The sequence below is a fragment of the Psychrobacter sp. APC 3426 genome, assembly GCF_030408035.1.
GTDB lineage: Bacteria > Pseudomonadota > Gammaproteobacteria > Pseudomonadales > Moraxellaceae > Psychrobacter.
In genome coordinates, this window is sequence record NZ_JASDCF010000018.1 from 1 (window position 1) to 57,671 (window position 57,671).

At 42.5% G+C, this 57,671-nt stretch carries 60 protein-coding genes (1 of these 60 running past the window's edge); 28 read left to right on the forward strand and 32 right to left on the reverse strand.

All coding sequences use genetic code 11. The annotated features are described in order from the left end of the window. Positions 1-51: 51 nt before the first annotated feature. The gene (locus QL919_RS09460) at positions 52-654 is read right to left on the reverse strand and encodes a DMT family transporter (protein WP_290189300.1); all 603 of its coding nucleotides are present in this window, start codon (positions 652-654) and stop codon (positions 52-54) included. A gap of 147 nt (positions 655-801) precedes the next feature. On the opposite strand from QL919_RS09460, the gene QL919_RS09465 reads away from it, so the two are divergent. The 3 genes from QL919_RS09465 (at position 802) to QL919_RS09475 (ending at position 2,723) form a co-directional block, all read left to right on the forward strand. Then, positions 802-1,692 (forward strand): LysR substrate-binding domain-containing protein, encoded by an 891-nt coding sequence (locus QL919_RS09465; RefSeq protein ID WP_025650898.1) that lies wholly within the window; start codon positions 802-804, stop codon positions 1,690-1,692. A gap of 238 nt (positions 1,693-1,930) precedes the next feature. Then, on the forward strand, positions 1,931-2,281 hold the full coding sequence (locus QL919_RS09470; protein ID WP_290189301.1) for an IS630 transposase-related protein: 351 nt from the start codon (positions 1,931-1,933) through the stop codon (positions 2,279-2,281). Further along, positions 2,208-2,723: a transposase gene (locus QL919_RS09475; RefSeq protein ID WP_290189302.1), complete on the forward strand. Its 516-nt coding sequence runs from the start codon at positions 2,208-2,210 to the stop codon at positions 2,721-2,723. Before QL919_RS09470 ends, QL919_RS09475 begins: the two co-directional genes overlap by 74 nt. Positions 2,724-3,037: 314 nt before the next feature. Here QL919_RS09475 and QL919_RS09480 read toward each other — a convergent pair whose 3' ends face one another. Then, a complete protein-coding gene (locus QL919_RS09480) occupies positions 3,038-3,655 on the reverse strand; it encodes a trimeric intracellular cation channel family protein (protein ID WP_290189303.1) in 618 nt (205 codons plus the stop codon). Between the two features lie 428 nt (positions 3,656-4,083). Between QL919_RS09480 and QL919_RS09485 the strand changes: the two genes are divergently transcribed. Next, complete coding sequence (locus tag QL919_RS09485) at positions 4,084-5,070, forward strand: hypothetical protein (RefSeq protein WP_290189304.1); 987 nt, start codon at positions 4,084-4,086, stop codon at positions 5,068-5,070. Between the two features lie 39 nt (positions 5,071-5,109). Next, positions 5,110-5,637 carry a hypothetical protein gene (locus QL919_RS09490; RefSeq protein WP_290189305.1) on the forward strand — a complete coding sequence of 176 codons (528 nt, stop codon included), beginning with the start codon at positions 5,110-5,112 and terminating at the stop codon, positions 5,635-5,637. 298 nt (positions 5,638-5,935) lie between these two features. Here QL919_RS09490 and QL919_RS09495 read toward each other — a convergent pair whose 3' ends face one another. Continuing rightward, the gene (locus QL919_RS09495; protein ID WP_290189306.1) at positions 5,936-6,853 is read right to left on the reverse strand and encodes a DMT family transporter; all 918 of its coding nucleotides are present in this window, start codon (positions 6,851-6,853) and stop codon (positions 5,936-5,938) included. 148 nt (positions 6,854-7,001) lie between these two features. On the opposite strand from QL919_RS09495, the gene QL919_RS09500 reads away from it, so the two are divergent. Continuing rightward, positions 7,002-7,457 (forward strand): Lrp/AsnC family transcriptional regulator, encoded by a 456-nt coding sequence (locus QL919_RS09500; protein WP_290189307.1) that lies wholly within the window; start codon positions 7,002-7,004, stop codon positions 7,455-7,457. A gap of 131 nt (positions 7,458-7,588) precedes the next feature. Here QL919_RS09500 and QL919_RS09505 read toward each other — a convergent pair whose 3' ends face one another. Beyond that, positions 7,589-7,969, reverse strand: coding sequence for a transposase family protein (locus QL919_RS09505; RefSeq protein ID WP_290189359.1), 381 nt, complete (start codon positions 7,967-7,969; stop codon positions 7,589-7,591). 11 nt (positions 7,970-7,980) lie between these two features. Continuing rightward, positions 7,981-8,421, reverse strand: coding sequence for a transposase family protein (locus QL919_RS09510; protein WP_290189308.1), 441 nt, complete (start codon positions 8,419-8,421; stop codon positions 7,981-7,983). Between the two features lie 223 nt (positions 8,422-8,644). On the opposite strand from QL919_RS09510, the gene QL919_RS09515 reads away from it, so the two are divergent. Next, complete coding sequence (locus QL919_RS09515; RefSeq protein WP_290189309.1) at positions 8,645-9,502, forward strand: DUF3658 domain-containing protein; 858 nt, start codon at positions 8,645-8,647, stop codon at positions 9,500-9,502. Positions 9,503-9,537: 35 nt separating this feature from the next. Next, the gene (locus tag QL919_RS09520) at positions 9,538-10,212 is read left to right on the forward strand and encodes a hypothetical protein (RefSeq protein WP_179798462.1); all 675 of its coding nucleotides are present in this window, start codon (positions 9,538-9,540) and stop codon (positions 10,210-10,212) included. 89 nt (positions 10,213-10,301) lie between these two features. Here QL919_RS09520 and QL919_RS09525 read toward each other — a convergent pair whose 3' ends face one another. The 5 genes from QL919_RS09525 to pdxA form a co-directional block, all read right to left on the reverse strand. Further along, positions 10,302-10,823 carry an IS630 family transposase gene (locus QL919_RS09525; RefSeq protein WP_290189310.1) on the reverse strand — a complete coding sequence of 174 codons (522 nt, stop codon included), beginning with the start codon at positions 10,821-10,823 and terminating at the stop codon, positions 10,302-10,304. Then, entirely contained in the window at positions 10,807-11,145 is a 339-nt protein-coding gene (locus QL919_RS09530) for an IS630 transposase-related protein (RefSeq protein WP_290189311.1), read from the reverse strand. Before QL919_RS09530 ends, QL919_RS09525 begins: the two co-directional genes overlap by 17 nt. A 128-nt stretch (positions 11,146-11,273) precedes the next feature. Continuing rightward, complete coding sequence (locus QL919_RS09535) at positions 11,274-12,110, reverse strand: symmetrical bis(5'-nucleosyl)-tetraphosphatase (protein ID WP_290189312.1); 837 nt, start codon at positions 12,108-12,110, stop codon at positions 11,274-11,276. A gap of 85 nt (positions 12,111-12,195) precedes the next feature. After that, a complete protein-coding gene (gene rsmA / locus QL919_RS09540; RefSeq protein WP_290189313.1) occupies positions 12,196-13,059 on the reverse strand; it encodes a 16S rRNA (adenine(1518)-N(6)/adenine(1519)-N(6))-dimethyltransferase RsmA in 864 nt (287 codons plus the stop codon). A 156-nt stretch (positions 13,060-13,215) separates the two neighbouring features. Beyond that, positions 13,216-14,310 carry a 4-hydroxythreonine-4-phosphate dehydrogenase PdxA gene (gene pdxA / locus QL919_RS09545; RefSeq protein ID WP_290189314.1) on the reverse strand — a complete coding sequence of 365 codons (1,095 nt, stop codon included), beginning with the start codon at positions 14,308-14,310 and terminating at the stop codon, positions 13,216-13,218. 351 nt (positions 14,311-14,661) lie between these two features. Between pdxA and dnaB the strand changes: the two genes are divergently transcribed. The 3 genes from dnaB (at position 14,662) to argF (ending at position 18,500) form a co-directional block, all read left to right on the forward strand. Then, on the forward strand, positions 14,662-16,065 hold the full coding sequence (gene dnaB, locus QL919_RS09550; protein WP_290189315.1) for a replicative DNA helicase: 1,404 nt from the start codon (positions 14,662-14,664) through the stop codon (positions 16,063-16,065). A 187-nt stretch (positions 16,066-16,252) separates the two neighbouring features. Then, a complete protein-coding gene (gene alr / locus QL919_RS09555; RefSeq protein ID WP_290189316.1) occupies positions 16,253-17,377 on the forward strand; it encodes an alanine racemase in 1,125 nt (374 codons plus the stop codon). A gap of 199 nt (positions 17,378-17,576) precedes the next feature. Beyond that, positions 17,577-18,500: an ornithine carbamoyltransferase gene (gene argF, locus QL919_RS09560; RefSeq protein ID WP_290189317.1), complete on the forward strand. Its 924-nt coding sequence runs from the start codon at positions 17,577-17,579 to the stop codon at positions 18,498-18,500. Positions 18,501-18,633: 133 nt separating this feature from the next. On the opposite strand, the gene rpiA is transcribed toward argF, so the two are convergent. From rpiA to QL919_RS09585, 5 genes are all read right to left on the reverse strand, one after another. Next, positions 18,634-19,293 (reverse strand): ribose-5-phosphate isomerase RpiA, encoded by a 660-nt coding sequence (gene rpiA / locus QL919_RS09565; protein ID WP_290189318.1) that lies wholly within the window; start codon positions 19,291-19,293, stop codon positions 18,634-18,636. A 194-nt stretch (positions 19,294-19,487) separates the two neighbouring features. After that, positions 19,488-20,798, reverse strand: a complete 1,311-nt coding sequence (locus QL919_RS09570) for an arsenic transporter (RefSeq protein WP_290189319.1) — start codon at positions 20,796-20,798, stop codon at positions 19,488-19,490. A 43-nt stretch (positions 20,799-20,841) separates the two neighbouring features. Continuing rightward, positions 20,842-21,600 (reverse strand): arsenical resistance protein ArsH, encoded by a 759-nt coding sequence (gene arsH, locus QL919_RS09575; RefSeq protein ID WP_201632875.1) that lies wholly within the window; start codon positions 21,598-21,600, stop codon positions 20,842-20,844. Beyond that, positions 21,587-21,994 (reverse strand): arsenate reductase (glutaredoxin), encoded by a 408-nt coding sequence (arsC, locus tag QL919_RS09580; RefSeq protein WP_201632873.1) that lies wholly within the window; start codon positions 21,992-21,994, stop codon positions 21,587-21,589. Before arsC ends, arsH begins: the two co-directional genes overlap by 14 nt. A gap of 137 nt (positions 21,995-22,131) precedes the next feature. Beyond that, entirely contained in the window at positions 22,132-22,494 is a 363-nt protein-coding gene (locus tag QL919_RS09585; RefSeq protein WP_101212640.1) for a metalloregulator ArsR/SmtB family transcription factor, read from the reverse strand. 216 nt (positions 22,495-22,710) lie between these two features. Here QL919_RS09585 and ilvA point away from each other — a divergent pair, with 216 nt between their 5' ends. Together ilvA and QL919_RS09595 are read left to right on the forward strand one after the other, a co-directional pair. Beyond that, positions 22,711-24,264, forward strand: coding sequence for a threonine ammonia-lyase, biosynthetic (gene ilvA, locus QL919_RS09590; protein ID WP_290189320.1), 1,554 nt, complete (start codon positions 22,711-22,713; stop codon positions 24,262-24,264). Between the two features lie 131 nt (positions 24,265-24,395). Next, positions 24,396-24,716, forward strand: a complete 321-nt coding sequence (locus tag QL919_RS09595; protein WP_290189321.1) for an FMN-binding negative transcriptional regulator — start codon at positions 24,396-24,398, stop codon at positions 24,714-24,716. Between the two features lie 148 nt (positions 24,717-24,864). On the opposite strand, the gene tnpB is transcribed toward QL919_RS09595, so the two are convergent. Further along, the gene (gene tnpB, locus QL919_RS09600) at positions 24,865-26,016 is read right to left on the reverse strand and encodes an IS200/IS605 family element RNA-guided endonuclease TnpB (protein WP_290189322.1); all 1,152 of its coding nucleotides are present in this window, start codon (positions 26,014-26,016) and stop codon (positions 24,865-24,867) included. An 85-nt stretch (positions 26,017-26,101) separates the two neighbouring features. On the opposite strand from tnpB, the gene QL919_RS14155 reads away from it, so the two are divergent. The 7 genes from QL919_RS14155 to QL919_RS09630 all read left to right on the forward strand — a co-directional run bounded on the left by QL919_RS14155 (position 26,102) and on the right by QL919_RS09630 (position 31,370). Beyond that, entirely contained in the window at positions 26,102-26,365 is a 264-nt protein-coding gene (locus QL919_RS14155; protein WP_356650273.1) for an FMN-binding negative transcriptional regulator, read from the forward strand. Positions 26,366-26,530: 165 nt separating this feature from the next. Further along, entirely contained in the window at positions 26,531-26,953 is a 423-nt protein-coding gene (locus QL919_RS09605) for a S4 domain-containing protein (RefSeq protein ID WP_290189323.1), read from the forward strand. A 303-nt stretch (positions 26,954-27,256) separates the two neighbouring features. After that, a complete protein-coding gene (locus tag QL919_RS09610; protein ID WP_290189324.1) occupies positions 27,257-27,754 on the forward strand; it encodes a low molecular weight protein-tyrosine-phosphatase in 498 nt (165 codons plus the stop codon). 204 nt (positions 27,755-27,958) lie between these two features. Continuing rightward, on the forward strand, positions 27,959-28,999 hold the full coding sequence (gene murB / locus QL919_RS09615; protein ID WP_290189360.1) for a UDP-N-acetylmuramate dehydrogenase: 1,041 nt from the start codon (positions 27,959-27,961) through the stop codon (positions 28,997-28,999). After that, entirely contained in the window at positions 28,989-29,768 is a 780-nt protein-coding gene (locus tag QL919_RS09620; RefSeq protein ID WP_290189325.1) for a YdcF family protein, read from the forward strand. The genes murB and QL919_RS09620 overlap by 11 nt, the downstream gene beginning before the upstream one ends. Before the next feature lie 129 nt (positions 29,769-29,897). After that, on the forward strand, positions 29,898-30,194 hold the full coding sequence (gene ccoS / locus QL919_RS09625; protein ID WP_290189326.1) for a cbb3-type cytochrome oxidase assembly protein CcoS: 297 nt from the start codon (positions 29,898-29,900) through the stop codon (positions 30,192-30,194). Positions 30,195-30,422: 228 nt separating this feature from the next. Beyond that, entirely contained in the window at positions 30,423-31,370 is a 948-nt protein-coding gene (locus QL919_RS09630; RefSeq protein WP_290189327.1) for a sulfite exporter TauE/SafE family protein, read from the forward strand. A 135-nt stretch (positions 31,371-31,505) separates the two neighbouring features. Here the strand turns inward: QL919_RS09630 and QL919_RS09635 are convergent, their stop codons facing one another. Both QL919_RS09635 and QL919_RS09640 read right to left on the reverse strand, forming a co-directional pair. Then, positions 31,506-32,660 (reverse strand): DEAD/DEAH box helicase, encoded by a 1,155-nt coding sequence (locus tag QL919_RS09635; protein ID WP_290189328.1) that lies wholly within the window; start codon positions 32,658-32,660, stop codon positions 31,506-31,508. A 228-nt stretch (positions 32,661-32,888) separates the two neighbouring features. Further along, positions 32,889-33,104, reverse strand: a complete 216-nt coding sequence (locus QL919_RS09640) for a cold-shock protein (RefSeq protein WP_290189329.1) — start codon at positions 33,102-33,104, stop codon at positions 32,889-32,891. 500 nt (positions 33,105-33,604) lie between these two features. Here QL919_RS09640 and aroQ point away from each other — a divergent pair, with 500 nt between their 5' ends. Both aroQ and QL919_RS09650 read left to right on the forward strand, forming a co-directional pair. Then, entirely contained in the window at positions 33,605-34,144 is a 540-nt protein-coding gene (aroQ, locus tag QL919_RS09645) for a type II 3-dehydroquinate dehydratase (protein WP_290189330.1), read from the forward strand. 239 nt (positions 34,145-34,383) lie between these two features. Further along, positions 34,384-35,685 (forward strand): AarF/ABC1/UbiB kinase family protein, encoded by a 1,302-nt coding sequence (locus tag QL919_RS09650; RefSeq protein WP_290189331.1) that lies wholly within the window; start codon positions 34,384-34,386, stop codon positions 35,683-35,685. 108 nt (positions 35,686-35,793) lie between these two features. On the opposite strand, the gene QL919_RS09655 is transcribed toward QL919_RS09650, so the two are convergent. After that, positions 35,794-36,624, reverse strand: a complete 831-nt coding sequence (locus QL919_RS09655) for an ion transporter (protein ID WP_290189332.1) — start codon at positions 36,622-36,624, stop codon at positions 35,794-35,796. Positions 36,625-36,958: 334 nt separating this feature from the next. Here QL919_RS09655 and QL919_RS09660 point away from each other — a divergent pair, with 334 nt between their 5' ends. Further along, positions 36,959-37,708 (forward strand): YebC/PmpR family DNA-binding transcriptional regulator, encoded by a 750-nt coding sequence (locus QL919_RS09660; protein WP_290189333.1) that lies wholly within the window; start codon positions 36,959-36,961, stop codon positions 37,706-37,708. A 114-nt stretch (positions 37,709-37,822) separates the two neighbouring features. Here the strand turns inward: QL919_RS09660 and QL919_RS09665 are convergent, their stop codons facing one another. Both QL919_RS09665 and ftsY read right to left on the reverse strand, forming a co-directional pair. Then, positions 37,823-38,395, reverse strand: coding sequence for a methylated-DNA--[protein]-cysteine S-methyltransferase (locus QL919_RS09665; protein ID WP_290189334.1), 573 nt, complete (start codon positions 38,393-38,395; stop codon positions 37,823-37,825). Positions 38,396-38,454: 59 nt separating this feature from the next. Beyond that, complete coding sequence (ftsY, locus tag QL919_RS09670) at positions 38,455-39,366, reverse strand: signal recognition particle-docking protein FtsY (RefSeq protein WP_290189361.1); 912 nt, start codon at positions 39,364-39,366, stop codon at positions 38,455-38,457. A 1,029-nt stretch (positions 39,367-40,395) separates the two neighbouring features. On the opposite strand from ftsY, the gene QL919_RS09675 reads away from it, so the two are divergent. The 3 genes from QL919_RS09675 to QL919_RS09685 all read left to right on the forward strand — a co-directional run bounded on the left by QL919_RS09675 (position 40,396) and on the right by QL919_RS09685 (position 43,808). Continuing rightward, positions 40,396-40,560 (forward strand): hypothetical protein, encoded by a 165-nt coding sequence (locus tag QL919_RS09675; RefSeq protein ID WP_290189335.1) that lies wholly within the window; start codon positions 40,396-40,398, stop codon positions 40,558-40,560. Positions 40,561-40,652: 92 nt separating this feature from the next. Next, positions 40,653-42,161, forward strand: coding sequence for a pitrilysin family protein (locus QL919_RS09680; RefSeq protein WP_290189336.1), 1,509 nt, complete (start codon positions 40,653-40,655; stop codon positions 42,159-42,161). Between the two features lie 78 nt (positions 42,162-42,239). Continuing rightward, a complete protein-coding gene (locus tag QL919_RS09685) occupies positions 42,240-43,808 on the forward strand; it encodes a pitrilysin family protein (protein ID WP_290189337.1) in 1,569 nt (522 codons plus the stop codon). 150 nt (positions 43,809-43,958) lie between these two features. Here QL919_RS09685 and QL919_RS09690 read toward each other — a convergent pair whose 3' ends face one another. Beyond that, the gene (locus tag QL919_RS09690; RefSeq protein WP_290189338.1) at positions 43,959-44,534 is read right to left on the reverse strand and encodes a hypothetical protein; all 576 of its coding nucleotides are present in this window, start codon (positions 44,532-44,534) and stop codon (positions 43,959-43,961) included. A 322-nt stretch (positions 44,535-44,856) separates the two neighbouring features. Next, the gene (locus QL919_RS09695) at positions 44,857-45,813 is read right to left on the reverse strand and encodes a D-Ala-D-Ala carboxypeptidase family metallohydrolase (protein ID WP_290189339.1); all 957 of its coding nucleotides are present in this window, start codon (positions 45,811-45,813) and stop codon (positions 44,857-44,859) included. Between the two features lie 271 nt (positions 45,814-46,084). On the opposite strand from QL919_RS09695, the gene rodA reads away from it, so the two are divergent. Continuing rightward, a complete protein-coding gene (gene rodA, locus QL919_RS09700) occupies positions 46,085-47,227 on the forward strand; it encodes a rod shape-determining protein RodA (protein ID WP_290189340.1) in 1,143 nt (380 codons plus the stop codon). A 917-nt stretch (positions 47,228-48,144) separates the two neighbouring features. Then, on the forward strand, positions 48,145-48,759 hold the full coding sequence (locus QL919_RS09705; RefSeq protein WP_290189341.1) for a septal ring lytic transglycosylase RlpA family protein: 615 nt from the start codon (positions 48,145-48,147) through the stop codon (positions 48,757-48,759). Between the two features lie 156 nt (positions 48,760-48,915). On the opposite strand, the gene radA is transcribed toward QL919_RS09705, so the two are convergent. The 9 genes from radA to mutL form a co-directional block, all read right to left on the reverse strand. Continuing rightward, positions 48,916-50,355, reverse strand: coding sequence for a DNA repair protein RadA (radA, locus tag QL919_RS09710; RefSeq protein WP_290189342.1), 1,440 nt, complete (start codon positions 50,353-50,355; stop codon positions 48,916-48,918). 366 nt (positions 50,356-50,721) lie between these two features. Then, positions 50,722-51,432: an LPS export ABC transporter ATP-binding protein gene (lptB, locus tag QL919_RS09715; protein WP_290189362.1), complete on the reverse strand. Its 711-nt coding sequence runs from the start codon at positions 51,430-51,432 to the stop codon at positions 50,722-50,724. Positions 51,433-51,694: 262 nt separating this feature from the next. Next, the gene (gene lptA / locus QL919_RS09720) at positions 51,695-52,222 is read right to left on the reverse strand and encodes a lipopolysaccharide transport periplasmic protein LptA (RefSeq protein ID WP_290189343.1); all 528 of its coding nucleotides are present in this window, start codon (positions 52,220-52,222) and stop codon (positions 51,695-51,697) included. A 173-nt stretch (positions 52,223-52,395) separates the two neighbouring features. After that, on the reverse strand, positions 52,396-52,980 hold the full coding sequence (gene lptC, locus QL919_RS09725) for an LPS export ABC transporter periplasmic protein LptC (RefSeq protein WP_290189344.1): 585 nt from the start codon (positions 52,978-52,980) through the stop codon (positions 52,396-52,398). Continuing rightward, entirely contained in the window at positions 52,977-53,543 is a 567-nt protein-coding gene (locus QL919_RS09730; RefSeq protein ID WP_290189345.1) for an HAD hydrolase family protein, read from the reverse strand. The genes lptC and QL919_RS09730 overlap by 4 nt, the downstream gene beginning before the upstream one ends. 67 nt (positions 53,544-53,610) lie before the next feature. Beyond that, entirely contained in the window at positions 53,611-54,603 is a 993-nt protein-coding gene (locus QL919_RS09735; RefSeq protein WP_290189346.1) for a KpsF/GutQ family sugar-phosphate isomerase, read from the reverse strand. 220 nt (positions 54,604-54,823) lie between these two features. Then, complete coding sequence (hfq, locus tag QL919_RS09740; protein ID WP_290189347.1) at positions 54,824-55,348, reverse strand: RNA chaperone Hfq; 525 nt, start codon at positions 55,346-55,348, stop codon at positions 54,824-54,826. A 367-nt stretch (positions 55,349-55,715) separates the two neighbouring features. After that, complete coding sequence (gene miaA / locus QL919_RS09745) at positions 55,716-56,915, reverse strand: tRNA (adenosine(37)-N6)-dimethylallyltransferase MiaA (protein ID WP_290189348.1); 1,200 nt, start codon at positions 56,913-56,915, stop codon at positions 55,716-55,718. 101 nt (positions 56,916-57,016) lie between these two features. Continuing rightward, positions 57,017-57,671 carry the 3' end of a DNA mismatch repair endonuclease MutL gene (gene mutL / locus QL919_RS09750; protein WP_290189349.1) on the reverse strand. It continues 1,100 nt past the right edge of the window, so 655 of the gene's 1,755 nt are visible here — the last part of the coding sequence; its start codon lies beyond the right edge, outside the window; the stop codon is at positions 57,017-57,019.

Below are 57,671 nucleotides of genomic sequence, written 5' to 3' on the forward strand. Positions count from 1 at the left end.
CATTCATAGTACGATTGGTTATGTGTCGCCTTTTGAGTTTGAGAGACGATACTATGATAGTCTTACTGAGTCAGACAAAGCTGCCTGACTCAAGCAATCCACTCTCCGATATAGTCGGGGCGGTTCAGTTTGATAGACAGTATGATGTTGTGGAAGTTTACGAACTAACAGATTGTTTAGCGCCATGGTTACCGCCACTATAAGGGCAAACACCGCCCCTAAATTGATCTGTTTCGGTTGTACAATAACGAGGATACCAGCAAAACCTAATATAGAGGCTGCGATAGTCGGAAAATTTAATCTGTCTTTATAAAATAAAAAACCCAGTGGTAATACAAATAAAGGGGCGGCATAAAAAATAGCATTCGCAGTCGCAAGAGGCAGTGCTTGAAGAGACAGTACCATGAATATCACACCCAATAACCACACGTGACTACGAACAAAGTGCCATTTTATATTACTGAATAACTTGTTCTTTTTATTAATTAAGCAAAATGGCAACAGCATTAAAACCGCTGTGCATTGACGAAACAGGATAAATTGATATACCGCCGTCTCAGAGGGCAAGGCCTTTATCAAGGCGTCTGAGAAGACCGCAATGATATTTCCTAGTACCAATAGCGTCATGGCAAATGCAACACTCATCTTTGGCATTCTTAGCCTCCCCGCCCTATTCAGAATTCAGAAACTGTTAAAACCCCAATGGGTTCATGCTGATTTAACGATCTGTCAGGCAGTATATTCAAGTAACGGTATGATGTATAATGATATAAAACATATTTAGTATTACCTGAGGTAATAATGGATTTACCACCGCTGCGTGCAATACAGTGCTTCGAGTCCGTTGCACGGCTTAACAGCTTTTCAAAAGCAGCAGAAAGCCTCAATGTGACACAAAGTGCCGTGAGTCACCAAATACGCATCCTTGAAGAGTATCTTGGGGAAGCAATGTTTTACAGGCAAGGCCGGACCTTTTCGTTGACAGAGGTTGGTGAGCGTTATTTCACAGATGTGAGTGGCGCATTGGGTCTACTTTCAGATAGTAGTCAGATTATTAAACATGGAAAACCTGGGCATATACGCTTAGCTCTGTACAGTTCAGTCGCAGTGAATTGGTTGATTCCTCGACTAGAAGACTTCTATAGACAGTATCCAGAAATAGAACTCACTTTAGATATGGTTAATCATCCCTCTGATTATAATGAGCAAAGGGCCGATTGTTATATCACCGTCGATCCTCCTCCACATGCTTTCATCAGTAAGTTTTTATTTACTGAAACTTTATATCCTGTGTGTGGTCAAAAGCTTTGGGAGAAAATAAGAGATAAACCCCTTCCTGACGCATTGTGGCGGCATCCAATATTGTCTGTGAGATATGCAGATACAAGCGTGAATACAGCAGAGGATTGGCTGCGGTGGTGTAAGGCAGGCGGATTTGAATTGCCAAGCGATATAAAGATAAATCATTTTAGTCATGTACTACTAGCGATAGAAGCCGCAAGGTACAATCTGGGCATTACTCTTACCAATAATTATATGATGCAGGATGACGCTTATAAACAAAATATCGTTAGAATTCCAATGCACGAATTTCTAACAGGGGACCAATTTTACTTCGTTTGCAAGGAATTAAAGAATAATCAGGATGATATTATTAAATTAAGCGAATGGCTGAAATCCCAATGTAATTAAAAAAATCTTTACCTTATTTGTTATCAAAAGATCAAATTATGATTTGTTATAGGGGTTTAAAATGATGATTTAGAAAATCCCGATCAACAATTCATAAAGACTCATATCCTCAATAAATAGTCATTTATTTTATCTGATCTTAAATAAGATATAGTCAATCCAACTTAAAGTTGTATAGTCAATTCCACCTAAAAGTGTTATAAATTAATTATCAAACCCAATTGTTATTATAAAGACCATGACTTACTCACTAGATTTTCGCAAACAAGTACTAAAAAGCTTAGACGAGGGTATGACCTTTGCCGGGGCGGCTGAGTTCTATAATCTCAGCCCAACCACTATACAGAACTGGAAGAGACGTGTTCATAGTAAAACAACCAGGCAAACCAAACCCTATAAAATACCAGATGACGTGCTACTTAATGATGTTAAAGAACATCCTGATGATTACCAGTATGAGCGAGCTCGTCGTTTAAACTGTAGTAAAACAGGCATTTATCATGCCCTAAAGCGACTTGGCATCAGTCAAAAAAAAGACCTTAGAGCATCCAAAAGCGTGTCCGATCAAAAGAGCGATATATCACAGTAAGCTTAATAGCTTTACGCAGCAAGGCTATCCCATCGTCTATATATACGCGCGCGGCTTTGAGCACGAGACCATTCGCTCTCATGGTTATGCACCGATTGGTAAACCCTGTATCGATAGTTACAACTGGCAAGGTAAAAAGCGAACCAACGTTATCGGTGCTCTATATGAAAAGATGCTGTTTGCACTAGATTACTTTAAGCACAACATTAACAGCAGCATATTCTACGACTGGTGCAAACACAAGCTAATCCCAAGTCTTAAAACCAAATGCGTGATTGCCATGGATAATGCCAGATTTCATAAGAGCAAACGCATTCAAAAGCTACTGAACAGGCATGGTCATCGTATTCTTTGGCTGCCACCGTACAGCCCTGATCTGAACCCTATCGAGAAAAAAATGGGCTCAGGTGAAGCTTCTACGCCAAGGCTGGATGGAAAATGACTTATCCAAATTGTTTTATGATATTTGCCCTAGTCATAACAATTTTATTTTGAACTGACTATATTCGTTTGGACTTTTTTGAATAAATGTACTAGATCATAAAATAGATCTCAGAGGTCTTGTGAGCATCTAATAGGCTATACATACCATACTTACTAAGCCCTAATGAGGCTTATGAACATGTTAAAACTTAGCTAGATCGTCATATTAGTGGCGTTAAGTCAGTATGATGGTAAAAAAATAGAGAGCCTTAACGACTCTCTAAAATAACCCAGCCCGCTCGTAGACATTCTTATGACGGTGGGTTCACTATTTTATTTAGAAGTTTCCAACAAATGGAATACGGGTAATCGCCACTTTGCTCTAACCGCTGCCATACGGATTAAGTAACCAGCAACTAAACTAATAATGACGCTGATATTACTACTAACAGCAAAATGCTGAAGTGTTAAATATAAACACGCAACGATCAAAGAAACTGAAGCGTATAACTCATGATGTAAAACCAATGGGGTTTGGCGACATATTAAATCACGCAGCAATCCACCAAATACACCTGTTGCAATGGCCGCAACTATACAAACACCGTAATGGAGTCCCATGTTAAGCCCTACTTGACAACCAATGATACTAAAGGCCGCTAGTCCTAAAGCATCCAAACGTATGAAAATGCCATTAAATTTAACAACCCATTTAGCCAACCAAGTCGTTATAAGACCAGCCACACAAACGATTAATAAATATTTAGGATGTTCTACCCAAGTTAAGGGGTAGTTACCAAGTAGGATATCTCTGACACTACCACCGCCTATCGCTGTTACACTCGCGATAAGCATAACCCCAAACCAATCCATATTTTGTCGTCCCGCGCTTAGTGCCCCCGTCATTGCCTCTGCTGTAATACCAATAATGTAAACTATACTCAAAAGCATGGAATACTCACCTTAAATCTATCTGATAGTGTAAATGATGTGAGATTGTAAAGATAAAACTGGTGTATTACGAATGATAATTTGAATCGTTTTGAAAGCATCTAGTACTACTCTATTCTAGCAACGGGAAAGCAAAAAAGAATGCAACGTTATTGTCACTTTATATGCAAAAGCACTGCTTTTCCCAAGCATAAATCGCGGCTTATGCGTAAGCATCAAATTTTCATAAACAAGTAAAAAAATTACTGAATACACATGGTCACAGGCTTTGAACTCCACTATCCTAGTGCCCTGACTTAGACCTCATTGATAGAAATAGGTACAAACCAATATTCCACGCCAAGAATGGATAATGGTTTTTTAAATTGCTAAATGATGTGGGCTGTTATGAATGGCCCATATAACGATCTTCTGAAGGAATAAAAATTATGATGAGAAAAACGTTACTGCTCAGCATGCTGTTAGTAAGTCTGACTGCGTGCCAGAACACTAATACACAGGGCATTGAGACAACAACAGTTTTACAAAACAACCTACCGACGACAACCGCAACCGATAAACATACTAACAATATAACGGGCGATTACGTCACAGATGGCTATACAAAGCGTAACGAGGGTTACGACTGGTTTGCGATCAGCGTACGTGATGCTGGTCAAGATGCTATTAGTGTGTCTATTCGTTCTCGCATAGACAAAAAGAAACCTACTTGTACATTAGACACCGTACTTCATAAGGCTCATGATGGACGGTATCAGTTTTGGGTAGATAATAATCCCGTTTATTTTCGCTTTAACGACAATAGCTTATCCATTGAAGGTGAAACATCCCGTCTACAAAAAACAGCTTTTTATTGTAGCGGCGGTGCAACGCTTGGTGGCGTATATCAAAAATTAAGCGATACGCTGGATACTCGACAATTGGACAACTCGCAATACGCTACCTCACTCAACTATGGTGATTTTTCTACTCAAGTGACCAGCACCTCTGACGGTAATGGTGGCTATATCTTGCAGATTCAGTCAATGGGCGAAGACATTATCGAGCGACCAATTAGCGATCCTGTTGTTAGTGCTGATGTGGGTGATATGAATGGCGATGGATATCCTGAAATTCTGGTGTTCACCCAAAGCGTGGGTAGTGGCTCATATGGTGACGTGGTTGCTTATTCGAGTAATAAAGGGCTGTCATGGAGTGAAGTCTCTTATCCAGAGCTGACTGATAAACTCAAACAAGGTTATATGGGGCACGATGCGTTTGCATTGGTTGAGAATGTATTGGTTAGACGTTTCCCACTCTATTTAGAAGACGATAGCAATGCCAACCCACAAGGTAAAACACGCCAAATTCAGTATCATATGATAGATGGGGAAGCTTCTCGTCAGTTTGTAGTTGACACGGTTAATGAGTTTTAAACTCCTCTTAAAAGTTTACTGGATAATAGGATAAAGCAAGTGCTATATAAAAACTTTGAAATACAGTTAATTTTAGCATTAACTGTATCCATAACTGCTTGTACAAATACGGATCTTATGCATACTACCGCTATTGATACTGTACTTGAAGAGACGGCGCTGGTAAAAGCTAAACCAATAGCTATCGAAAAATCGAATATAAATTTCGACAGTCATCCAATTGCAAAACGTTATAGAACTGTGATTAGTGGGGAATATGCGAAACAGGACGTGAATTTTGCAAACCATTACGTAGTAATAACATGGGGCTGTGGTTCAGGCTGTGTCAGTGGTGCGATGGTCGATAGCCGAAATGGAACGGTCTACCCTTTACCAGAAGATAAAGAATGGGGTGGTAATGGCACATATGTTACATTTGAACAGGAAAGCAATATTCTAACGTCAGTATGGGTAATTCCGACCCCAACAGGCGATACTGAAGAAACGCAAAAATACTGGAAATGGGATGAGCAATCTAAAGTATTTGCACATATTTCTGCACTTCCAACATATCTTGAGAGTAAATAAGAGAGAAGACCTGTGAAAAAAATTACCAAAGTGCAAATGGCAACGATAATCGCCATAGTCTTTTGTATTATATGGGAAATTTATATAGGTATATGGTCTAGAACACAAGTTGGAGCGATAATAAGAGTAGATATATTCATTATTTACCCAATATTGATAGCTCTAATTATTATTTCAGTCAAACAATATATAAAAAATAAGCGAGGCAATCATAGATAAAAGGTCTTAAAAACAATACTCAATGAAATACTAAGCTTTTCTTTCTGATACTCATTTTTGCAATAGGACATATCTTACTTTACTTCGCTCGATTGGATAAAATGACACCAATTGTGCTTAACACGATGCCGCATAGCATTGCAATTGATAAAGACTCATTGAGTATCAACGCTGCGAGTAAAGCGGTTAGTCCAGGAGACAAGGAGCCAAGCAATAAGGTGCGAATCGACCCAAGCTTGTTGACCGCATAAGAAAACCCAATGGTTGAGACAATACCAACGCCAACGCCCTGTATTAAGATAAAAGGTAGCGCATCATCAAAAGAGACAGCCCCAAGGTTGGTCTCTAGAAGACCAGATAGAACCATCACTAATGTCACAAAAAATGCAGTGTAAGAAAGGACGAGAGCAACCGTTATTGGACTCAAGCTCGTACTTTTTAAGCCTAAGGTGTAACCTGCCCAAACCAAACTCGCAATCAGTAAAAAGGCCATCCCCTGTAGCAAACTACTAGGTGTTGGTCCTGCGTTCCCTACCATCATCGTGGCTACGCCAAAGAAAATAATCATGAATGCCAAAAATTTCTTTAGTGATATACGTTGGCGGTAAAAAATAAAGGACAAGAGTGCGGCAAAAAATACTGGCGTCCCTGTCAAAATAGTACCAACATAAGCGGCAGGAGCAGTACTCGCACCAAAGGTGGCGAGCAACAGAAAAGGAACACCGCCAAATAAAATAAAAATGATATCAGCCCCTCTCATGTTTTTGATTTCCTTCAAACTAGAGAATACCCAAGGCGTCAATAAAAGTAGTGGCACGCTAAATCGAATGAGCATGACATCAGCCATGCTTAACGACGATGCTCCAACCGCTCGTACAGTCAATGCAAAGCCTGACCAAATCAATATCACAACAATCATCGCCACATAGCCTTTCATCAGCGGAGACAGGGTGAACAAGGGGTTTTTGCGTGAGGAAGGCTGAGAAATGGTATTCATATTGATGTCTTATGCTTGTATATAAAGCCTAATTATCAATCAAAAATCGCGCTTTTATCTCTATTCTTTTATTGAAAATCTATAGTTATTTAGTGGATAATGCCAAATAATATATAATTATTGGCTGGAAACACCAGAAAGGCAATACATGGATAAAATCGACCGTCATATTTTGGAAGTGCTTCAGAAAGAAGGACGCTTATCAACAGCTGAATTAGCCGAGCGTATTGGTCTGTCACCCTCACCTTGTGCTAGGCGCCTGAAACGTTTAGAAGATGAATTTTATATAGAAGGCTATCAAGCGAACATAAATAGAGCTAAAGCTGGCATTGCGATGAGCTTTTTTGTGGAAGTCAGTCTGAGCAACCATCAAGAAGGATCGATTACAGCCTTCGAAAATGCTTTATCTGAGATGGATGAGGTAATCAATGGACATGTTGTTTCGGGCCCTTATGATTACTTATTGGAAGTAGTCAGCACAGACCTCAACGGTTATGAAGAATTTACTCGTAAATTGCATAAGCTTACTAGCGTTAAAGACATACATACCCACTTATCAGTGAGAAGAGTGATTAATAAAACAACGTTGCCTATTTTTATGTAATACCTTTTAACGCTTATTATGCAATATGCCAACAGCTGCCTTACAGGCCTTGCTACAGAAGCTTTGTGTTTCTTTTATATAAACTTAAATATCAATAGTGTTTGATGTATTCATTAGACTTCTTGCAAAAGTCAGATATTAAGCTCGAAATTTACCAGTCCTGCGAACAGCTTCATTCTTAAGTCATAACGTTGACGTCGATTACGGTAGCGTTCAGCCACAATTTTGAATATCTTAATCAGACCTATTTTATGCTCAACCAGAATACGAAATTTTGCCAAATACTGATTGGCCTGTTTACAAAGCGCTAACAGCTCACCGCCCTTTGGTTTCTTAAAGGGGATAAAGGTCTGATCATGTAGCTTTGCTATACCTTGGTAACCACTGTCTGCTAGGTAGCTGGTATTTTTAGGCAGCCAATCAGGACAAGTTTGTTTATAAAGACTAAAGTCATGTACTGAACCGTTGCAGGTTTGCACATCCAATATCAGTCCTGTTTGCCAATGTACGATGACTTGCGCTTTTAAGGTATGTTGTTTCTTTTTTCCACTGTAGTACTGTTTTTGGTTTTTTCTGGCCGTTCAATGGGCGTTTCGGTGGCATCAATGATGACCGCTGACCAATTGACATCCTCAGGCTTACCGTGTGGCAGTTTTCGTGGCAAATCAAACCTGCCTGAGTGTATAAGGATGTCTTCTACTTTTCTGACAATGCGACTGGCAGAGGACTCATGAACGTTGAAGTCCACACCAATATGATAAAGGGTTCGGTATTCACGCCAATAGGTCAGTGCTAGTAAAATCTGCGCCTCTAAGCTAAGCTCACTTGGACGACCTGATTTGGTCTTGGAAGCTTCATGCTCTTGCATGGCTTCTAGCATTTGCTCAAAAGTAGCTTTGTGGATGCCGGTATAACGTTTAAAACCTGCATCACTCTGTTCAAGTAGTTTGGCTATATTTGGCATATCTATTGAATATTTAGGGGTCAGTTATATTCTTTGAGTCTTGAAGCTACTTTTGCAAGAGGTCTATTATTTATCCAATTTTGATAACTCTAACTATTATTTCCATTAGACAATACATAAGAAATAAGCGAAACAACCATAGATAAAAAGGCTTAAGAATAGTACGCGATGAAGTATTACGTCGTTCTTTTCGACACTTATTTTTGCAAACAGGACATACGTCATGCTTACCCTTCATATTGCTAACGGCGCATCAGCTTCTGGCACTTTAAAACATTATTTCGAACAAAATAAGCTTGATGGTACAAACGAAGTGTTGTGCTTTGATGACTATTTGGCCATTGGCCCTTTATATGATGGTAATAAAGTCAATGATCATCAACTGTTAAACCAACGAGCCAACTATCTATTTGATATGTTACAAATAGCGCATCTCGAAGAATTCGCTGACGCAACTATTGAAGATCAATGGTTAATAGATATTACTAAAGACATCAGTAAATTATGTCACTTTAACTTTACTCATTACCACAAAGTGGTTATATGGCATGGAGATAATGCGCCTGAACGGTCGTTACTCTATTTGTGTTGCCATATAATTGATGAGCATAAACTCTACCATATCAGTATTAACGACTATAACCTCTCTACTCATATGCTACGTGGAGTGGGTGCCTGTTCTCTTGAAATGTTAGACTTCCTGCATAATCAAGAAAAAAAGATCAATCCTGTAGATTGCGTGCAACATGCACAATTATGGCAAACGCTCGTTAAATCCTCGAAGCGACCTGATAGCTTATTGCGAATTTTTGAGAGCAACGAAGTCAAATCTGTTGGTGAAGATTATTTTGATAAACAAATACTGACGCAATGCCAAGAACAAGGTCAAGGTCAAGGTCAAGGTCAAGGAAATTTTGTATTAATGATGGCATTGGTTGGCCGTGTTCTGGGGTTAAGTGAGCAGCTTATTACAGACACTTTCATTATCGCTCGAGTCTACTATTTAATCCAAAATACCAGTCTTGAGTATCAAGGAGATTTGGATCAGCCGCGTCAGTTACAAGTTCGAGTCAGAGATTAATCATAATCACCAGCCCTAAATTCTAGGAAAATATCATGAATGTTTTGAAATCTGGCTCAATCATCTCGTTAGTGACATTAGTCACGCTAAGTGGCTGCCAGTACGCTAATACAAGACTAGAAAGTCAATTAAAGAAAGAGCCATCTGAAGTCATGCAGAAACTGTTTAGTATCGAAACTGATAGACAGTTTTATATCACTTTTCCTGACCACAAGAATCAAGTGGCGTTAACTGAGTTTGTCAGTGCCAATGACAGCCAAGATAGCAAACCGTATGTGAGAGGTGTATTAGCAGATAATAAAAATTATTCAGTGTCACTGGACTATAGAAATATCACCGCATTAAATGGCTCAAAAAATCAAAATATTGTTAAGTTCATCGTTCCTTATACATTAACCAATAGTAACGCTGTGTCAGATGAAACACTGTCTACTCTAGATAATCCAAACCTACCCAGCAACTCACTGTATTTAGGATTTTTCGAGCTAGATTATATTACCAATAATATTACTCAATACGATCAACAGCTCCTAGGCAAGTACAGCACTCTGACTGCGATAAGCTATGATGGACAAGATACTGTTAATATCAACATACGTCAGTACCCAACAGAGACTGACCAAAATAAAAATGTCAGATCCAGTTTTCACGACCTGACGTTTAAAGTGGGCGAAGAGATGACCCTGATTGAAAATGTGATTGTAGAATAATTATTTATTGGCTTTGGGTATACCCCAAGGGAACCAGTTATTTCACCCCTCAAACCCATTAATAGACCACTCATAATAGACTGCTATAGTCAATCCACAATAAAACTGGAACAGCCCATATCCTGAAACAGTTTAGGCAGATTATTCTCCATCCACCCTTGTCGTAGAAACTTTGCTTGCGCCCATTTCTTTTCAATAGGGTTCAGATCAGGACTGTAGGGTGGCAGCCATAAAATACGATGGCCGTGCCTGTTCAGTAGTTTTTGAATGCGTCTACTTTTATGAAACCGAGCGTTATCCATGACAATCACGCTCTTGGTTTTAAGACTTGGAATAAGTGTGAACTTACACCAGTCATAAAATATATTACTATTGATATTGGTCTCAAAGTAATCAAGAGCAAACAGCATTTTTTCATAGAGAGCTCCGATGACATTCGTACGCTTCTTTGCTTGCCAGTTGTAGCTATCGATACAGGGTTTACCAATCGGTGCATAGCCATGAGAACGAATGGTTTCAGCCTCAAAGCCGCTTTCATCCATATAAACGATGGGATAGCCTTGAGTCATATAATTACTTAAATGATTGAGATACTTAGCTCTTTTTATCAAACAGGCTTTTGGATGTTTTAAGGTCTTTTTTTTGACTGATGCTAAGGCGTTTTAATGCGGCTTCTATGCCTGATTTACTACAGCCTAAACGCCGTGCTCGCTCGTACATATAATCGTCTAGATGCTGCTCAACATCTTTCAATAAGGCTTCATTTGATATTTTAGTCGGTGCTTTATTTCTGGTTGTTTTAGGAACTAAGCTCTGCTGCCAGCTATGAATCGAGCTTGTGCTAAGCTGATAAAAGTTAGCTGCCTCTCTAATGGTCATGCCGTCTTTAATGCTTCGTAACACTTGTTTGCGAAAGTCGATTGAATAGGTCATCGTTTATTTCACTAAATGAATTGGTTATAAATATTGTATCGGTTTTATCTAAGATTGACTATATAATGGAACCACTTAAAACAGACTACTTACTTAGCCTTGTATATCAACGTCAGCTATAGTCCTCGTTACGAGTTTGAGCAATGCTCGCTTGAGGCGATTGTTTTACCATCGCCCAATCGATAAGCCAATAACTGGTTACCCCAAACACAACCACCATCGAGTGCACGTGCATGCGGCAGATCGACCTCACCCTTTAGCGCTGCCCAATGCCCAAATAATATTTTACGCGTGCGTGGTACTTGCCATTCAAACCAAGGCAAGAAATCCTTGGGCATAGACTCATCCAGACCAGCAGTGAAACTGAATTCAAGTGTGCCGTCTTGCTTGCATAGCCGCATACGAGTAAAGTAATTAGCAATCGCGCGCAGCTTAGTATAGCCATCAATGTCTGCATGCCACTCATCGGCTGTCCTGCTATATAAATTCGGCAACAACTCATCAAGCTGTGGCAATTTACTTTGCAGCGCTTCTTCTAACTGCTGCGCGTAGCTTGCTGCCGCCTCAATCGTCCAGTGCGGTGGAATACCCGCATGTACCAATACCGTCTGCTCATCAGGATAAGCCAATACTGGCTGATGACGTAGCCACTCCAGTAATTCATCGCAATCATCGGCGTCAAAAATAGGCGCTGTTTTATCTTTTTTCTTGAGCTTTGCGGCACCGCGCCAAACGGCAATCAAATTAATATCATGATTGCCCAATACCGTTGCTGCTGCCCCTTGTTCACACAAGGATTTAATATCTCGCAAAGTACTTAATGAGTCTTCGCCACGAGCGACCAAGTCGCCCGCAAACCAAAGCTTGTCCTGTGAAGCATCAAAGTCTAGTATCTCTAGCAATTGACGATAAGCAGCATAACAACCTTGCAGGTCACCGATGACATACTGATGGCGAAAACTCATAAACCCTCAATCATTTTATCTAAAATTTTTTGATGCTCTTTTGCATTAAATGATATGGATAATTTTAATGCTCTATTGTTAATCCTCAAACGCCTATTTTGCGTGCTTGGTTGCTCAAATTGACAAAATCTTTCACACTTAAGACTTCTGGACGTGCTTGTGGGTCGATAGCACAGGCTGCAAAATCATCTTCACTCAATGTTGGCAACAAAGTCGACTTCTTAAAAATGGCTCGTAGCGTTTTACGACGATGGTTGAAAGTTTCACGCACCACAATAGCAAAATAGTCTTCATCTTCTGCCACGATTGGCTTATTAATATGCGGCGTCAGGCGAAAAACCGCACTGGTGACTTTTGGTGGCGGATTAAAAGCACCTCGCGGGACGGTCAGTAGATAATCAGTATTGCAATGATACTGCATGATGACCGATAGACGACCATAGGTTTTGCTACCAACATCAGCCGTGATGCGGTCGACCACTTCTTTTTGTAGCATAAAGTGCATGTCTTGAATCACATCCGCATAGCTGAGCAGATGAAACAATATCGGCGTAGAAATGTTATACGGCAGATTACCTACCACACGCAGCTTACCGCGCTCAGGACTATACAGCTCACGATAATCGACATGCATGGCATTGTCTTTGATAATGGTAAAGTTCGGATGACTATTGGCACCAATACGAATACGTAAACTATCTGCCAAGTCACGATCCAACTCTACCACGGTCATAGCATCGACTTCTGCCAATAGCGGCTCAGTCAGCGCGCCCATGCCCGGCCCAATCTCGATTAAGTTATCATCACGCTCTAGGCGAATGCTGTCAACAATTTGGCGAATCACACTACCATCGTGCAAGAAGTTTTGACCAAAACGCTTACGCGGTTGGTGTTTGGCAGCCCGTAGACTGTTAGAAATAGATTGAGCATCAAACGTAGTTTTGGACATAAAAAAGTCTTAATGGATAAAAGATAAATGGACGATGATAATGTAATGGCAGCGATATGCTGGCTTTATAATGACAAATTATACCACAGCTCATAATTAGGGCGTGTTTTCAACGACTGCGTTTTTGAAAATAGTAGAGTAACCAATCATACGTAGTTAACGATTCAGTGATTTATCCGCCATCTCACTGGCCATTAGTAGTGCTTGATATAAGCTGGTCGCACTCGTACCGCCGCAGCCTGCTAAATCAAGCGCCGTACCATGATCGACAGAAGTACGGATATAAGGCAAACCCAAGGTTAGATTGACCGTATCGCCAAAACCGTGTGATTTGAGCACCGGTAAGCCTTGGTCATGATACATGGCAATCACCGCGTCACAGTTCGCTAAATGCCTTGGAGTAAACAGCGTATCTGCCGGCATCGTCTCTGATATATCGACGCCTGCATCGATAAACTCACGCAATACGGGATTGATAATCTCAATCTCCTCAATGCCTAAATACCCACCCTCGCCTGCATGCGGATTGAGACCACAGACCAAAATACGTGGACGCATTAAACCAAATTTCTCTCGCATATCATCAATGACAATTTGCACCGTTTGGCGGACATTGTCAGCAGTGATAGCAGCAGGTATGTCTTTTAGTGCTAAATGCGTGGTGACAAGCGCGACTTTCATGGCTTGATTGGCGAGCATCATCACGACCTTTTCACAGCCACTTTGCTGCATAAAGAACTCAGTATGTCCGCTAAACATCGTGCCATCGAGCAGCTTGATATCAGCATCTATCAGTGCAGACTTTTGCAATGGGCCTGTGACGATAGCAGCGACTGTTTTGTTGGTTGCTAACCGATGCGCGATGTCCAATTGCTTGGCAACCATTGCCGAATTGCGTGTATTAATTTGTCCGCAAACGACGGGGTCAGCACAAGGTGTATTCAGTAGAATAAAAGCACAATTGTCATTATTATTGTCATCAATCATTTGCTGTGACATTTGATTTAAAAATTCATCGGCTGCGATATCTACATCGATGGTTTGCCACACTGGACGGCTTTGAAGTAGACCTGCCGTTACTAGCATATCAGCGCGCTTTTGCATTGCAGTACTATCGGCAGTGACCCAAATTGGGCGTTTAAAATCTTGTAATTTGCCTGCATCTGCTAATAGCAGCACGACATCCATCCCAATGCCAGCAGGCTCACCGGTTGTGATTAATAACGGTAGTTTTTTTTGTGTATCTTTCATAAGAACAACACCTTTATATTTAAAATAAGCACTTGATTTAATTATAATTATAATTGTCAGGATAAATATTTATATTAACATCGCATAAATGATTTTTTTACGTATTACAACCCTAATTTAGGTTAGATTGTTATTTATAGAGTCTGAAAAAAGTACATTATGTGTTAAACTTTCGCTTTCCATTTTAGCATTTATAAGCCGGCGCTGAGACCACCTTTTGGTACTTCTCTCGTAGAGGTATGTCGCGCTTGCTTGGCGGTATCACCCTAAAACACATACTGATAGCACATAGCTATTTATAATTTCTAATAAACTTATTTTTTATACCGACTTTTGACACATTAGGCACTCATGGCAGACAACGAAAAAACCGACGACTTACTCAATCAGACACCGCCGCACAATATCGATATTGAAAAGGCCTTGTTGGCGTCTTTAATGAGTATCGAAGAGGCGTACGATAAGATTGCAGATATTGTCACCAAAGACGACTTTTATGCGGGGCGACATCAGTATATTTTTGATGCTATTGCGCATTTAGCAGCGGTCAACGAGCCTTATGATACGGTGATGGTACATGACTGGTTGGAAGCACAGAAACTGCTTAAAGGTGCCGGTGGTGACAGTTACTTAGCCGATATTCTGAGTCAAAGTCCTGCCACTTTATTTAACCTCACCGCTTATGCGCAGCGTGTGCGTGAGCTATCCACCCTACGCCAGCTGATTACCACTGGCAATGACATGCTTGCTCTTGCCTATAATCCCAAAGACCAAAGCGTCAGCGATATCTTAGACAATGTCGAAGGCAAGATATTTAGTATTAATGAACAGCATAACAAACGCGCTGAGCAGCGTGGACCCGTTGGTATTACCTCTGTATTAACCAATGTCATCGATAAAATCCAAGAGCTAAAATCCAATCCCGATGGCATGATTGGTTTGCAAACTCCTTTCGTTGAGCTAAACAATAAAACGCAAGGTTTACAAGCTGGCGATTTAATCATTGTGGCTGCGCGTCCCTCTATGGGTAAAACGACTTTTGCCATGAACTTGGCAGAAGGTATTTTATTTAATGAAGATTTACCCGTGGTGGTGTTTTCGATGGAGATGCCAGCAGAGTCTATCGTTATGCGTTTGCTATCGTCGTGGGGAGCGATTAATCAGACGCATCTGCGTTCGGGGCAAATGAATGAGGACGAGTGGGCAAAGATGATGAATGCCATTCAACATTTGCAATCTAAGCATTTATATATTGATGATAGTACTGCTCTGCCACCCTCTGAGATGCGTTCGCGCTGCCGCCGTATCGCAAAAAACCATGATGGCAAGCTTGGCGCTATCGTCGTCGATTATCTGCAATTAATGAAAGTACCGAGCCTCGATGGTAACCGCGTGGGAGAAATCTCAGAGATTTCACGGAGTCTTAAGGCGCTAGCACGTGAGCTTGAATGTCCTGTTATTGCCTTATCACAGCTTAACCGCAGTCTAGAGAACCGTCCTAACAAACGTCCTATCATGTCGGATTTGCGTGAATCGGGTGCGATTGAGCAGGATGCCGATTTGATTATGTTTATTTATCGTGATGAGGTTTATAATGAAAACTCAGACCACAAAGGCGTGGCTGAAATCATCATTGGTAAGCAGCGTAACGGCCCTATCGGTACCATACGCTTAGGCTTTGAAGGACAGTTCACCCGCTTTATCAACCTGACACCAGAATACTATCAAAACGTCAGTTTTGAGAATGATGAATAATCAGAATGTTCACGATGGCCTATATTTAAGTCCATACCCATAATAGAAAAATAAGCATTAGACACTATAGCCAATGCTGCATCTGCCTGATTGATGCAGCATTGGCTTTCTAGCTTTATTCATAAAGTAACGGTATCTATAAAAAAGCCTTATTCATAAAATAACTTTGCTAATAAAGAAGCCAATTATGCGTACTATCACTATCAAACCCAATGCTATTAGCCACAACTTAGGTCAAGTTAAAAAAATGGCACCACACTCCAAAGTATTGGCCATGGTAAAGTCCAATGCTTACGGACATGGAGTGGCAGCAGTCCTGCCAGCGTTACAGCAAGGCAAACAACAGGCAGATGGTATCGGAGTGGCCACCTTGAGTGAAGCCATAGAAGCGCGTCAATTAGGCTGGGATAAAACCATTGGTTTGATTGAAGGCGCATTTACTCTGAATGAGTGGCTGCAAGCGATTGAATATGATATCAGCTGTGTGATTCATCATCAGCCGCAGCTGCAGTGGGCATTAGACAATATAGCGCCTATTGATAGCGCAACCCGAGTGGTGTGGCTTAAATACAATACTGGGATGAATCGCTTGGGTTTTGATGCCGAGGGCGTTATTGCAGCGGCTAAGCGCTTACATGAGGCTGGTTATCAGCTCATTTTGACCACTCACTTTGCCAATGCTGATGACAGCGCTCATCCCTTGAACGCAATGCAAATACAGCGTTTTTCGGACGTATTAAGTACATTGCAAGAGACCATCAGCTCGGATATCAAAGGCTCATTATGTAACTCAGCGGGTATTGTCAATTTCCCAGAGCATCATTATGACTGGGTACGACCTGGTATTATCTTATATGGCAGTTCACCTGTGATTGATAAAAATGCGCAGGAATTAGACTTGCACCCAGCGATGGAATTTAGCGCGCAAGTTATTGCCTTGCAAACGGTACATACAGACCATGCTATTGGTTATGGCAGTCGCTGGACCGCACAGAGGGATACCAAAACCGCATTGGTGAGTATAGGCTATGGTGATGGCTATCCACGTGTCGTCAGCGATGAAACCTATGTCACTGTCATCGATAACACTGATACGGAAAGCCGACGCTACCGGTGTGCAGTCCTTGGTCGTGTAGCGATGGATATGATTGTGATTGATGTCAGCACCGTACCAGAAGACAGTGCTTTAAACAGTAAAGTCATACTCTGGGGCGATGCACCGCACGTCGATGAAGTCGCCGCGCATGCTGGTACGATTAGCTATGAGTTGCTATGCCGTCTAAGCGCACGCCCAAAGCGTTTACAAATATAGCAACTATGATAGGCCGTCACAAGATAATGATGAATGTAACCCCTACCTGTCAGACTGATAAATCACGGTAAATTGGACATTTACATTAAGCCTAATTGCGCTATACTAAAAGTTTGTTGTCACCCCAGCATACGCACTGACGCAATGCTATTACAGACTGATGACGTTTCATTGACCGCGATCGACTGCTAGGATTACTATGAGTTTGCGCCATTTTTTGACCTTATCTGATTTAACCCAACAAGAACTAGAAAACCTAATCAAACGCGCCAGCGAGTTGCGCAAGATGCAACACGCCGGTGAGATATATCAACCGTTTGTGGGTCGTACGCTCGGCATGATCTTTGAGAAGTCGTCCACTCGTACGCGCATCTCATTTGAGACTGGTATGGGGCAATTTGGCGGTAGTGCTATCTTTTTGTCACCCAACGATACCCAGCTAGGACGCGGTGAGCCATTAGAAGATTCAGCTCGCGTTATCTCTAGTATGGTCGATATCATTATGATTCGTACCTTTGGTCATGAAAAAGTTGAAACCTTTGCTGAATACTCAAGCGTGCCGATTATCAATGCCCTCACCGATGAATTCCATCCATGCCAGCTGCTTGCTGACATGCAAACCTACTATGAGCATCGCGGTAGTATCGAAAACAAAATCGTCACGTGGGTCGGTGATGGCAACAATATGTGCGCCTCCTACATGCAAGCGGCCAATCAGTTTGGCTTTGAGCTACGTGTAGCAGCCCCGTATGGTTTTGAGCCTGACCCTGAGCTGATGAAACGCTTTTCACATTGTGTAAGTATTGTTGAAAACGTGCAAGAAGCGGCAAAAGATTCAAACTTAATTGTCACTGATGTGTGGGCAAGCATGGGACAAGAGTCTGAACAAAATACTCGTGCGCGCCGTTTTGCTTCTTATCAAGTCACACCATCGTTATTGGACAAAGCCGATCCTGAGGTGGTATTTATGCACTGCTTGCCTGCGCATCGCGGAGAAGAGATTTCTCATGATATGCTTGACGACCCACGCTCAGTGGTATGGGACGAAGCTGAAAACCGATTACATGCCCAAAAAGCCTTGATGGAATTTTTGTTAAAAGATAAGATTAAGCTACCTGGCTAATCAGGATTTCATCATTAGAACCAATACTTCAAAGTAGTGATACGTAAAAAGGCAGACCACATTGAGTGCGACCTGCCTTTTTTATTGTCAATCAAAAATCATTAGTCAGTTAACGAGACATTTAGCGAAACATTTAACGGGTAAAGGTCGTCACCCCATTACTGCCCGCTTTTAATAACACATCGGCTTGATTGGCAGCAAAAATACCATTACAAACCACGCCCACAATATTGTTCAACTCTTTCTCAAGCGCTACTGGATTGCTGACATCCAAATCATAGGTATCTAAAATCACATTACCATAATCGGTAACAAAGTCCTCACGATAAACAGGTTCACCGCCTAGACGAGCCAACTGCCGAGCAACGTAGGAGCGTGCCTGTGGTAATACTTCGATTGGTACTGGGAATGCGCGACCTAGAATATCGACACTCTTACTCTCATCAACCATACAGACAAACTTATTGGACGCTGCAGCGACGATTTTTTCACGAGTCAGTGCACCACCACCGCCTTTAATCAATTGTAAATGGGCATTAACTTCATCAGCACCATCAATATAGACATCTAGCGTGCCAGCAAAGTTCAAATCAACGATTTCAATACCAAGAGCACGAAGTTTGTCTTCCGTCACCTGCGAGCTTGCAACCGCGCCAGCAAGCTTGATGGTCGGCAACAATTCAATCAAACAGTTCACCGTACTGCCTGTGCCTACTCCAAGTATCATGTCGTCTTCGATATAGCTTAGAGCAGCTTTGGCTGCGGCTTGTTTCTGTACTTGCTGATCACTCATCATAAATCCTTGGCAGAATAAACGTATCATTGTAAAAAAGGTAAAATGCGCCGCTATTATAACCGATGACTTTGATATATGTCAGCGTAAAACCGATTCTAATAATGAGGTATTCCAACCATAATCTATAACCTGTATGAATGTCTTATGAATGACCAACCCCCTATAGAGGTGGGGGTTTCTGTCTAAATTGGTTAAAAATCAGACAGATAAGACAACCAAAATACCAAGGCCAACAGCGTGGCTAATAATACTGGCGGCGTGATGAGCAGCCCGATTTTCATATATTGCCCCCAGCTTATTTTATAGTCTTTCTCTGCTAAGACATGTAGCCATAACAAGGTTGCAAGGCTACCGATGGGCGTAAACTTCGGACCCAAATCATTGCCAATCACATTAGCATAAATCATCAGCTCGCGAGTCGCTGCGGGTACTTGCGCGCCATCAATAGCCAGCGCGCCTACTAAGGTGGATGGCATATTATTCATGATAGAAGCCACAATCGCTGAAAGGAATCCAGTCCCCACCGTAGCGATAATATTGCCCTGTTGTCCTAACCAATTCAGTATTTGAGCACCATAAGCCGTTAACCCTGCGTTACCCAAGCCATAAACCACTAAGTACATCCCGATTGAAAACAGTACAATTTGCCAAGGCGCGTTACGTACGACGTCAGATACAGAAACAACAGCATCTCGCCCGCCTTGCCACCAGCGGCCTGCAATAGCCATTAATACCAATGCCGCTGTTCCCGTGACGAGGGAAATGGGCACACCTAATGACTCGGTGGCAAAATACGCAACAAGTAACAATGCTAATAGCGGAAAAGCGGCTTTAAACACCAAGGGATCTTCGATAGCGGATGCAGGTGCGCTAAGATTGGCAATGGAATAATGTGTTGGAATTTGGCGCGCATAGACCACCCACAGCACTGCTAATGTCGCGATGACAGAGACGATGTTGACCGGCACCATGACCGCCGCATAACGTCCAAAGCCAATATCAAAATAATTAGCGCTGACGATATTGACCAGATTGGAGGTCACTAACGGCAGGCTGGCGGTATCAGCAATGAAGCCTGTAGCGATGATAAAAGCCAATGCCGATGGCGGTGAAAACTTAAGCCGGAGCAAGATAGCGATGACAATCGGTGTGAGTAGCAATGCAGCGCCATCATTGGCAAAAAACGCGGAGATAAACGCGCCCAGTATCACAATCATGGGAAACAATAACCGCCCTTGCCCATTGCCAAGTCTCGCCACATGTAGCGCCGCCCAACCAAAAAATCCCGCTCTATCCAAGATAAGCGAGATGATAATTAGCGCCACAAAGGTAAAGGTCGCATCCCAGACGATGTCCCATACAATACCGACATCGGATAACTGCACCACGCCAAAAGCTAAGGCGATTAAAGCCCCACCCAGCGCGCTCCAACCAATGCCTAATCCTTTAGGCTGCCATATCACCAAAACCAAAGTCACGATAAAGATAGTTAATGCGAGCATGGAGCAACCTTATTTACAGCGTGTTGATTATAACTAGGAGATATTACAGCGACTTTTGATTGACACGTTGCGACACTGCTTCGGCACTTTCTACCCGTTCTGAATAGCGATCAGTCAGATAAGCTGAGCGTCCACGAGTGAGCCAAGTAAACTTTACTAGCTCCTCACAGACATCAACGAGACGCAGATATAAGGGCGACTTGTCCATGCGATTATCGTCATTAAACTCTAAAAAGGCCTTAGGGATAGACGATTGATTGGGGATAGTAATCATACGCATCCAGCGCCCAAGAATACGCAGCTGATTGACGGTATTAAAGCTTTGACTGCCACCGCTGACTTGCATCACCGCTAAGGTTTTGCCTTGGGTTGGACGTACGCCGCCCAGTGCGAGTGGTATCCAATCGATTTGTGCTTTCATAATGCTAGTCATACTACCGTGACGCTCTGGACTCGCCCACAGCATACCCTCTGACCACTGCGCCAGCTCGCGCAGCTCTTGTACCTTTGGATGATTGATATCAGCATCATCTGGCAGCGGTAGACCCGATGGATTAAACATCCGTACCTCGCAGCCATACCAACGTAATAGACGGCTTGCCTCTTCAGCCGCCAGCCGCGAAAACGAGCGCTCACGTAATGACCCGTATAGCACTAGTATTTTAGGCGGATGACGCGGATCATTTGGCGCAATCAATGACTCAATATCAATCGGTTGTAATTGACTGGCATCAATATTGGGCAAGTCATCTAGATTGGCTAAGTCATCGACGTCATATTGCCCTGTATTAACCTTTACCATGATGTAGAACCTCTCCATCCTCTTTAGTAAAGCTGCTCACTGGGTTTTCTAACAATTCAAACACTCGCTCTGAAGGTCGGCATAACGCTGCGCCTTTATCCGTGACCACGATAGGACGATTGATTAAGATAGGATGCGCCATCATCGCATCGATAATGTCGTTATCAGACAGCTCAGGATTGTCTAAGCCCAGCTCATCATTGATGGCTTCTTTACTACGTAGCAACTCTCTTGGCGAGAGGTTCATTTTTGCCAATAGCTCAACTAACTCATCACGGCTCGGCGGGTTTTTCAGATACTCCACTACTTTTGGCTGCTCGCCTGATGCCTTCATGATGGCTAACGTATTGCGAGAAGTACCGCAGTTAGGATTATGAAAAATTAATGGTTTCATAGCAATCTCACCTATTTTATGGGTATGGTTATTAATAATATATTTGTTCAGAAAACGTTTATTAAGAATCTATTAGTTCTACTACTTCTATTAGTTAAGAGATAGTTATTGAGTCAGCTATCGGCTTAGCGCTTACTTTACAGATTGTCTTTATTATTAAGTTTAGCAGTCTCACATCCACTCAAAATTTCCATGAGCGAGGCACACAGCTCTGGATGTCCCGCACAGCAGTCTTGCAATAAAAACTGCACGACCGCCTCCATATGCGACAACGAGGCGCGATAGATTATTTGCCGACTTTGGCGTTTTGACACTACCCACCCTGCTCGTGCCAGCACCGATAAATGCGCCGACATAGTGTTATGTGGTACAGACAGTTGACGGGCTATCTCACCCGCAGGCAACCCCTCAGGCTCTTGACTGACAAGTAGCCTAAAAGCTTTGAGACGAGTATCTTGAGAAAGCGCAGCGAAGCTTGCGATAGCATTAGTTATTTCCATATGTCCAATAATACAGACATATGGAAATAATTCAATACTTTTAAATTCACCACCCTATAAGAAGGCTGTTTTAAGAAGGCTATTTTTTTACTTAAAAACCATCAGTGCAGTAAAACTGCTATAAAAATTGCAATTGTGTCTTGCAAGACAGTCAAAATCAGCATAGGCTAATCTATTTCGTTTTTATAGTCATTTATACTTCGTTTAGGAATCATTATGCTATCACATTGGGTACGAGCCATCTTGCAAGCCACTGTCTATGACGTTGCTATTCAAACACCACTTGAAGCGGCACCCAAGCTGACCCAACGTTTTGCTAATGATATTCGATTTAAACGCGAAGACCTGCAACCGGTTAAATCCTTTAAGTTACGCGGCGCTTATAACCGTATTAGCCAGTTGAGTGACGAACAAAAAGCGCGCGGCGTGATTTGTGCATCAGCCGGCAACCATGCGCAAGGGGTTGCTTACTCTGCAAGAACACTTAATCTTAACAATATTATCGTTATGCCAACGACCACACCTGACATTAAAGTCGATGCGGTGAGAGCACTTGGAGGCAATGTTGACTTACATGGTGACAGCTTTGATGAAGCCAATCGCTATGCCATCAATCGTGCTGAGACTGAGGGCTTAACCTTTATCCCACCTTACGATGACGAATTGGTCATTGCTGGACAAGGCACCATCGGACTTGAGCTAACCCAGCAATGGCGCAATATGGATTATGTCTTCGTTGCGGTTGGCGGTGGCGGTTTGATTTCAGGCGTCGCGGCATTCTTGGGTGAAGTGGCTCCGCATGTCAAAGTCATCGCTGTAGAAGCCGAACAATCAGCCTGCCTAAAAGCGGCGCTTGAGACCGGTGAGCGAGTCAAACTTGAGCAAGTAGGATTATTTGTAGATGGGGTGGCAGTCGCACAAATTGGCGAGCTACCCTTTGATGTTGTACGTACACAAAAGAGCGATAACTCTGGACCTGTGGTCGAGCCTGAAGTCGTCACTTGTACCAATGATGAAGTCTGCGCAGCGGTTAAAGATATTTTTGAAGAAAATCGCAGTATCGTTGAGCCTGCTGGTGCACTATCCGTCGCTGGCATGAAAAAATATATCGAGGCCAACAATTTACAAGATAAAAACTGCGTCGGTATCATTTGCGGTGCCAACATGAACTTTGACCGCCTACGCTATATCGCTGAGCGTACTGAGATTGGGGAGAAAAAAGAAGCCATCTTTGGCGTGACTATCCCTGAGCAAACGGGCGCCTTCTTAAACTTCTGCCGTAGCCTTCATGGCCGTAATATTACTGAGTTTAACTATCGTGCTGATAGCAAAAAATCACCAGACTCGATGGAGCCTGCTGCAATCTTCGTCGGTATTGCTTTAAAAGAAGGTGATAAAGAACGTCTAACGATTAGTAACCAATTAGCTTCTGATGGCTATACAGCACATGACTTAACTGATGATGACATCGCTAAATCACATATTCGTCATTTGATAGGTGGTCATGCGCATGTCGAAAACGAGCAATTATTAAAAGTGGTATTCCCCGAGCGTCCAGGCGCATTGCTGACTTTCTTAGAAAAACTTGGCGACGACTTTAATATCACTTTGTTCCATTATCGCAATCATGGTGCTGCTGAAGGTCGGGTGTTAGTTGGTCTGCAAGCCTCTGAGAGTAATTCACGTCAATTACAAGACGCCCTACTTGATATCGGCTATGACTGCACAATGATTAATGACAATATTGGCTATCAGTTGTTTTTAAAATAATTTTTTGATGTGGATTTTGTGCAACAATGATGAACTAAGTATTCAAATCAGCCTTTTATAGACAATAATGATGACCTACTTTAAGCGGCTTATCCTACTAGGATTGGCCGCTTCTTACTATTGAGAACACTATGCACACACCTGCCGTTTTTACTGAAGACGATTTTGACAGTATTATCGATTTTATTGCGGTTAATCCGCTGGCAACCTTGGTCGCTCAAACCAATAATGGTATTGAAGCTTGTCACATACCGTTGTTTTGGGATAACGATAGCTCTGAGTCTGACGCTCAGCACGGCTGTCTTTACGGTCACTTTGCTCGTAAAAACCCTATTTATCAGAACGCATTACCAGATACTTCATGGTTAATTATCTTTCAAGATTTTGGACATTACATTACCCCCAATTGGTATCCAACCAAAGTGAAAACCCACAAAGAAGTACCTACTTAGAACTATCAGAGCGTGCATATACAATCTAACATTGAATTGATCGAGGACTCTGACAAGCATGAACCACCCACCACCTAAAGAGGTGGCGGTTTCTTAGGTAGTACCCATACTTGATACGATATTTTGTATCAGCGGTTAGGCAAATGGACTAAGCTAACCCCGTCGCACCGACGGTTTTGAGTGTTGCCAGCCTTAGTCCTTCGTTTAGGATGTTGATACTAGCGTTGATGTCTCTATCGTTGGATTGCAAGCAACTGGGACAATTCCATGATCTCACCTGTAATGGTAGCTCAGCCTTTGTGAGTAAGTGCCCACAGCCTGAGCAGGTCTTAGAAGATGGATACCATCGGTCTATTTTAACAAGCGTTTTGCCGTACCATTCAGCCTTGTAGTTCAGCATGGTGGTGAAGGTTGACCATGAGCTGTCTGATATGGCTTTAGATAACTTTCTATTCTTAACCATGCCTTTGACGTTTAAGTCCTCAATCGCAATCACATCGTGGTTTTTGATGAGATTGAATGAGAGTTTGTGTAGAAAGTCTTTTCGGCAATTCGTGATACGCTCGTAGACTTTGGCGACTTTAACTTTTTGCTTTTGATAGTTGCGGCTCTCTGACAATTTGCGCTGATTCGCTTTAGCAACGGCTCTACGTTTGGCCAGTATTTTTTGCTCTCGCGCAAGCTTATGTTGTAGCCTCGATAGAAACTTAGGATTGGCAACTTTGCTGCCATCTGATAGGACGATAAAGTCAGTCAGTCCTAAGTCAATGCCTATTCTTGAGTGAGTTTTTAGCAACGGCTCTACGATAGTTTCAACCAATAGGCTGACAAAATATTTTCCTGTAGGACCTTTACTGACCGTGGCGCTCTTAATCAAACCTTTTATCTTGGCTGGAAACTTGGCTTTGATATGACCAATCTTAGGCAGTTTGACAGTATCATCAGTTATCGCCACTGTGCCCTTTTGGTTGTTGGTGGTGTAGCTGTCACGATGGCCTTTTTTCTTGAATTTTGGGAAGCCTGTGCCGTTCTTAAAGAAGGCGCTATAAGCGGCTCTTAGGTTCTGCTGCACATTCGCCAGTGCTAGGCTATCGACTTCTTTGAGCCACTCAAACTCTTTCTTATATTGAGCAGGAGTATTTTTAAGCTCGGTCTTATGCTCGTTGTAATGATCAATCTTGTCACTAAGCATCCTATTCCAGATAAAGCATGTACAGCCGAATGATTTGGCAAAAAATACTTGCTGTTCTTCATTGGGGTATAATCTTACTTTATGGGCTTTTAGGATTTGTTTTGGCATGAAGCTATTGTACCATATCAAATGTCTGACGCATTCATCCCTCTACTTTAGAAGTAGGGGAATTCTGCGCTGAAATGTTAAATGGATATTAGAAACCATAACTTCACAACAAGAAATCATCTCAGACAATCCTTGGTCATTGGACGATGCGCCAGCCAATTACATCGACGCTATGTGCCGGGCTATCGTAGGTTTTAAATTGCCTATAGGCACGGTACAAGCGCAATTCAAACTAAGCCAAAACAAAACTGAAGAAAATATAACTGGTGTGATCAACGGCTTAAATGATCTCAATACGCATCAAGCATCTACCATGGTTCAAAAAATGGCTAAGCATAATAGTCGCTAACTGAGCATAAAACGTTCACTACTATTAATGCGTGTCCTCACTCTGAACGATAAATTTTTAAATGGGCTAAAAATGAGGACACTCTCTAGTCCTAAAAACCTATTTGCAAATATTAAAGTTGCCCTAATCTATACCTAATAGAGAAACTGATACAGAGTAGCTGTTATGAAGAGTAGTACTGACCAAAAAAACCAAGCATTGGCTAAAGTCCGTCTTGATAAATGGCTATGGGCCGCGCGTTTTTATCGGACGCGTACCCTTGCTAAGCAAGCCATCGAAAGCGGACGAGTACACTATGCTGGCAGCCGCGTAAAAACCAGCAAAGAGATTTCGGTTGGCGATGAGCTAACCATTCGTCAAGGTTCAGCGACTGCCATGACTGAAAAAACAGTCGTCGTCGAAGCATTAACGATACAACGTGGTAATGCGACTGCGGCTCAAGCACTCTATTCAGAGACTGAAGAAAGTGAAAAGCGCCGCGCTTATTATGCCGAGCAGCGCAAGCTTGCTAACCTCGCTCGTCCTGACAACAAGCCAAATAAAAAAGAACGCCGAGACTTACAACGCTTTAAAAACAAACAAGAGTAAAATCGCGAAGGCGGTAAAGTAGATGAACTACCCACCGCTTTAGACGCGGGGGAGTTCTGCGGAACTTTTGTTAAACGAAACGCGCTAGCTATTTACAGTAGGTCCACTTTATCGTATTCAGGCGTCTGTATTATTGACCCTACACGGTTAATTGTAAGCTATTATTTGGCTGCTCTGCTTGCCATTTAAAGTATTAACCGTTACGCTGATAGCTGATTCATTTAATCGATTGCATGCTTATAAAAGCCGCATTAACAATGCTGGTCTCTTATGGCATGTTTTTTTGTTATAGAAGGTCATTTTATGCTGATGAAAACTTGTACGCCGTCGTCTGTATTATTGGTTTGCTTAGGAAATATTTGTCGTTCGCCAACCGCTGAAGAGGTTTTTCGTCAGCAAGCAGCCATCGCTGGGTTGTCAATAAAAATAGACTCAGCAGGTACGAGTGACTGGCATATTGGCCGTGCTCCTGATGAGCGATCACAGCGCCATGCAAAATCACATGGTTATAAAATCAATAAACTGGTTGCTCGCCAAGTCAGTGCTGAAGACTTCCGTAATTTTGACTTAATATTGGCTATGGATACCCAGAACTTAGCAGACTTGCAGGCCATCAAGGATAGTTTGATAGATACCGATGATACTTTAGCCAAGTTGGCTTTATTCAGCGAAGAAGACCCTACGTATGGTGGTGACGATGTCCCCGACCCTTATAAAGGCGATAGCGACGATTTCGAAGAGGTCATCGAGCGTATTGAATCCAGTGCAAAAGCTTGGATTGAGAGCTGGAAAGCCTGCTAGCGATAAAGTCTATATTTCTGCTACTTTTATGGCTTGCATCCTTTATAATAAACCCCGCACAATTCGTTATCTATCTGCCATATAGGCTATGTTATGACTTCAGCTTCACGCCTTAATCTAAGCCCTCATCACCATGCTACTGCCATTGACTCGTCAGCAAGCGCATCACAGCGTTATTCCGTCGATTTATCGCATAGCAATACCATGGCACTAGCCTGTATTGCTGACTCCGTTGTGACGGTCACAGATGAGGCGCAGCTTGACGCATTTATGGCAAATTATGACGTTAAAGCTGAACATAACAAACCAATATTCGTTCTGTCTGGCGGTAGTAATGTATTACTGCCAGCGCACCTGAAAGCCACCGTATTATGTCCGATAATGCGTGGCATTCATTTAACCGCTCAAACAGACGGTTACGTTGATATTGAAGTGATGGCAGGTGAAAACTGGCATGATTTGGTGACATATACTGTCGCTCAAGGCTGGTACGGTCTAGAAAACCTTGCGTTGATACCAGGTTTGACTGGGGCGGCTCCTGTCCAGAATATCGGTGCATACGGGGTGCAACTAGAAGACTATTTACAGTTTGTAAGAGCCTATCACCTGCCTACTAAAACGTGGCACCATCTGAGTGTTGCAGACTGTGAGTTTGGTTATCGTGACAGCCTATTTAAGCGCGCACCAAACACTTGGTTGATTAGCTGCGTAAGGTTTAGGCTGCACACCGATGTAAGTAAAGTGTTGGCGAGTTACGGTGATGTGCAGGCAGTAGCACAGCGCTATGCAGAGCAACAACAGCGTCAGCAAGCCAATCCTGCCGACGTAATGCAAGCCATCATTGATATCCGTCAGCAAAAACTTCCTGACCCTAAGCAGCTACCTAATTGCGGCAGTTTTTTCCAAAACCCGATTATCCCTCAATCGCAATTTGCTGCGTTGCAAAAAAGCTACCCAGCAATCGTTGGTTATCCAATGCCCGACGCTATGATTAAGGTCGCTGCAGGTTGGCTGATTGAACAAGCAGGACTAAAAGGCGACGGCATTGCTCCTATTGTGACCCATCAGCAGCAAGCGCTGGTACTGACCAACCATACCCCACATCAAGCGACTCAAGACGATGTAGCAGCGGCACAGCAATATATCGCAGACGTTGTTTATGAGAAGTTTGCCATTCAATTGTCACGCGAGCCTGTTTGGGTAAACCCCGATGGTTCTATTGGATATGATGAGCATGTGGTCTAAACAGTCATGGTCTAAGCGACTATGGCGACATTACTTGCGTTCAGCCGAGCGCATGGTGAAGCTGTTTCGCATTATTAATATTACTTTTTTACTTGGCTCAACGGCCGTTATTTTAGTGCTTATCAGTTTATTTACACCGCTGTTTTCTCAAGCCATCATTTACGTATTTACGCTTCTTCCTCTGCCGAACATGTCTGGAGCTGCCATGAGCTCACCCCCTACTGCATATGTGGTGTTAGGTGGCGGACTCACCAATGATCATAACAATCAAATTATACTCAATAGCTACAGTCTCAATCGTGCTCGAACTGCTGCTGGTGCCTATCACGATCTCCCACTCCCTATTGTACTAAGCGGTGCCGAAGCACCTTGGCTCGGTCAATGGCTCATTGAACACGGTATCGACGGTTTAATAAGTGAAAATGCCAGCATGAATACTTGTGAAAATGCACGGTTTACCGCAAAGCGTATTCCGCTACATCATGTTTACCTGATCACTGACAGCTATCATATGGCGCGGGCACGCAGGCAATTTGCCTTAAATGGTATCAATAGTACACCGCTCAGTGCCCCTCTACCCGTTAAGCGCGACTGGATGAAGCCTGCACAGAACCTCACTCACTCACGCCGCGCTGTTTATGAAGTCGCGGCCTATTTGCGTGATGTGATACGCCCACAAGTAAACTGTCGTCATGCCAAAGACGTGACTTCTCAGCAGCTGCTGACACCAAGGGGTAATGCCACAAAGAATACTGAAAAACAGGACTAACCGCTAACTACAATCAAATATCACAGTTTTATAGTTAGCCGCCCTCTCGTATTTATTGCTATAGCCACTTAATCACACTTGCAATAAGTGTATAATATAATAGAAGAACTGCTATCTAAGAGACTTGCCATGCTCAGTATATTTTTATTGATTCCCTTAAGCCTCATGCTGTTTGTGGTTGCCATTTGGGCGGTACGTTATGCCGTCAGATCCAACCAGTTTGAAGATTTAGACAATGCGTCACAGCGCATTATCTTAGATGATCGCCAAGAACGCAGACAAACCATGCAAGCTCATGAACGTGCAGCGAATGCGCCTCTACCACATGAAGGTATGAGCGTCAGCAACCCCTCTACTCATGAAGCGAAAACTGCTGAAGCAGAATTAGTTGAGCCTTTTGATATTGACGAAAACTTAAAAACATAGTTTTTAACCGATGCTATTTATTGAGAACCGACTGTTAACAACTGTTATCACTAACTGTTTCATATCAACGCCTTTCCAACCTCACATTTCGTTAAGAGCATCTTTCCTTAAGAGCCCTTTTTGATAAATAAAATAACACTAGGTCGTGTCCTTATTTTGAAAATTACAGTAAAAATGAGTGAATTTCCTAGTAGGCTAAATTTTCACTATTTTTAGGAGAAGCACCCCATGACCACAGCTTTACTCGTTGCGGCATTACTAATGGGATTTTTTGGTTCACCACATTGTTTGGGTATGTGTGGCGGTCTTGTGACTGCATTTGGGCTATCAATGAAAGATGTCAGCCCTGCCAAGCGGCGTGCACTGGTTGCCACCTATCATCTAGGTCGTTTAACCAGTTACGCATTTTTAGGCTTAATAGCAGGTCTGATTGGCACCACAGTACTTGAGCCATTGATGAGAGGTAACAGTACGCCGCGCATACTATTAGGCTTAGTATTGGTGTTTGTCGGCGTCACCATGCTTGGTGCACCATACTTAAATAAACTTGAGCGTTTTGGCATGCGCTTTTGGCAGTATCTTAGCCCAGTACGTCAAAAAGTATTCCCACTAAACACGTTTCCACGTGCACTAACTGCCGGTCTACTTTGGGGATTTTTGCCTTGTGGCTTGGTTTACGGGGCTCTGCTGATTGCAGTGGTCGCTCATAACCCTATAGGTGGGGCGGCGTTGATGTTTGTCTTTGGTCTTGGAACAGTGCCAATGCTGGTTGCCACCCATGAGACTGTCGGTTGGCTACGTGACAAAATTGGACGTTTTCGCCTACGCCAGCTCAATGGCGCTATTATGGTAATATCGGGCTTGGCAGTTGTATTTGTGCCCATGATAATGTCTAGCATGCATGGTGGACATGGTGGCGGTGATGGGCACGCACATGCACAAATGAGTCATGGCAACCACCCCGCTATGACGTCTAATAGCAACGATACAGCTACCCATCATGATATGAGCAACATGCATCACGAGATGGCACCGGTTATGGATAGCACGGCCAATCACAGCATGCATGATATGGAACACAGTTCTGGTCACAATGTTAATCACGACATACAAAACATGGCAGATGAGCAGGAGATGAATGACCATCATCATGCTATGGCAGAGCCTTCTCAGTAATCCTACAAAAGTTATAAGAAAAGCCCTTAACTTTGACGTTAAGGGCTTTTCTTATAAAGCATGGCTCATAATCACTGTGTGTTAAGTGATTTATCAAACCAAGATTTAGCTTAAGGTCCGCTCAGACCTCAAATATTATTCTTGCCACTGCTCAAGGCTAAACTTAGTATCTAGATGCTTCTCTAATGCCGGGATATTAAAGGCATCATCTTCGCTAACGAAGCTAATGCTAATGCCAGTTTGACCTGCACGACCTGTACGGCCAATACGGTGTACATAATCATCCGGCTGATCAGGCAAGGTATAATTGACCACATGACTGATATCATCTACATGAATACCGCGGCCTGCGACATCCGTTGCCACCAAGATAGAAGCATGACCATCCTTAAAACGTTGTAAATATTTTTCACGTTTTTGTTGGATGACGTCTCCTGACAACATCACGATTTTATGCGCTTGACGAAGTTTATGATAGAGGCGTTTGACTTGGTCTTTACGATTGGCAAATACGATGACTTTTTCAACATCAGTATCGCTGATAATACGCTGCAAAGCTGCTAGCTTTTGGTCTTCTGTTAATAAGTAAAAGTGCTGATCCACCAATTCACTGGTCTTATGCTCAGGCTCAATTTCCACAAACTGTGGTTCATGTAACCAGCGATAAGCCAAGTTCATAACATCTTGGTTAAAGGTAGCAGAAAATAACAAACTCTGACGATCTGTATTGGCTGGCATACGGCCGACCAAGCGCTTAATATCAGGGATAAAACCCATATCTAACATGCGATCTGCTTCATCTAGCACCAATACTTCTACGCGGTCTAAAAAGACCATACCTTTATTAGCAAGATCAATCAATCGACCAGGTGTCGCCACCAAAATATCAACATATTGGCGCTCAAGTTCATGCTGCTGGGTTTCATAATTGGTACCACCCATGATACAGACACTGTGTAGCGACGTATATTTGGTCAGGGCAATACAGTCATCAAATATCTGCTGAGCAAGCTCACGAGTGGGTGCCATGACCACAGCGCGTGGCTCGCCTAAATAGCGCTCTTCATCATTGGCAAATGGACGTTTGAGCAATGCTTCCATGATGGTCAATAAAAACGTCGCCGTCTTGCCTGTACCTGTTTGTGCTTGTCCAATCGCGTCTTGGTTTGCCAATGTATGCGGTAGTATTTGAGCTTGAATAGGTGTTAATTCAGTAAACCCCAAATCGCGAACGGCACGTAGGGTTGGTTCTGAAAGGGGCAAATCAGTAAATGTTGTAAAATTACTCAAAAAAATATCCTTTTAAATGAATCGCTTTTTCATCATTAATTATGAATAGGCTGATAATAACCTTTTATATACAGTCGTTTAGGCATAAAAAAAGCCAAGCCTAACGTCTAATCCTACCAAATACGCTGATTTTGATTCAACATAGGTAAGAGAAGACGGGCTTGACTCAGTAGTATATCAGTAGTTTGTACAGACATTATAGCTAAACCGCTCTAATGACTGGATAGATTACTCTTCTACTTTTCTGACTTCTTCAGCTTGAAGGCCTTTTTCACCTTCTACCACACTGAACTCAACCTTTTCGCCATCTGTTAAAGAACGATAGCCATCACCCTGAATCGCGCGGAAATGGACAAAAATATCTTCTCCGCTGTCACGTTGAATGAAACCAAAGCCTTTTGAGTCATTAAACCACTTAACGATACCTTGCTCACGAGCTGACATAATATTACTTCCTAAAAAAGTCCGCTTAGCCCCAAATTCCTTTGCAACATTGCATATAAACGGGGTCTAAGATTATGAAATCAAAAACTTAAGAGTACGACACTAACCACTATTACCTAGACGTTGCTTTTATAGGAGAGTGCTGTCTTCATAACACCTAAACGGCACCTGTTATATCGGCATATCTTGTTTTAAAACGGTAATAGCAACAAACTTGCAATAATTATTGCGTAAAAAATATCATAGCACGGGTTTTTAGCAACATAAAGACTTTTAACATGCTTTTTAACACTTAGGTGAGTTTTTACTGTAATTTTTTTATAACTTTACCATCAAGCTGTTATCATAAAGCCATTAGGTAATTTTTGTCGCTTGTTAATTTTCTAAATTGACTGCCCTTAGCTTTAGTGACTTAATATGGTAAAGCACAAGTAATAAAGCAGAAATGTATTAAAAAAAATGACAGTCCACCCCTATCGTTTATAGATATAGAGACCATTATGACGACCGCTTCTCAGCCCAAATCAGCCAGCCCTATCACTCAGCATACCCCCAAGCCACTTACCCATAAATTGCTACTGGTAAATGGGGTTAATCTCAACTTGTTAGGCAAACGTGAGCCGGAAATATACGGACATACAACACTGGTAGATATTGAGAAGAGTTTGGTCGCATGCGCTAGTAAATATGGCATTGAATTGATATGCGTACAGTCCAATCATGAAGGAAAACTGGTCGATGACATACAGCATTATGGATTATTGGCTGATACAGCAGCGCAGGTAGATGCAATTATTATTAATCCTGCTGCGTTTACTCATACCTCAGTTGCCCTACGCGATGCACTGTTAGCCACACAAAAACCTTTTATAGAAGTGCATTTATCCAATGTCCATGCACGTGAGACTTTTCGTCATCATTCTTACTTAAGTGATATTGCCGTTGGAGTAATATGCGGCTTAGGAGTAAAGGGCTATCATATGGCACTAGAGTACTGGTTAGAACATATGTATTCAACGAATATGAATGAGCAGCTTTGAAACGTCAAACCCAGCAAATAACATAGGATTGGCACTGGGACAGTTGTTGCCCTTGGGTTATGATTTGCACATGCAATAACAATCGAGCAATTAGTGCCTTGGGCCAGTAACCAATCGAATATACATAATGAATAATGTCGTAAAATACGCTTACCTTCAGCACACTAGTCAAACAGCAATCCTTTGGTTAGCACTATAGAATAACCGCTGAGTAAACAATCCACTACAGGGTGATATGAATGGCAAAAACGTCCGGAAAGCGCTTTATGAAACTTGCTGGCATGACAGCAAGTATTGCCGGCAAAGCCGCTAAAAACTCATTTAAACATCTATCGAGCGACGAAGAAAAACGGCTGCAAGCTCGTTCAGAGCTAATGCAAGACGTGGGTGTACAGATAGCTGAGACACTTGGTGAGATGAAAGGCGCTGTGATGAAGGTGGGGCAAATTGCCTCCCAATATAAAGACGTATTCCCACCTGAGGTGGCAACTGCCTTAGAAAAGCTACAAAAAGATGCGCCACCAATGCCGTACGCACAGATACGTGCGCAGATCGAGCGTGAGCTAAAAGCACCAGTAGCAGAATTATTTAGTGAATTCGAAGATACGCCGTTTGCTGCCGCTTCCATCGGGCAAGTCCATAAAGCAACTTTGAAATCAGGTCAAAGAGTCGTCGTCAAGGTTCAATACCCTGATGTTGATGAAAACTGTGATAGTGACCTCAAGCAAGTACGCATGGCGCTTAAAATAGCAGGCGTACTCAATATGAGCAAACAGTTACAGGAGCAGTTGTTTCATGAGATACGCCAAAGCTTGCATGATGAGCTAGACTATATTAAAGAAGCGCACAACTTACGTGTGTTCGGTGCTTTTCATGCAGAAGATGAAGGTCTTATCATCCCCAAGGTTATTAGTAGCCACTCTTCCAAGCGCATTCTTACTTTGACTGAGGAGATGGGAGAGACTTTGACAGTCGCTGCGACATGGGATAATGACATCAAGAAAAAAATAGCCGAGCGCCTGTTCCACTTTACCGCAGGACAGCTATTTGGTTTGTACCGTATGCACTGTGACCCACATCCAGGCAACTTCGCCTTTCGCCATGACGGCAGTGTCGTGGCCTATGACTTCGGTGGTATCCGTAGCTATAGTGACAGCGAGGTTCAGCTATTTAAGCGCTTTGCCCTTCATGCTATTAAAGGTGACGTTACTGCGCTCGAGCAGGATTTGATTGCTTTGGACATTCGCCGTGATGATGACAAACATATCCCTGGTGAGTTTTATGAGAAGTGGCTTTCTATCGGTCTCAAACCTTTGTCCATCAAACCTTATCATGAAGGTGCTTTTGACTTTGGTGAAAGCCAAGTACATCATGAAGCTATCACCCAAATGCGCTCATCTCTAAAATACTTTGGACAGTTCCAACCTTCTGCAACGACCATGATGCTAGATCGCACAGTCTCAGGACAGTACTGGAATCTGGTCAACTTAGGCGTTGAGATAGACTTATCACCGCTGGTGGATACCTATATAGAAGTATAGAATCCATCACTAAAACTCTTCTTAGTTGGCTAGATATATGGCAGCATATAGGCAGAAAAGGTAATAGCAAAGCAGTCGAATGGCTGCCTTTTTAGCTAGATAGATGAACTAGACGTGCAGCGCGTGACCACAACGATCACAAAATTCAGCCGATACGGCATGTCCGAACTTACCACAGTTAGGACATGAAATTGGGTTCAATTGTGGACGCATATTACGTGCCAGCTCAGCGGTAAAAATACCTGTCGGTACAGCAATAATGGCATAACCGGCAATCATGACCATCGTTGCAATCGCTTGACCGATTGGCGTTTTCGGTGACATATCGCCATAGCCAGTTGTGGTTACTGTGACAACTGCCCAATAGATAGATAATGGAATACTGGTAAAACCATTCTCAGGCCCTTCTACCACATAGATAATCGCACCGAAAATAGTGACCAATAGCACCAATGATAAGAAAAACACAATAATTTTTTGCTGACTGGTTCTCAGTGCTGAGGCCAAAAACCCTGCTTGTTGCATATAAGCTTTGAGCTTAAGCACTCGAAACACACGTAAAATACGTAAGATACGTATCACCAGTAGATACTGGACACCGACAAACATCAAGCTTAAATAACTTGGCAGTACGGATAATAAATCCACAATCCCAAAAAAACTGAACGCGTAACGAAAGCGGTTGGGGGCTGAGAATAACCTTAATGCATATTCAATGGTAAAGAGAATGGTAAAAAACCACTCTGCATAAAAAAATATGGTGCCGTATTGCAAGCGCATATAGAGCACACTATCAAGCATTACCACGGCCACACTGGCCAAGATTGCAATCAATAATACAATATCGAAAAGCTTACCCAAACGGGTATCGGTGCCTTCAATAATAATATGGATGCGGTTACGCAAATGTGTCATGGCTTCAGCGGTCGGTTGCTTCATAGAGTCAGTAACTTCATAGAGTCATTAGCGTCAGAAAATCAATGGTTTGAGAACATCCAATGACTTAAAATATGGTGAATAAGAGCGAGTTAGTCAAAATACATAAAACTGGTTTATAATATTGCTCACTCATAGCAATTTGTACAATCTATAATTTGCCACAGTGTAGCAAAAAACCTCTATCAACAACATACAAATCGTTAACGTACGAGTAGCGCTACTACCTGAAATAGACAGGTTAATCATATAATAAAAATGGGTAGCAAAGTAATAAAGGTTGATATTACCCCCTTTTTTAGTTCAATAAATAACACGTAAAACTTAAGGATGTCATATGGCAGGCCATTCAAAATGGGCAAACATCAAACACCGTAAAGCCCGTCAGGATGCAGTAAGAGGTAAAGTATTTACTAAAGTTATTCGTGAAATCGTGTCAGCTGCCAAACAAGGTGACCCTGATCCGGATAAAAACCCACGCTTGCGTGCTGCTATAGAAAAGGGTCTTTCGGTCAACATGACCAGAGATACCATCAACCGAGCCGTCGATCGTGGTACGGGCGGCGGTGATAACGAAAATATGGAAGAAGTCAGCTATGAAGGCTATGGCGTTGGCGGTGTGGCCGTATTGGTCGAAACCATGACTGACAATCTAAATCGTACCGTCAGCGAAGTACGTCATGCCTTTACCAAATACGATGGTAATCTTGGCACCTCAGGTTCGGTCGCTTACCTATTTACTAAGCGCGGCGAAATCACCTTTGATGATACCAGTTTAGAAGATGACGTTATGATGGCTGCCCTAGATGCCGGTGCGCTTGATATCGAAAATGATGGCGAAAGCTTGCTCGTCATTACTGAATGGGAAACTTTCGGTCAAGTCAAAGATGCGCTCAATGCTGCAGGTTTGGTCTCTGATAATGCGGAAGTCACAATGTCTCCATCAACGACTGCTGAGATAGATAATATAGACGACGCTGAAAAAGTCATGAAGATGATTGATATGTTAGAAGACATAGATGATGTACAAGAAGTCTATAGTAATGTGAACTTCTCAGCTGAGGTAATGGCTCAACTTGAGCAATAGCTTCTGAGCAGAAAAAACATATGAGCAGCCTATCGCTTAATGATAAGAAGGCCAAACGTGTTAGCGTTTGGCCTTCTTAATGTTTAATCGCAGGTAGTGAATAATTACGCCACTCTAAGTTTTGTAGGTTACACCCTCAAGTGCTAGCAAGTGCTCTTTTTTGTCCAGTCCACCTGTATAACCACCAAGCTTGCCATCGCTAGCAATGACACGGTGACAAGGAACGATAATACTAAAAGGGTTTTTGCCATTAGCATTAGCAACCGCACGGTAGCCGTTAGGATTACCCACTCGTTTTGCCAGTGTGGCATAGCTGATTGTTTCACCATGCTTGATCTCTTGTAGTGCCCGCCATACCTGTTGCTGAAACGCCGTTCCCAAGCTAATGTCTATTGGCAAATCAAACGTTTGACGCTCACCTTCAAAATACGCGGTCAGTTGCGCTATGGCTTCTATGAGCAACGCTTGAGCAGGTTCTTTTCTGCTTAGGCTATTTTCAGCGATGAAGGTGAAGTCCTGATCGACCAGTTGATAATGCTTCTTAAGTTTGGAAATGGATTTTGAGCGGTGCCAAGAGTCACCCACCTGCAGCCAGTTGACCTCAACCAGCTTAGGACTGCTATGATTATCCACACTAGCAATCAATGCTAATTGGTGCGATCCAAGAGCTGCTGTAGTGACTATCATGACCCTTCCTTCTAAACACACATTTGTGACATTTATTTAGTGAAACAATCTATTGAGCGCTATTCTTTATCGTCAGTCTCAAACAAAGCTGCAACGAACTGTTTTGGACTAAAAGAACGCAAATCATCAATTGACTCACCAACTCCGATATAGCGGATAGGAACATCTGTGGTTTCAGCGATATTAAAGACCACACCGCCTTTAGCCGTTCCATCTAGTTTGGTAATAGTAATACCAGTCAAAGGGACAACTTTATTAAATAATTCGACCTGATTAATGGCGTTTTGGCCCGTGCCAGCATCAAGTACAATCATGCCTTCGTGCGGTGCGCTTGGGTCTGCTTTACGCATCACGCGTACGACTTTTTCTAATTCATTCATCAGATAAGTCTTATTCTGCAAACGCCCTGCAGTATCCGCAATTAACACGTCAATATTTTTGGCTTTGGCAGATTGCATGGCATCAAAGATGACAGAGGCACTATCAGAGCCATGACCCTGCGCTACCACTGGAATGTTATTACGCTCACCCCAAACCTGTAATTGCTCAGTAGCCGCTGCACGGAACGTATCTCCCGCCGCCAACATCACTGACTTACCTTCACCTTGCAAACGCTTAGCGAGCTTGCCAATGGTCGTCGTCTTGCCGACCCCATTGACACCCACAACCAGGATGACAAACGGCTTTTTGCTGGTATCAATCACCAATGGTGCCACCTTAGGGGTCAAGATATCAACCAACTCACTTTGCAACGCTTTGTACAATGAGTGTGCATAAATCAAATCACCACGGTCTGTTTGCTCAGTAAGGCTTTTGATAATACGGTTAGTCGCATTGACACCGATATCGGCAACCAGTAGCTGATCTTCGACTTCTTCTAACAGTTCATCATCGATTTCTTTACCACCGATAAGAATACTGACCATACCTTCCGCTAAGTTTTTACGTGACTTACTCAGTCCCGTTTTCATGCGGTTAAACCAGCTACCCTTTTTCTTATTCTCTTGCGTCTCTATTGACTCTGGTGTTGGCTGAGTAGCAGCTTGCGTATTACTACTTACAGCACTAACGCTTGGAGTATCCCCTAGTTGTTCTTGCAACGGCATGGTTGGAACCGCCGAAGCAGCTTTAGTATTAACATCGGTGTTTTGGTGATTAGCAGCCTTATCACTGGCGTCTTTATCAATATCATTATCACTAACCGTTGAGCGACTACTTGAAGAACCTTCTGATGTGCTTTGGGAGATGCTTTTTTCGTCTGTCATGACAATCGGTGCGCCCAGAGCAATATTGTCCGCTGCGTCAGCACTTGACACGCCCTTGTTCACGGCACTGCTCGTTTGCTCACCTGCATTCCCAACTTTTCTATCAGCTTCGTCAATAATGGGCACGGTTTGCGCCGGTAGACTGGGTAAGGTAATATCATCGTCATCTAAGTCATCAAGATCGCCATCTAGATTGATGACCACACGATTGCTGTTATTTGGGTTATTCATAAGCTTGCCCTAAAAGTTATCACTATCAATTATTTTAAATGGGTTGTTATGTATTCCGTTTTTTACCATTGGTCTGGTGGAATATTTGAGCCTAGTTTAGCATAATTCCGAGTGCCCTCAGCCCTTACCATAGTAGACTGTCGTCAAACTCTTTCGAGTGATAAGGTAACGCCATACCCTAAGAAAGCTTGGCTTAAGGTTTGGACACAAAAATCTGACCCTCTATTTGCCATACTTGACCTACTCTACTACTTACTGGCCTCTACCAATTAATTGCTAGGCTCTAAAAAGTTACATTACAAACGAAAAAGTCGCATTATTAAGTATCACACTCTAAAGTCCATCGCTTATTGGATAGCCAGTTTTGAATGACATTTTTTATGTAATACTGATTAAAAGCATTTCTTATAAAGGCATCATGTATAACAGTCACATCAAAACCATTACTTATAGACCATCACTTAGAAGCATTACACTGATAAATGCTAATTTTAGGAGTTATCCATGTCATTACTATCTAGCCACTACAAAACACTATGTAAAAAAACAGCGAGTATTGGCGCAGCCATCCTATTGACCACTCTTGCGGTCTCAGCGACAGGCTGTAGTACCACTCAAGAATTTAAGCCGACTGCTAGCGTCATGGTTGGGGCACATAAGTCTATATAGATACTCAGCCGACAATCATTAAAATAGCGACCTGCTCACCCCTTGCTTCTTATTCATTTACCAGCTGCCATTTTATATAAGTAGAATCTACCATGCCACTGCCTTTACCACTGTCCAAATCATTGCCCGCTTCCATACCCAATCTCTCTCTACGTATTGCCTGTGCACTTGCACTGGCAACCACCCTTAGCGCTTGCCAAACCAGTGCCATTAATGCCAATCCATCAGCACCTGCCCAATCTACCTTAACAAAAGAGAAATTAGGGCAAATTGAGGCAAATAAAAATGCTCAGAACGCATCAGCACTAACCATGGATATGTCTGGTCGTCATGAATACCAATTAGAGAATGGTTTGAAAATAGTGATAAAAGAAGACCATCGCGCACCGGTGGTAATGACTCAGGTTTGGTATCGAGTTGGGTCAGCAGATGAGCCACTTGATAAAGGCGGCATCTCACATTTGCTTGAGCATATGATGTTTAAGGGCACCAGTCATGTTTCTAGTGAAGACTATGAGCGTTTGATTGCCAAATTTGGTGGGGTAAACAATGCCTTTACGAGCTACGACTATACTGGCTATTACGAGCTGTTCCCTGCCAACCGCTTTCATCTAGCACTAGAGCTCGAAGCGGATCGTATGAAAAACCTTGTATTCAATGAAAATGAGTTCGTCAAAGAGCACCAAGTGGTGATGGAGGAGCGCCGTCAGCGTACTGATGACAATCCGCTTGCCAAAGCTTATGAATCATTTCGTTTGTTGGCACTTCCTGACAGTCCAAAAGGTGAATCTGTCATCGGCCCCATGGACGAGCTAGAATCTATCACGCTCCCTGATTTAAAGGACTGGTATAAAACATGGTATGCACCAAATAATGCAACGGTAGTCATTGTTGGTGATGTTAAACCGCAAGAAGTACTGGCTCAAGTCAAACGTTACTTTGGAGACTTAAAACCGAGTGATTTGCCCACGCGCCCAGCCGTTAAACAAAAAGGCTTTCGCGGCTATCAGCAAGTCGACTCTGAGCAAGCCGTACAAGTACCTGTATTGTTAATGGGTTACAACGTTCCAAGTCTTGTGACCGCTGGCAAAGATGATGAAAAACAGGCTTATGCGCTCTCACTGGCTCAAGACGTATTAGATGGCGGACTATCTGCACGTCTTGAGAGTCGATTGATACGCGAGCAAGGACTACTCACCACGGTAGGCACCTCTTATGATTTGCTTGATCGAGGCGATGGACTGTTTTTGATACAAGCCACCCCGCGTGAAGGCGTTAGCTTAGCGCAAGCACAGCAAGCCATCATTACTGAAATAGAAAAGCTTAAAACCGATCCGATAGCCGCAGATGAAATTGACCGGGCCAAAACCAACACCGTAACCGGACTTGTCTATGCGCAAGACAGCATGGAAGGTCAGGCAAGGATGATTGGTTCATTACAGTCTATAGGTCTTGACGATAGGCTGCTTGCCGAGCTACCAACCAAGCTGGATAACGTGACGGTCAAAGACATTCAGGCTGCCAGTAAAAAACATTTGGTGAAAGACAACTTGACATCAATGCATATCGTACCGCCCAAAGAACAAGCAGATACAGAATAGTCAGACAATAAGAATGGCGAGCCAACATTAGCCATAAAAACTTAATAACACAATTCTGAACATACTAAGAAGAAAACCATGACGCATCATAGTGATTTATTGCTAGCCATAAAAAAAACATTAAATAATAGACGGCATTCAGACTCTTTAGGTAACCCAATATCTAACAAGCTATCGCGTCTCAGCGTTGGCATAGTGCTAGGTCTAACGACATTGACAATGACCGCGCAGGCAGACTCAGAGACTGCTGAAGAGTATCGTAGCACAGCCACCGTCGATACCAGCGCACCGATAGCAGCTTTATCAAAGCTGACCAGCCTGAATGATGCCTCGCCGTTAAAGGTCACCGTCCCTACCATTCAGCATTTTAAGACCAAAGCCGGTGTACCTGTACGCTTTGTACAAACGACTGCCCTACCCATTGTCGATATCGATTTGCGCTTCAACGCTGGCAGCGCCCGTGATGGCAGCATACGTAAGAATGGGTTTGGTATTGCTAATATGACGGCAACTATGCTCACACAAGGCTCTAAAAAATTAGATGAAAGCGAGTTTACTCGAGCCGTTGAGACATTAGGCATCACTCTAAATAGCAGTGCTTATAAAGACATGTTTATTGTCTCGTTACGTAGCTTGTCTGATGATAAACACTTGCTACCTGCCGTCGACTTAATGACCCAAATGCTCAATGAGCCTGCATTCAATGACGACGTATTGGCACGTAATAAAGCGCGGCTACTGGTGGGCTTACAACAACAAAAACAAGACCCTAATAGCCTTGCCAGCATTGCCTTCAGTCAGGCATTGTATGATGGACATCCTTATGCTCATCCATCTGCTGGTACACTTGAAAGCGTACCCAACATAGATAAACAGCAACTGTTAGATTTTAAAGACCGCTATTTAGTGGCAGCGAATGCCTCAATTGCAATGACAGGTAACCTAACCTTGGCACAAGCAAAAAAACTTGCCGAAGATATCACTACTGAAATGCCTACTGGTCAGTCTGCGCCAGAACTACCTGAACCAAAGCCTCGGACTCAGGCAAAGCATATTCATATACCCTTCCCTAGTACTCAGACCACGGTACTTATGGGTCAACTCGGCAGTAAACGTGCTACCAACCCAAAAGATCAGCAGCAGCAAACCAACTTTGCTGTCGGTAACGACGCGATGGCAGGCGGTGACTTCAATGCGCGGCTGATGACTGAAATTAGACAAAACCTGGGCTATACTTATGGTATATCAGGCTCTATGAATCCAATGCTGGCACGAGGGCCTTACCAGATTGGCTTTTCGACACGTAATGACAAAGCACGTGCCGCCATTGATGCGAGCTTAGATGTGATTAACGATACTTTGGATAAAGGTATCACAAGCGATGAGATACGCCTAACCACAGAAAACCTCAAAAATAGCTTTCCGATGGGATTTGCCAGTAATGCGGGGATTAATGGCTTGCTTGGCATGATGAATTTCTATCAGCTACCAAATAGCTATTTGAGTGATTATGTCAACCGTATTGACCAAGTAAATCTGGCTGGCGTCAATCAAACCATGCGCGAAACGCTGCAGCCTGACGATTTTTTAATCGTTACCGTTGGACAAGTTGATCCTTGGCAGGAGGGAGAAACAAAAAATAAATGAGGCTATAAATTCTTGCAAGACATATAAATGCTATGCACATAAAAGAAAAGAAGGGCGATATTATTCAGTATCGCCCTTCTTTTTATTTAAATTTGTGTAGCTAATTTATGAAAGCAACCGCTAACCCGTTTGCAATCAAGTATCAACCAATCAGTCTGAGACAGTAACAGCGACATCATAGACCAAGTTTTCAGGTCTATACGTTGCCCCATTATAACTGAGCCTAATCACATGCTTATCATAAGACTGTACTTGATAATCACCATTCACAAAATCATGTAATGTTGGCACGATTAATAATGCTTCAATTTGACGATTATTAACGTTAACAGACAGTCGCTGACCATCTCGCGGGTATAAGAAATAGTCACAATGGTTATTGACCATAACTTCTGAGTGGCGCTCAACGACTTTGCTCCCGACCTCTTCTTGAATGAGTTTTGGGCAAATATCTGAGCGTTTTGATGCCAGTCTAGCATGAGAGTTTTTGATGCTGTCTTCCACATCTTCAGGGTCTTGTAGGTTTCTATTTTTATTCGCAGCCGTCACCTCTGCCGTTCGGATACTCTCTCCAGAGTAATTCTCCGAACTACAAGCACTAATGGCTAAGAGCAATATAAATCCTGATGCAAAAAATGCCATGTGCGTATTGCTTGACTGCAAAAATGGCTTTTTTAGAGCATTAGGATTTTTCGTTTTCACTGTTTTTTTATACCGCTTTTTCATAAATCCTGCTTATCATAGACACTTTTTGACCTTAACGAACCAAATAAACCATAGATGCTTAACTGATAGTCATTAGAACACATTTCATTGAAACCAAACAAATATGCATTGAATTTAGCGTCTAGTACTTCTGATGTTAATTGACCGATCACTTATTTGATATCTCAGTGCCATTATAGCGCCTTCACCTACGATTTATTATCTTTGTCTCATCTTTAGCCAATACTTAAGAGCTTTGTAGGTTTTGACACGCTCCAAAATACCTTTAATTCATGAGATGATAAGTTGCTTTATTGCAACCATTACTAATTACAGCCAATATCTAATAACGGCAAGACGAGCTGCTGCTAGCATGGTTAAAGCCCCACTTACGATAACCATCAGTATCAATATGAATGGCACCTGTAGAGTACAAGCCCAAACCAAAATTATGAGCTTGTCCTTGATACTGCCAGAATTGACACAAGCCATCTTGCATGGTGCTTAATCGCCATAAGTTATCTTCATACTCTGGCACCCAAATATCTATCGCGCTTGCATTCATGTGCTTACTGCCATCCGCACCACCAGCACAGTCATTGAGTGCTGGGCTACGATATACCGAGCGTATTTCACTGCTCAGAGGTAAAATCCCTTGATGTTTCAACTCACCATATAAGCGCAATGTTGGTACAACGTTTCCCCACAACTCCTGTGGTGGCAATTGATACGGTTCATAACCGCATTTATTCCAACTGCGTGCGGTGGTCAGCAGCTGAGACATCGGCGGTACATTTTGCGCGCCGACACGTGAGCTTAGATAGCGCTGATAGTCAGCGACCTGACTCGCACGGTAACGGTTACTGTTTAACCAAGTATTAAAATCCATACTGGTAAAATCATTGTAAGCGCTGTTGTAAGTGTTGCTCGCAGTGTTATATCTATTGTTACTGTAGGTGGTGTTATAAACGGGTGCTCGACGATTAACGTTGACACGCTTATTTTCTTCAATAGAAACCCCAGCATCCAACCCATAATCGCGCTGTTTTTGAGCAATCAAGCCTTGCATGCTATCACCAGTTAGCATGGTGACGCCGCCAGTTGAGCCGGAAACTCTATTAGCAGGCTCGATATAGGCATTGCTACTACTATCGCTATTACTGCCCTGACGTATCTGAATACGGCGCTCGCTATTATCACTGATGATAGCGGCATAAGCTGGAAGACTGCTGGCACATATAAAAAGTGCAACCATAGGCTTATAGATCTGCCCACAAACAGGTTTTTTTGTATTTATCATTGCAAGAAGCTACCGCTAAAAACGTTTTATCGATACTATCAAATTTTTTGCAAGCAGGCTAAACTATCGCCTCTAAACTCAGTCTTGATATTGCTAATTAACACTTATACTTATAATTTTTATAATTACGTGACCTTATTACTTATATGTTACTGTGCTTCTGAAATGCTGTTCGTGTTTTTACCTTATATACTGTTTTAAAAACCATATTTTTAGATGAAAACTTAGATTAACCACTTCCTTTAAACCAATAGCCAGTCACACTTCGCCTATGTCTTCTAACCCGCAATACCGTTTTTCACGTCAAAGCCATCACTTCGGTCAAGGTAATGCGCCGACACTATGGCAACGTATTCATATCGATCCGTGGTTGACCTTGTTGTTGTTGACGGTTTGCTCTATTGGTTTGACTATTTTATACAGCGCTGCTGGTCAAGACGTTGGCATGGTCATACGCCAAATGGTCAGTTATGGTGTGGCCTTCACTGTCATGTTCATCATGGCACAGATACCGCCTACTATTTACCGCACGCTTACGCCTATATTTTATGTGCTTGGGCTTATCCTTTTGGTATTGGTCGATATCATCGGTGAGGTACGTATGGGTGCTCAGCGCTGGATCAACTTACCAGGGTTTGGTAGTGTACAGCCTTCCGAGTTTATGAAACTTGGCATGCCAATGATGTGTGCTTGGTTTTTATCCAAACGCGATCTACCGCCATCCGCCTCGAGTATTGCTATCACATTGGCCTTAATCATTGTGCCAGTCTTATTAATCGCTAAAGAGCCTGACCTTGGCACTTCATTATTGGTAGCAGCCAGCGGGATTTTTGTGCTGTTTTTAGCAGGTCTATCATGGCGACTGATTGCCGGTGCTGCTGCTTTAGCAGTCCCGCTTGTGGCCTTTGCTTGGAACTTTTTATTACACGATTACCAACGTACCCGCGTCCTCACTCTTTTTAATCCTGAGGCTGACGTGCAAGGCGCAGGTTGGAATATCATTCAATCAAAAACAGCGATTGGGGCTGGTGGACTTACTGGAAAAGGTTATCTAGAAGGCACACAATCACACCTACACTTTCTACCAGAAGGTCATACTGACTTTATCATTGCTGCCTTTTCTGAAGAGTTTGGCTTACTTGGCGTGTTGCTGTTAATGTTTATTTATTCGTGTTTATTGACTCGTGCCTTATACATAGCCTTTATTCATCCAGATGTCTATAGCAGATTATTGGCAGGTGCGATTGCCATGTCTTTCTTTGTCTATATATTCGTCAATGTTGGCATGGTAGGCGGGCTCTTACCAGTCGTTGGTGTCCCATTGCCATTCATTAGTTATGGCGGTACTGCAATTGTGACTTTGATGGCAGGTTTTGGTCTACTGATGTCAATCCACACCCATAAACCTAGCTAAACCCAATCTCCTTCTAAAAACTCTATAAAATCAAGCCTCTACTAATTTAGAGGCTTTTTTCAATGCCTTGAAATTATTACTTTTATGCGTCATATAAAGAATCTTAAAAAACAATATAGCAGCAAATCATTCTGCTTATTTTAAAAAGTTAGAAAGTATATTATCAAACTTTAAGACAAGGCAAAGGGAGATAATGCCTGATTAATATCCATTATATTTATAACAAAATCTACATAGACTGTGATAAAAACCATCAAAAATACAGCTATTAGAAACAACTATCTACTTAATATTAAAGCTTATTTTCTGATTATAAGGGCAGTTAAAACACCTTGCAATGTCAATCATGACTGCTCCGTACTGATAGGTTTTAATCCTTGTTTTTTACAAACAATTGCGTTACCCTCGTTTTATCGTAGTTTGATACATAACCCGTACATAGCTGCTAAGAAACTTTGCATTTAATTATATTCAGGTTGTAGCTCATCCGTATAGTTAGCCACTTGTGAGATTCAGGCTTTCAAATACACTACTTAATTAACGGTTTAATAACAAAGCAACACGTAATGCTCTTTAAACCCTTTATTAATTTAGCATTGTTAAGAAGCTTGTAAACACAATTTATTTACAGTTAAGGTTATCCAATCTGTCTTAGATTATACGCCTAGCTAATATCGTTAACTATCATTTGAGCGTTTCATAAGTATCATGGTTTTACCTAACCTGCTTATGATAATGACATAAAAATTACCATATATTAAAATCTATAGAAGCCTGTTTAACATCAATCATTATACAAACAACATATTGGTGAGAAGGTTTTGGAGTTTGAGGCATGGTTAGATTGGTCTAACAGTGTCACACTCAATCTAAGAATATTAGAGTTAGGTTTTAGTGTATAAGTTATAGAGGTATCTATGAATAAGCGTTTATCTGGTTTACTTACTATGTCAGCGGTTTTATTCGCTGGATCTGCAGTGGCTACTAATGCCAATGCTGCAGAAGCAAAAACCACTCTTGCAATGATTTCGCAAGATAACGCCTCCCACATTGATCGTGTACTTGGTGAGCTTAGCCGCCAGCATGATGGTGCATCAAGCTTGGTTAAGTCAGCACGCCAGCCTACTTCACTAGCGCTTAGCAGCTCACTGTTAGCCAGTGACACCTCTCAAGTGACTAATGATGAAGATGTATTAGAACGTCTGACTGCAGTCGCCTCTAACTCAGTGAGCAAGTTCAAGCAGACTGGCTTAGCCTCTTGGTATGGTCGTAAGTTCCATGGCCGCAAAACAGCCAGTGGCGAAACTTTTGATATGAATGGTTTGACTGCAGCACATCGCTCATTACCACTCAACTGCTACGTTAAAGTCACCAACAAAACCAATGGTAAAAGCGTCGTCGTCAAGGTAAATGATCGTGGCCCATTCCATGGTAACCGTGTACTAGATTTGTCTTATGGTGCTGCTAAACGCTTAGGTATCACAAGCAAGGGTGTTGGTAACGTTTCTATTGAACGTGTTTCAGGTCCATAGTGCTATATTAGTCATACACCAATGGCATTAAACCAAAAAGCGCCTCACTTAATGATAAGTGAGGCGCTTTTTTTGGCTTTACTTTTAACAATATAAAAATTGGATGCTTTATATCTCCAAAGCTCTATAAGTTAAAGGATCTACAACTCACAGCTCCTATAATTCAAAAGCACTTTCAATAGCATCATCTAGACGTTCAACAGCGATGACATTAATACCTCTAAACTGTGGCGCATCTTTAGCTGGCGCATTAGCTTTCGGAATAATCGCATGCTTAAAGCCGTGCTTCATGGCCTCTTTTAAGCGCTCTTGACCATTAGGAACTGGGCGAATCTCACCAGACAAACCCACTTCTCCAAATACGGCTAATGATGAAGGCAATGCTCGTTCTTTAATGCTTGATGCACAAGCCAGCAGCACGGCCAAATCAGACCCTGTCTCTATCACTTTCACACCGCCAACTACGTTGACATAGACATCTTGACCACTGGTATGAATACCACCATGGCGATGCATGACTGCCAACAACATAGATAAACGCTGAAAATCTAGTCCTAACGCCATCCGTCTAGGTGACCCTTGTGAATCGTCTACCAAGGCTTGTACCTCAACCAATAACGGTCTGGTGCCTTCGCGACTGACCATCACAACGGATCCTGCAACAGGTTTGTCATAGCGACTTAAAAATATAGCAGAGGGGTTAGCAACCTCTTTCAGACCCATATCCGTCATACCAAAAATGCCGAGCTCGTTGACGGCACCAAAACGGTTTTTTACCGCACGAATCATCCGAAAACGTGAATCAGACTGACCTTCAAAATATAAAACCGTATCCACCATATGCTCAAGCACACGCGGGCCTGCAAGCGTACCTTCTTTAGTCACATGCCCCACTAAAAATAACGCTGTGCCAGTTTGCTTAGCGTAGCGTGTCAAAATCGCAGCCGATTCTCGAATCTGACTGACCCCGCCTGGTGCAGAATTGATGGCATCGGTATAAATGGTCTGAATAGAATCAATAATAGCAATCGCGGGCTGCTCTTGTGTCAATGCAGCACAAATAGTCTCTACATTGGTTTCTGCCAACACCCTCAATCTATCAGCAGGTAAATCTAAGCGCTTAGCACGCATAGCAACCTGTGCCAATGACTCCTCACCCGTCACATATAGGGCACTACCTGCTAATGAATCAGCCTTTGCCATATTCGTCGCTGTTTGCAGCAAAATAGTCGATTTACCAATACCAGGGTCACCGCCTATCAATACCACAGAACCTGCTACCAATCCGCCTCCAAGCACACGATCAAACTCACTGATACCGGTTGGTAAACGCGTATCTAAACCTACGCTTACGGCATTGAGTGGCATGACCGCACTATGAGTACCTGAGTAGTTCCCGGTTGGTGCTCCACCTGACGAGCGAGGTGTTGCACGATTTGCTGCTGGTTTAGCAGTGCTTTTATTATGATGAGGCATGCTGACATTTGGTGCTTCAATTAAGCTGTTCCATTCGCTGCAATCAGCACATTGTCCCGCCCACTTCCCAAAGTGCGCCCCGCAACTCTGACAGACATAACTACTTTTATTTTTTGCCATAACTTATAAACCTTACTCAGGTGTTCAATCAAGAATAATCAATAAAATATTGTAATGCTTTAATAGTTGCTCATTTGAAAATGATGTGATGATCAATACGAGTCAGTTATCAATATAAATAACCAATTCTTATGAAAAAGCGCTGCTTATAAATAACTGTTTTATGTAAGAGAAAAGTGCGAGATATATTGAATTGAGAATATATCCTAGGAAGGAAGAAATTAGAAAGGGGGTGATAGCTGGCATAAAGTCTAAATCAAAGTGCTTACCAGACTTTTTGCCAGCACATACCTATGACAATCACGAAGTTAAGCCATTCAAAGAAAAAAGTAAATATCTACGATATATATACTCGAAGCTACAGCACTATACTTGAAAATCCTTACCCAAATAAACCGACTTCACCAGCTCATTATCTAAGACGTCGCACGCTGTACCTTCAGCAATAATAGCGCCTTCTGATACAATATAAGCTTTTTCGCAAATGGCCAACGTATCACGAACATTATGGTCAGTAATCAATACGCCAATGCCGCGCTTTTTAAGAGTCAAAATCACATCTTTGATATCACCAACAGAGATAGGGTCAACACCTGCAAAAGGCTCATCTAATAAGATAAATTTTGGATCAGCTGCTAGTGCACGAGCAATCTCACAACGGCGACGCTCACCACCAGATACACTCATACCTAATGACTTACGTACGTGTTCTAGATGGAACTCACCGATGAGCTTTTCAAGCTCTTGGCGCTGCTCGCTCACACTCAATTCTGTACGGGTCTGCAAAATAGCCAATATATTATCTTCGATAGATAACTTACGAAAGATAGAGGCTTCTTGTGGCAGGTAACCAATACCTGCACGAGCACGCTCATGCATGGCGTACTTAGACAAGTCCATCTTACCTAAGGTAACCCGGCCCTTATCCATATTAACCAGCCCGACAACCATATAAAAGCTGGTCGTTTTACCGGCGCCATTTGGACCTAACAGCCCAACAACCTGACCTTGCTCAACTGAAAACGAGACATCCTTTACGACCCAACGCTTACCATAGCGTTTGCCTAAATTTTGCATAGAGAGTCGCGCCACAGGTGCTGCCTCAGTGTTTGCTGTTAAAGGGCTAACTTCTTTCTTATCACTCATAACTTACTCATACTGTTGCAAGACTTAAGCACGGATGGGCTTCCTTTTTATATAGACTTACCTATTGATTGACAGGTTGATCACCTAAAATAGAAGGTGTATATCATCAAATAGTCAATTTAGAAGGCATTGTATCAAAAAGCCTATATAACACGGCATATATCAAAATGGCATTTATCTACCGTCTATAAGGTTAGCGTACACCGCTTTGATTGGTATTATTGTTGGGTGGGAACACCAACTCTACACGCTGATTACCACCGGCAGTTGCTTCAACGTCACCTGCTTTTAGGCTATAGCGAATGACGTTACCCGCAAAACTTGCACCATTCTGCACAAGCTTAGCATTACCTGTGAGAGTGATAATACCAGTGACCGCATTGTAATCAATTTTGTTCGCCTGACCTTTTGCTAGGCCTTTTTCTTGCGTGACCACTTGTTGCATAGTTGCTGGACGACCGGTAGCAACCGCTGAGTTGATACTACGCTGCTGAGACAGATTGACCGTGATATTATCCGCAGTCATTTTAAACGTCCCTTGAGTAATAATGACATTGCCTGCATAACTGGTGATACCAGTGCGCTCACTATAAGTGGCTTTATCTGCTAATAGCTTGATTTGCTGATTGGCGTCTGATGGCAGAGCATGGCTATAAAGTGGTAGTGCTAGCAGCATGGCCATGGGTAACGTACGAAAAGCAGGCAATAATTTAAGTTTCATAAAAATCACTCGTTTTATAATAGGTATTAGGGTGCGGCTTCATTCTGACCATCGGAATTCAAATAAGCTTAAGGCTAAATCCTTGCCAATTTGTCAAACGGCGTCAGATGAATTGCTGATATATCGCTATTGTCTGTATTATCTTATTTGACTCGTATTTATCTTATATAACACTAAAACAATGCTTTATCCTGACGTTCAGCCGGACTAAAGGCAACCGCAACCTGTCCAAACTCATACTCACCAGTTTCAAGATTGGCGGTCATGCTAGATGCCTCAAAGCGATTCATTCCCTGCTCAATTTTAACCGGCTCTTCGCTATAGACCTGTCCTGACTTAGTATTGCCCTTCAGAGTACTGCCAGTCACTTTAATCGGTTCAATATCCGGTGTGTCTTTATTACCTTCGCTAATCAATGAGAACCCGCCTGAAAGGCTTAGGTCACCCGTCTGCTGGCTAATGGCTGCACTACCTGCTTCGATACGATAGCGTTGCTCAGCTGATGGCTCCCAGTTCATAGTAATACCTGACATCTCATCAAGATTGGTCACCGGGTTATGCGTCAAAGATTCAGCGGTCAGCTCGTACTCCGTTTCGCCTTGCTCATTGGTCTGCACCGCTGTGATATCTGTTGCTTCATAATCAACATCGGTCGCCTCCATACTAATCGGTGGCGTTATTTCTCCTTGCTGCTGAAAGAACCAGCCTGCAATACCAGCGATAATCAATGCAAGAACAATTAAAACACGTGTATTCACGACAGTTTACTCTGTGATTGTGCTTCATCAAGCGTGTAGTGCGCAATAAAGTCTTGATAATGACCATGACCTTTTAAGATAAGATCACACACTTCACGTACAGCGCCGGTGCCACCTGCCCGCGTAGTGACCATATCACTGCGATTGACAACCTCAGCATGGGCGTTAGGTACTGTGGCGGCAAACCCCACTGTTTGCATCGCTTTGATGTCGGGTAAGTCATCGCCCATATAAGCGCAATCAGATGCTGTAATATTGAGTGCTGGATCTAGCATAGACAACAACTCATTTAAGGCAACAAGCTTATCATCACGTCCCTGCACGACATAATCAACTCCCATCTCAAGAGCACGCTTGTCTACCATAGGGCTGCTGCGGCCTGTAATTATAGCCGTCAAAATACCATAACGACCCAACGACTTAACCCCAACGCCGTCATGTACTGAGAATGCCTTGGTCTCAACGCCATTCGCATCATAAATGATTTGACCATTGGATAAAATACCATCGACATCCATCACCAATAGCTTTACCTGTCCTGCCTTTTTGATTAAGTCTTGCATTACGTCTCTCTTATCAGTCTATTTATTGAATTTTATTCTTATAAGTCCATATTCTGATTGATGCTACTTATTTTACACCAGCTTGTAGCAAGTCATGTACCGTAATAATCGCTTCTAAACGGTCTTCATCGTCGATAATTAACAGCTGACTGATACCGTTTTCGTTCATGACACTGAGTGCATCTGACGCGCGCATGGTCTTACTAACACGACGTGGATTATTGACCATGACGGCATGCATCGGCGTTTGTAAGTCGATGCCTTTTTCTAGACCACGGCGCAAATCACCATCTGTAAATACGCCGACAACTTTGTCATTATCATCGGTCACCACCGTCATACCCAAGCGACCCGCTGACATTGTAAAAAGTGCTTCTTGTAATGGGGCTTGCTGGTGAATAAGCGGTAAATCTTCAGATTTGGTATGCATCAAATCTTCGACACGCGTTAGTAGTTGACGACCTAATGCACCTGCTGGATGCGATAAAGCAAAATCTTCTGACGTAAAATTACGGGCATGTACCAATGCAACTGCTAATGCATCACCAAGCGCCAAAGTTGCTGTGGTACTCGAGGTGGGTGCTAGATTAAGTGGACAAGCTTCTTGTGATTTTCCAAGTGTCAATACGATATCCGCTGCACGTGGTAGCATACCTCGCTTATCACGACTGATACTAATCAGTGGAATGTTTAAGCGTTTGACCACTGGCAATAGCATCTTAATCTCATCCGACTCACCAGAATTGGATATCGCAAGCAGTACATCACCCTGCACTAGCATACCTAAGTCACCATGCCCCGCTTCACCTGGATGCATAAAAAAGGCCGGTGTTCCAGTTGACGCAAATGTCGCCGCTATTTTGCGCCCAATCAATCCTGACTTACCCATCCCCGTCACCACCACTCGACCTTTACAAGCCAAGATGATATCGCAGGCTTGTGCAAATCTATCATCTATCTGCTCTGTCAATAATGCCAATGCAGAAATTTCAGTATTAATCGCTTCGATGGCGGTACTGATGAATTGCTCATGGGTTAGATTGCGTGGGGTATTACTCATGAATCAGCTCTGTTTTTATAATGAATCAATAAGGTATTTTACTATACTATTGGCAATATTAATAACAATGTGCGCTTTCTTTCAGCTTATAACATTAAACGTCTGTTGATATCAGACTATACAAAAAAAACCCACTATAAAAGCAGGTTTCAATCGGATAAATCATGTCTGTATACGAACCATAGCTCAGTGATGCATTTTAAACCATGCATCCTGTTATTTAGCCATTATTGTCGTTAGACCCATCATTCGGTTTGTCTTCAAAGCTTGTATTATCAGTTGGCGCTTCAAACCCACGGTCTTGACCGAAGCCACCGCGCTCAAAGCCACGGTCCTGACCAAAACTACCGCGCTCAAAGCCACGTTCTTGACCTTGTCCAAAACCACCACGGTTAAAACCACTACGACTAGAAGCAAAGCCACGCTCTTCAAAACCACCAGCACTAGCAGGGTTACCACCACGCTCAAAACCGCCACCTTGATAACCAGATGGTGCCGCACTTTGTGGTTGTGCGGTAGCACCTGTCGTTGTGCTGCTACGTGGGTTACGCGCTGGCACTACTGTTGAAATAGCATGCTTATAGACCATTTGACTCACTGTGTTTTTCAGCAAGACCACATACTGATCAAACGACTCGATTTGACCCTGAAGCTTAATACCATTGACCAAAAAAATAGAGACAGGAATGCGATCTTTGCGCAGCGAGTTCAAAAACGGATCTTGTAAAGTTTGTCCTTTTGACATGAAATCTCTCCTAAATATTATTTAATTATGTTTTGAGCGCCAATTATTTTAAGTGTTGATTTAATTATAATGGCTAAAGGTAGATACAATGATAAGTTTTCTTTATAAAACGTATCTAAATAAATACTGATTCTTATTAAGTGATTCCACTTTATAGCGAATACATTATTATTGTAAATAATTAAGTAACTACTTGTTTCATCAGTAGTTTTTACAAACAAACGTCAATCAATATATATTAAAAAGCAGCGATATAAGCTCAATCCCCACTGTTCTACTAGGTTTTAATTATAACAGTTATATATATTATACTTTGAAACTAATTGTCATTATTTTTTACATAATATCCAATTAGTGTATGCAACCTTCAATATAAATAATCTCTTGCCTGAGTTATGGTATCAAATGTTTTTATTATCATAGTATCGTCTATAGATTTATCGTCACTATGCAGCCGATTAGCTGCTAGTTTGGAATCTGATTCATTATGAGACAAACTGGTCAATTGAGTGAGCTTTCTCAGCCAAGTGTATTGGCGCTTTGCCAACTGCCTTGTCGCATATAATGCCTTATTTTGCATTTGCTGACAAGCAAGCGCCTCAGCCTGACCAATGTGCTCAGTTGCTTGTATCTGCAGCTTGGCTGCCTTCTGCGGCTTTGATTGATCACTTATTGAATCATCAACTGCGTCAAAGGCATCATAAAACTGTGTTTTATCCAAATGCGCTTTCTCAAATACTGGGTGATTAATATGGACTAAGTATTCCAATACTTGCCGATAGCCGACGCAGCGCATCGATGGTAAATTGGGCGTCAGAGGATAGCGCTCTAGCAGATTGACAACCTCAGCCACTAGCCCATCATTCCACATGATATCCAAACGTTGCTCAATACGCTGATGCAACCACGGACGATCAGGCATTATTGCCAACACATGCCACTGCTGATTGGGATTATGAGCCAAAGCCTGTTTAGGCTGTTGCTGCCAATCACTGATGGGTATATTGGTTTGCAGGTAGACTTCAACCGCTCGAGTAATACGTTGAGTATCCGTGCCGTTGAGTCGCTCATGGCTAATCGGATCTATTTTACCGAGATAGTCATACAGCGCACTAATACCCTCCTCTTGCCGCCACTGCTCCACTCGTGCGCGCACGTTATTATCACTGTCTGGGACTGGCGATAGCCCATCAATGAGTGCCATGTAATACATCATGGTACCACCGACGAGCAAGGGAATTTTGCCATTCTCATGACAGCTATCAATCAAGCGGGCAACATCATGCACAAACTCAGCGACGCTATAGCTCTGCATCGGGTCAATAATATCGACCAAATGATGTGGATAGCGCGCCAGCTCAGCAGCCGTTGGTTTGGCGGTACCGATATTCATATCACGATATATCAGTGCTGAATCTACTGAGATTAATTCATAACGCCCTGTATCATACAGCTCATAAGCCAGTGCCGTCTTGCCACTCGCGGTCGGTGCCATCAAACACACCACGCTATTATCGGCTAAATTGAGATTGAGGCGATAAAATGAGCCATCAGACGAAAGTTGCATAGGATTGCCTTTACTAATTATATGATTAGCGCGAAGTAAATTGACGCCTTGTCACTGCTAAAGTTTGTTTATTATAATTTTTTATGTAGTTAGATGTACATTTACTCAGGGGCAGATGACAGCATCAATGCAACCAATCGATGACTATCGACAGACTTAATCGTATGTTTAACAAGTAATGCTTCGATATCTGCTATGAAAACCATGACATCTTGCGCGGTCATTTGCGCACTTACCTTAGCAAGTTGCTGATTAATATATACTGCGCTATTTAGTATCTCGTCTTTTTTGGATAACTTGCTGCCAAGTACATGTGACTCAAATAACGAACTGAGCTTTGCCTGCCAATCTGCTGCACTAATCAGTAAATATTGGCGTTGGTAATAAAACAATAACCACGGCAGCGATTTATCTTCAATATCTGTTGTAATAGCAGATTCATTTAACACATTATCTAAATGGGTAATAACATCTAAACAATAAGGCAAAGACGTCGAATTTATTGCTACATCGTTAGAGATATCGCTGGTATTTTTAATGATATTTTCAGAAACAAATGATGTGTCCACGATTTGAGAAGTAGGCGTATTTTCTGATAACTGATAGGGCTGTTTGGGTGCTTGGACTTGCTGGCTTTTGGTTGAATGAGTAGTCGATGATGTCTGTTCCATTTGAGCAGCGAAAGTATTATTTATAGACAGACTATTATTTAATACCTGACTATCATCATTAACGGAATTAATGGTCTTCTTGCTA

Coding starts and splice junctions, on each gene's coding strand:
- rsmA (WP_290189313.1), bottom strand. CDS start 13,059: ATGTCCAAAACTACGTTTGATGCTCAATCTATTTCTAACAGTCTACGG.
- QL919_RS09605 (WP_290189323.1), top strand. CDS start 26,531: ATGAAGAGTAGTACTGACCAAAAAAACCAAGCATTGGCTAAAGTCCGT.
- arsH (WP_201632875.1), bottom strand. CDS start 21,600: ATGGTAAAGGTTAATACAGGGCAATATGACGTCGATGACTTAGCCAAT.
- QL919_RS09470 (WP_290189301.1), top strand. CDS start 1,931: ATGACTTACTCACTAGATTTTCGCAAACAAGTACTAAAAAGCTTAGAC.
- QL919_RS09535 (WP_290189312.1), bottom strand. CDS start 12,110: ATGAGTTTTCGCCATCAGTATGTCATCGGTGACCTGCAAGGTTGTTAT.
- QL919_RS09730 (WP_290189345.1), bottom strand. CDS start 53,543: ATGCAAGACTTAATCAAAAAGGCAGGACAGGTAAAGCTATTGGTGATG.
- tnpB (WP_290189322.1), bottom strand. CDS start 26,016: ATGCCAAAACAAATCCTAAAAGCCCATAAAGTAAGATTATACCCCAAT.
- QL919_RS09675 (WP_290189335.1), top strand. CDS start 40,396: ATGTCATTACTATCTAGCCACTACAAAACACTATGTAAAAAAACAGCG.
- aroQ (WP_290189330.1), top strand. CDS start 33,605: ATGACGACCGCTTCTCAGCCCAAATCAGCCAGCCCTATCACTCAGCAT.
- QL919_RS09495 (WP_290189306.1), bottom strand. CDS start 6,853: ATGAATACCATTTCTCAGCCTTCCTCACGCAAAAACCCCTTGTTCACC.
- QL919_RS09515 (WP_290189309.1), top strand. CDS start 8,645: ATGCTTACCCTTCATATTGCTAACGGCGCATCAGCTTCTGGCACTTTA.
- QL919_RS09680 (WP_290189336.1), top strand. CDS start 40,653: ATGCCACTGCCTTTACCACTGTCCAAATCATTGCCCGCTTCCATACCC.
- lptA (WP_290189343.1), bottom strand. CDS start 52,222: ATGAAACTTAAATTATTGCCTGCTTTTCGTACGTTACCCATGGCCATG.
- QL919_RS09640 (WP_290189329.1), bottom strand. CDS start 33,104: ATGTCAGCTCGTGAGCAAGGTATCGTTAAGTGGTTTAATGACTCAAAA.
- QL919_RS09660 (WP_290189333.1), top strand. CDS start 36,959: ATGGCAGGCCATTCAAAATGGGCAAACATCAAACACCGTAAAGCCCGT.
- radA (WP_290189342.1), bottom strand. CDS start 50,355: ATGGCAAAAAATAAAAGTAGTTATGTCTGTCAGAGTTGCGGGGCGCAC.
- QL919_RS09610 (WP_290189324.1), top strand. CDS start 27,257: ATGCTGATGAAAACTTGTACGCCGTCGTCTGTATTATTGGTTTGCTTA.
- QL919_RS09465 (WP_025650898.1), top strand. CDS start 802: ATGGATTTACCACCGCTGCGTGCAATACAGTGCTTCGAGTCCGTTGCA.
- QL919_RS09685 (WP_290189337.1), top strand. CDS start 42,240: ATGACGCATCATAGTGATTTATTGCTAGCCATAAAAAAAACATTAAAT.
- lptB (WP_290189362.1), bottom strand. CDS start 51,432: ATGCAAAATTTAGGCAAACGCTATGGTAAGCGTTGGGTCGTAAAGGAT.
- ilvA (WP_290189320.1), top strand. CDS start 22,711: ATGCTATCACATTGGGTACGAGCCATCTTGCAAGCCACTGTCTATGAC.
- argF (WP_290189317.1), top strand. CDS start 17,577: ATGAGTTTGCGCCATTTTTTGACCTTATCTGATTTAACCCAACAAGAA.
- ccoS (WP_290189326.1), top strand. CDS start 29,898: ATGCTCAGTATATTTTTATTGATTCCCTTAAGCCTCATGCTGTTTGTG.
- QL919_RS09630 (WP_290189327.1), top strand. CDS start 30,423: ATGACCACAGCTTTACTCGTTGCGGCATTACTAATGGGATTTTTTGGT.
- QL919_RS09570 (WP_290189319.1), bottom strand. CDS start 20,798: ATGCTCGCATTAACTATCTTTATCGTGACTTTGGTTTTGGTGATATGG.
- rpiA (WP_290189318.1), bottom strand. CDS start 19,293: ATGAGTGATCAGCAAGTACAGAAACAAGCCGCAGCCAAAGCTGCTCTA.
- QL919_RS09585 (WP_101212640.1), bottom strand. CDS start 22,494: ATGGAAATAACTAATGCTATCGCAAGCTTCGCTGCGCTTTCTCAAGAT.
- QL919_RS09655 (WP_290189332.1), bottom strand. CDS start 36,624: ATGAAGCAACCGACCGCTGAAGCCATGACACATTTGCGTAACCGCATC.
- QL919_RS09530 (WP_290189311.1), bottom strand. CDS start 11,145: ATGACCTATTCAATCGACTTTCGCAAACAAGTGTTACGAAGCATTAAA.
- QL919_RS09695 (WP_290189339.1), bottom strand. CDS start 45,813: ATGATAAATACAAAAAAACCTGTTTGTGGGCAGATCTATAAGCCTATG.
- QL919_RS09520 (WP_179798462.1), top strand. CDS start 9,538: ATGAATGTTTTGAAATCTGGCTCAATCATCTCGTTAGTGACATTAGTC.
- QL919_RS09650 (WP_290189331.1), top strand. CDS start 34,384: ATGGCAAAAACGTCCGGAAAGCGCTTTATGAAACTTGCTGGCATGACA.
- QL919_RS09705 (WP_290189341.1), top strand. CDS start 48,145: ATGAATAAGCGTTTATCTGGTTTACTTACTATGTCAGCGGTTTTATTC.
- pdxA (WP_290189314.1), bottom strand. CDS start 14,310: ATGAAAGATACACAAAAAAAACTACCGTTATTAATCACAACCGGTGAG.
- QL919_RS09690 (WP_290189338.1), bottom strand. CDS start 44,534: ATGAAAAAGCGGTATAAAAAAACAGTGAAAACGAAAAATCCTAATGCT.
- arsC (WP_201632873.1), bottom strand. CDS start 21,994: ATGAAACCATTAATTTTTCATAATCCTAACTGCGGTACTTCTCGCAAT.
- QL919_RS09500 (WP_290189307.1), top strand. CDS start 7,002: ATGGATAAAATCGACCGTCATATTTTGGAAGTGCTTCAGAAAGAAGGA.
- murB (WP_290189360.1), top strand. CDS start 27,959: ATGGCACTAGCCTGTATTGCTGACTCCGTTGTGACGGTCACAGATGAG.
- QL919_RS09620 (WP_290189325.1), top strand. CDS start 28,989: ATGTGGTCTAAACAGTCATGGTCTAAGCGACTATGGCGACATTACTTG.
- ftsY (WP_290189361.1), bottom strand. CDS start 39,366: ATGAAAACGGGACTGAGTAAGTCACGTAAAAACTTAGCGGAAGGTATG.
- QL919_RS09485 (WP_290189304.1), top strand. CDS start 4,084: ATGATGAGAAAAACGTTACTGCTCAGCATGCTGTTAGTAAGTCTGACT.
- QL919_RS09665 (WP_290189334.1), bottom strand. CDS start 38,395: ATGATAGTCACTACAGCAGCTCTTGGATCGCACCAATTAGCATTGATT.
- miaA (WP_290189348.1), bottom strand. CDS start 56,915: ATGCAACTTTCGTCTGATGGCTCATTTTATCGCCTCAATCTCAATTTA.
- QL919_RS09735 (WP_290189346.1), bottom strand. CDS start 54,603: ATGAGTAATACCCCACGCAATCTAACCCATGAGCAATTCATCAGTACC.
- rodA (WP_290189340.1), top strand. CDS start 46,085: ATGTCTTCTAACCCGCAATACCGTTTTTCACGTCAAAGCCATCACTTC.
- alr (WP_290189316.1), top strand. CDS start 16,253: ATGCGTACTATCACTATCAAACCCAATGCTATTAGCCACAACTTAGGT.
- QL919_RS09595 (WP_290189321.1), top strand. CDS start 24,396: ATGCACACACCTGCCGTTTTTACTGAAGACGATTTTGACAGTATTATC.
- hfq (WP_290189347.1), bottom strand. CDS start 55,348: ATGTCAAAAGGACAAACTTTACAAGATCCGTTTTTGAACTCGCTGCGC.
- QL919_RS09480 (WP_290189303.1), bottom strand. CDS start 3,655: ATGCTTTTGAGTATAGTTTACATTATTGGTATTACAGCAGAGGCAATG.
- dnaB (WP_290189315.1), top strand. CDS start 14,662: ATGGCAGACAACGAAAAAACCGACGACTTACTCAATCAGACACCGCCG.
- QL919_RS09460 (WP_290189300.1), bottom strand. CDS start 654: ATGCCAAAGATGAGTGTTGCATTTGCCATGACGCTATTGGTACTAGGA.
- QL919_RS09510 (WP_290189308.1), bottom strand. CDS start 8,421: ATGCCAAATATAGCCAAACTACTTGAACAGAGTGATGCAGGTTTTAAA.